This is a genomic window from Streptomyces sp. NPDC003011 (assembly GCF_053591515.1).
Genome location: NZ_JBSFTY010000065.1, coordinates 1 through 50,411 on the forward strand (window position 1 = coordinate 1; position 50,411 = coordinate 50,411).

Sequence of the window (50,411 nt, forward strand, 5' to 3'; positions counted from 1 at the left end):
GGGCGAGTCACCGGTGTACGGCTGTCGACTCCCGCCGGGGAGACGGAACTCGCCGCCGATTTCGTCGTCCACAGGTCCGTGCGAAGCCGTAAGGCGATGTATACGGACTGACGCCTGCCCGGTGCTGGAACGTTAAGGGGACCGGTTAGTGCGCTTTCGGCGACCGCGCACGGCGACCGCACACGGCGACCGCACACGGCCTCCGGCCGGGGCCCGTCCCCCCAGGGCCGGCTCGCTTTCCTGGCCGGTGCCGAGGGTGGTGTGCTCGGCCAGTGGGCGGCGACATGGCCGAGCCGCCGTACGGTTACCGCTCCTTCGTCTCCTCCAGCACCGTCCGCCCCAGCAGCGCGTACCGGGACGGGTCCCGGCGCTTGAGGTACTGGGCGTAGCCGATGCCCGTCGCCGCGACCAGCGCCACCAGCCACGGCGTCGCCTTCAGGACCAGCGAACCGGACTCCGACCCGGCCGCCACGCCCATGTTGGACACCAGCAGGACGACCACCGCGAGCATGGCCACCCCGCCCACCAGCGGGGCGGTGAACGTTTTGAACCAGTGCCGGCTCTCGGGGTGGTGGGAGCGGAAGTACGCCAGCACCGCGAAGGAGCACACGGCCTGCACGACGAGGATCGCCATGGTGCCGAGGATGGCGAGCAGGACGTACGTCCCGGTGTACGGGTCCTTGCCCGCGATCCAGAACCCGGCGAGCAGCACCCCGCTGACGATCGTCTGGACCAGGCCCGCGATGTGCGGGGAGCCGTGCCGCGCGTGGGTGCGGCCGACGGTGTTCTTCAGGGACGGCAGGACGCCTTCGCGGCCCAGCGCGTACAGGTAGCGGGCGGCGCAGTTGTGGAAGGCCATGCCGCAGGCCAGCGAGCCGGTGATCATCAGCCACTGCATGACGTCGACCGCCCAGTGGCCGACGTACTGCTCGGTGGGGTGGAAGAACAGGGCGAGCGGGTTCGCGGAGGAGGCGGCCGCGACGGCGGCCCGCTCGCCGTTGCCGATGATGGCCATCCAGGAGACGAGGACGTAGAAGACGCCGACGCCGAGGACCGAGATCATCGTCGCCTTGGGGATGATCTTCTTCGGGTCGCGGGACTCCTCGCCGTACATGGCGGTGGACTCGAAGCCGACCCATGACCAGAAGGCGAAGAACAGGCCGAGGCCGGCGCTGGTGCCCTGGAAGGCGTTGACCGGGTTGACCGGGCCGAAGGTGAAGCCGTCCGGGCCGCCGCCGTGCAGGGCGACCGAGATCGCCATCGCCGCGAGGATGGTCACCTCGGTGGCGAGCAGCACCACGAGCAGTTTCTCCGCGACCGAGACGCCGAACCAGGTGCCCGTCGCGTTGACCGCGAGCATCACGACGGCGAAGAGCCACCACGGGATGTCCAGGCCCGTCTGGTCGTTGAGGGTGGTGGTCGCGAAGGTCGAGAAGATGCCGATGAGGGCCGGCTCGAAGACCACGTAGGCGAAGGTCGCGAGCAGTCCGGAGGCCAGGCCGACGGTGCGGCCGAGGCCGTAGGAGATGAAGCCGTAGAAGGCGCCGGTGGACGTGATGTGCTTCGCCATCGTCGTGAAGCCGACGGAAAAGATCGCCAGGACGACCATTGCGACGAGGTAGCTCGCCGGGGCGCCGATGCCGTTGCCCGACGACACCATGAAGGGCACGTTGCCCGTCATCGCGGTGATCGGCGCCGCGGTCGCCACGGCCATGAAGACCACGCCGAGCAGGCCGATGGCGTTGGGCTTCAGCCGGTGGACGGTCTTCTCGTCGCCTGTGCCCGCCTCGGGGGCGACGCCCTCCTGCACTGCCATCGGGTGGCCCCTCTCCTTGCCGGTCCAGGTGCGTACTGGACGGGATCCTGGGTCGCGAATGCGTCGGGCAAGGGTGTCGGGACGTTAAATGTTTGTCAACCAGACCTTTAGAAATCTGGCGGCAACACGCACCTCGTACCGTCGCGGCCATGAGCGCCTACACCTCCACCCTCGGCGGCGAGCGCCACCGTTTCGGCTCCCTCGCCCGGCTGCTCGCCGCCGCGAGCCCCGAGCGCTCCGGCGACCGGCTGGCCGGCCTCGCCGCGTCGTCCACGCGGGAGCGGGTCGCGGCCCGCTGGGCGCTGGCCGAGGTACCGCTCACGGCCTTCCTCGCCGAGCCGGTGATCCCGTACGAGAGCGACGACGTGACCCGGTTGATCCTCGACACGCACGACCCCGCGGCCTTCGCGCCGGTGGCCGGGATGACGGTGGGCGAGCTGCGGGAGTGGCTGCTGTCGCAGGCGGCGGACGCGGTGTCGCTGGCCGCGCTGGCCCCCGGTCTGACGCCGGAGATGGTCGCGGCCGTGTCCAAGCTGATGGGGAACGCGGACCTGGTGGCCGTGGCGCGGAAGGTACGGGTCGTGACCGCGTTCCGCTCGACGATCGGCCTGCCCGGCCGGCTGGCCACCCGCCTCCAGCCCAACCACCCCACCGACGACCCGGCGGGCGTGGCCGCGGCCCTGCTCGACGGCCTGCTGCTCGGCTCCGGCGACGCGGTGATCGGCGTCAACCCGGCGACGGACAGCCCGAAGGCCGTACGGGACCTGCTGGAGCTGCTGGACGGGGTGATCGGGAGCTACGCGATCCCCACCCAGTCCTGCGTCCTGAGCCACGTCACGACGAGCATCGGCCTGATGGAACGCGGCGCCCCCGTCGACCTCGTCTTCCAGTCCGTCGCGGGCACACAGGCCGCGAACGCGTCCTTCGGCGTCACGCTCGGGCTGCTGGACGAGGCGTACGAGGCGGCCCTGGCCCTGGACCGCGGCACGGTCGGCAAGAACGTCATGTACTTCGAGACCGGCCAGGGCAGCGCCCTGTCGGCCGACGCGCACCACGGGGTGGACCAGCAGACGGCCGAGGCACGGGCGTACGCGGTCGCCCGCCGCTACGACCCCCTGCTGGTGAACACGGTCGTCGGCTTCATCGGCCCCGAGTACCTCTACGACGGCCGGCAGATCCTGCGCGCCGCCCTGGAGGACCACTTCTGCGGCAAGCTGCTCGGCCTGCCGATGGGCCTGGACATCTGCTACACCAACCACGCGGACGCCGATGACGACGACGTGGCGACGATGCTGACGATGCTCGGCGTCGCGGGCGCCTCGTTCGTGATCTGCACGCCGGGCGGCGACGACATCATGCTCAACTACCAGTCCGCCTCGTACCACGACGCGCTGTACCTGCGCGAGGTCCTCGGGCTGCGCCCGGCGCCGGAGTTCGAGGCGTGGCTGGACTCGATCGGGCTGCTGGACGAACGCGGCGGCATCCGCGAGGTCACCGCACATCCACTGACGGCCATCGGACGGGAGCCGGCGGCATGAGTGAAACGGGAGCCGGCGGCATGAGTGAAACGGGAGTCGGCATGAGTGAGCTCGTCGCACACACCGAGGACTCGGCGCTCTGGCCGGCGCTACGGCGCCACACCCAGGCCCGCATCGGCCTCGGCCGGGCCGGTTCGGGGCTGCCGACCCGGCACCGGCTGGAGCTCCAGGCCGCGCACGCGGCGGCGCGGGACGCGGTGCACACGCCGTTCGACCCGGACGCGGTCGCCGCGGGGCTCACCGGGACGCCGACGGTACGGGTCCGCAGCGCCGCCCCCGACCGGCTCACCTATCTCCAGCGCCCGGACCTGGGCCGCCGCCTGGACGCCACGGACCGCGCGCATCTGCCGACGGGGGAGTGGGACCTGGTCTTCGTGGTCGCCGACGGGCTGTCCAGCCGGGCGGTGCACGAGCACGCGGCGGCGGTGGTGCGGGCGACGACGTCCCGGCTGCCGGCCGACTGGCGGGTGGCCCCCGTCGTCCTCGCCGAACAGGCCCGGGTGGCCCTCGGCGACGACATCGCCCACGCGATGGGCGCGGCGATGGTGGTCGTCCTGGTCGGGGAGCGGCCCGGCATGTCGGCGGCGGACTCCCTGGGCGCGTACCTCACGTACGGTCCGCAGCCCGGCGTGACCACCGACGCCGACCGCAACTGCCTGTCCAACATCCGGCCCCCGCTGGGCCTGGCGTACGAGGCGGCGGCGGGGAAGCTGGCGGCGCTGACGGGCAGGGCGCGGGAGCTGGGGCTGACGGGGGTGGGGCTGAAGGACGAGTCGGACGCGCTGGCGACGGTGGCCCCGGCTCAGTCCAGGTAGGGCTTGAGCTGGCCGGTGTCGAGCGTGATGGCGACGGGTTCGGGGAGGGTGACCTCGTCGCCGATCTTGACCGTGTGGATGTCCCGGTATCCGTCCTTCGGGTCGGGCTTGCTGTGCACGACGACGGAGGCGTGCTCGCGGTCGATCAGCAGGTAGACGGGGATTTCGGCCTCGGCGTACCCCCGGGGCTTCTCCAGGCGGTCGCGGTCGTGCGTGTCCGAGTCGTACGAGGTGATCTCGACCGTCATCAGGACGCCGTCGGCGTCGGCCCAGTCGCCCTGGCCGGCGAAGTGCCCGACGGGTGCGAGTACGCCGTCAGGAAGGGCACGGCCGTTACGGTAGGCCTCCACCTTCAGGCCCTGCGTCGGGTTGAGGTCGAGTTCGGGCCGGGCCTGCATGCACTGCCGGATCAGCCACATGATGATGGTGCTGTGGTTGCCGTTCGTCACTTTCCTGAGCCCGATCCGTCCGTCGATGAACTCGAACCTGACGGTCTCGTCCTCACGTTCGGCGAATGCGGCGATCCGCTCGAACATGTCCACCGAGATCTGAGACGACATGCGCTCTGCCATAACCGTCATGGTGCCTCCCTTCGTAGGCGGACACCAGCGTCACCGGAGACCGGCGCGGACGGGCGCGTTCCGGGATGTGATCACCCAAGTGAGTGATCACCACGTGCCGCCACCGGCAACGTCAGCCCCCAGGCCCCCTCCCACACCGTCCACGTCCGCCTCCGCACCGGCCCCGACACCGCCGCGTCCGCCCGGTAGCGGAAGTCCGGCCCCGACACGGTGATCCGCCGCCCCGTCGCCAGCAGCGGAGTCGCCTCCGCGCCCACCGACAGCGGCCGGGCCTCGACCTCGACCGTCCCCGAGGCGCCCGGGGTGACCGACAGGGCCTCCAGCGGCTGGTCCAGGTCCACCAGCGTGACGCCGTCCACCTCCACCCGCAGACGGGAGGGGCCGGGGGCGGACGCCGGCGAGGGCGAGCGGGCGGGACGGGCCGTCACCAGGGTCCGTACGAGGGACTGGCAGGTGCGTATCCAGGGGCGGCCGGAGTCGAACTCGGCGACGTGCCGGCCGGCCTCCGCCGCGTCCTGCGCCGCCCCCGCCAGCGGCGGTATCCGCAACGCCCCCAGCACCACCCCGTCGCTCTCGTCGACCAGCAGGTCCATGCGCCGCTCGGCCCCGTCCAGGACGGCCCGTGCCGCGGCCACCGCGCCCGCGGGGATGCCCAGGGAACGGGCCAGGGCCTGGGCGGCGCCCACCGGCACCACCGACATTCCGCATCCGGCCAGCTCCCGCCGCCGGTGCAGCAGGGACACCGCACGGACCAGCGCGCGGTCGTCGCCGATCACCACCGGCCGCCGCGAACCCCGCCGCTCCAGCACCCGGGCGAATTCCTCGGGACTGTCGGGAAGGCAGACCTTCGTGTGCGCCGCACCCCCGCTGAGCACGTCTTTCGCGATCCGTACGGCCTCTCCGTCCGTCCGCCGGGCGACCGGATCGATCACCACCAGCAACTGATCGGACGTCGCGAAAGTCGCCACCTCGGTCCTGCCTCGCTTCCTCGGGTAGCATCTTTGTGCAAGAGCCCCTTGCGCTATTGCGCCAGGGGCTTCGTCTATTCCGGGGCATCCGGTCCGACGGGTCGCGGCCGACGAAGGCCGCCGGTGTACGAGGCACGAACTGTGACGCGTACACCTCCGACCTTGGACATGCCCCGCCCGGAAGGGGTGTACGCGCGTGCCCGCACTTGTGCTGCTCGGTGCTCAGTGGGGTGACGAAGGCAAGGGAAAGGCAACCGACCTGCTCGGTGGCTCGGTGGACTATGTGGTGCGCTACCAGGGCGGCAACAACGCCGGCCACACGGTAGTCGTGGGCGATCAGAAGTACGCCCTCCACCTCCTCCCTTCCGGAATCCTGTCCCCGGGGTGTACCCCGGTCATCGGTAATGGCGTCGTCGTCGATCCGTCGGTCCTGCTCTCCGAGCTGAGCGGACTGAACGAGCGTGGCGTCGACACCTCCAAGCTCCTCATCAGCGGCAACGCTCACATCATCACGCCGTACAACGTCACCGTCGACAAGGTGACGGAACGCTTCCTCGGAAAGCGCAAGATCGGCACCACCGGTCGCGGCATCGGTCCCACCTACGCGGACAAGATCAACCGGGTCGGCATCCGCGTCCAGGACCTGTACGACGAGTCGATCCTCACCCAGAAGGTGGAGGCGGCCCTCGACGTCAAGAACCAGATCCTCACCAAGCTGTACAACCGGCGCGCCATCGCCGTCGACCAGGTGGTCGAGGAACTGCTGGTGTACGCGGACAAGCTCGCCCCGTACGTCGCCGACACGGTCCTGGTGCTCAACCAGGCCCTGGAGCAGGACAAGGTCGTCCTCTTCGAGGGCGGCCAGGGCACGCTGCTGGACATCGACCACGGGACCTATCCGTTCGTGACGTCCAGCAACCCCACCGCGGGCGGTGCCTGCACGGGCGCCGGTGTCGGGCCGACGAAGATCAGCCGGGTCATCGGCATCCTGAAGGCGTACACCACGCGGGTGGGTGCCGGACCGTTCCCGACGGAACTCCTCGACGAGGACGGCGAGGCGCTGCGCCGCATCGGCGGCGAGAAGGGCGTCACCACCGGCCGTGACCGCCGCTGCGGCTGGTTCGACGCGGTCATCGCCCGGTACGCGACCCGCGTGAACGGCCTGACCGACTTCTTCCTCACCAAGCTGGACGTCCTGACCGGCTGGGAGCAGATCCCGGTCTGCGTGGCGTACGAGATCGACGGCAAGCGCGTCGAGGAACTCCCGTACTCGCAGTCCGACTTCCACCACGCGAAGCCGGTCTACGAGATGCTGCCGGGCTGGTCCGAGGACATCTCCAAGGCGAAGTCCTTCTCCGACCTGCCGAAGAACGCCCAGGACTACGTCAAGGCGCTGGAGGAGATGTCCGGCGCCCCGATCTCCGCGATCGGCGTGGGCCCGGGCCGGACTGAGACGATCGAGATCAACTCGTTCATCTAGTACGGCGGTTCAGCAGGGCTCTCATGCGTGTGCCCCCGTCCGGAACCCGGACGGGGGCACACGCATGGAGATCACTCCTAGGACGTGCTGCCACGGACGCCCACGGGGTATCGCGGCACCGGCATCCGTACGATCAAATCGGACATGTATACACCAACGGTGTAGATCGGGCATATCCTGAAGCCCACCACACACGTGCGTCGACCAGAAGAAGGTGAGTCCGATGCGCGTACTGCTCAAGGCGTCGATGGACACGGAGAAGGCGAACGAGGCCATCCGGAACGGGACCATGGCGAAGCTGATCCAGGAGTCGGTGGAGCAGATCAAGCCCGAAGCGGCCTACTTCACCTCCGACCACGGCAAGCGCACCGCTTTCCTGGTCTTCGACATGCAGGACAGTTCCCAGATGCCGGTGATCAGCGAGCCCTTCTTCCTCAACCTGGGTGCCGAGATCTCCTACACCCCGGTGATGAACATCGAGGACGTGCAGAAGGGCCTGTCCCAGCTGGGCCGCTGACCCTCAGCTGAAGACGATCATCGACCCCTGCGCCAGGCTCCGTGTCGCCGCCGCGTGCAGCCCCAGCCAGACGTGGCGCTCGCGGGCGAAGGGGCTCGGGTCGTAGGGAGCCGGTACGGCGGGCTCCTCCAGCTCTGTGGGAGCGGCCGGCGGTTCCGGGGGCGCGGGCGGGTTGGCCGGATCGATGCCGATGGTCCGGGCCACGAACTCCAGCTCCCGCAGCAGGGTCTGGGAGGAGCCCAACGGGCCGCCCCCGGCGAGGAGTTCGTCGTTGGCGAGGGGGTGCGGGAAGTCGACGGGCACGTACGCGCCGGCGTGGTCGTAGTGCCAGACCAGGTGCGACTGCTGGGCCGTCGCCTCGAACATCTCCAGCAACTGCTCGTAGTCGCCGCCCAGTTCGTCCACCGGTGTCACCGGCAGGCCGCACACCTGGAGCAGATAGGCGCGGCGCAGGAAGTGCAGCGCGTCGTAGTCGAAGCCGGCCACCGGGGCCACGTCGCCGGACAGGCCCGGCATGTACTGGTACACCGGCACCGGCGGCAGTCCGGCCTCGGCGAGCACCTTGTTGTATTGCGCGAGTTCCTCGGCGAACGGGTTGTCCGGGGTGTGGCACAACACGTCGACGAGCGGCACCAGCCACAGGTCACAGGCCAAAAGACAGCTCCTCGGTTACTCGCGGCGCACAGGGGTGGTCGCATGGTGGTCAAGGCAGGGTAATCGGTACGGCACCCGGTCGGCTGCCCCTGTGCGCCTCCCGGCCGGACGCGACGCGCGCCCGGTCCGGCACGCCCCGGCACGACCCGGCGCGCCCGGACACCAGGTACCCGATGCGCTCGCCCCGACGAGCCCTGCCCCGGCCGCCCCGGCCCGACGCGCCCTGCCTCGGCCCGCCTTGTGCAGATCCCCTACCCGGACCCGCCCCGCTCACCCCGGCCCCGGCCGATCCGGCGCAATCCGGCCGCCCGGACCGCCTCATCCGTCCGACGCGCACCCGGCCCATGGAGCCCCACGCCTCAGCCCGGCGCCGCCAGTCCTTCGATCAGGGCCAGGGAGTGCGTGTTGTACGCGGCGACGATCGTCCGGGCGGTCGCGGTGTCCCGTTGGGACAGGGCGTTCACCAGTTCGCTGTGGCCGGACCACAGCCGGCCGCGCAGATCGGTCTGCCGGCGCAGGTGCTGCACCGTGCACACCCAGGTCTGCACGCGGAGCCGGTTCAGGAAGTCGGCGAGGTAGGGGTTGCCGAACAGGGCGCTCAGCTCACGCCAGAAGCGCAGGTCGTAGCCGATCAGGATGGTCAGGTCACCGGCCCCGGCGGCCCGCTGGGCCTCCTCGCCCCGCCGCCGTACCCCCGCGACGGCGGCGGCGGTACGCGGGTCGTCGAGCTCCCTGTACCCCTGGTGGCCGCTGTCGAGGGCCTGGAACATCCCGTCGGTGACCAGGCTGCGGGCCTCGATCATGCCCCGGAAGTCCTCGACCGAGTACTCGTGCACCCGGAAGCCCCGGTGCTGGTCGGCGTCGAGGAGTCCCTGCGCGGAGAGGTCGACCAGGGCCTCGCGGACCGGTGTCGCGGAGACGCCGTACTGCTCGGCGATCTCCTTGACCGTGAACTCCTGCCCCGCCTGCAACCGCCCGGCCAGTACCTCGTCGCGAAGCGCGTCGGCTATCTGCTGCCGCAGGGTGCTGCGGGTCACGGCGCCGGTGCCGCTACTGGGCATGGTCGTGGCGTCTCCCTCGTCGCGTTCGAGTGGCGTGCACGTACATGTCTACGAGCACGCCACCTTACGCGTTCGAGTCGCCCCGGTACCCGGTCCTTACGCCGGCCCCCGCCCGGTGCCCGCGACGGCGCTCACCACGGCACCACCATGGCGTTCACCTCGGCGCCCGGCACACCGCTCACCACCGCGTCACCCCACCGCCCACCGCACCGCTCACCGCGTGTACTCGTCCGCCACCGACAGCGCCGCGTCCAGCACCGCCAGCCCTTCCTTCAGCTCCGCCTCGCCGATGGTGCACGGCGGCACCACATGCGTCCGGTTCATGTTGATGAACGGCCACAGGCCGCCCGCCTTCGCGGCGGAGCCGAACGCCGCCATCGGCGCGTTCGCCTCGCCTGCCGCGTTGTACGGCACGAGCGGCTCCCGGGTCTCCCGGTCCCGCACCAGCTCCAGGGCCCAGAACATGCCGACGCCGCGCACCTCGCCCACCGACGGATGCCGCTCGGCCAGCTCCCGCAGCGCCGGCCCGACGACGTCCGCCCCGAGCCGGGCCGAGTTCTCGACGACCCCTTCCTCGGCCATCACGCCGATCGTCGCGACGGCCGCCGCACACGCCAGCGGATGCCCCGAGTACGTCAGCCCGCCCGGGTAGGGCCGCTTCGCGAAGGTCTCCGCGACGGCCCCCGAGATCGCGACCCCGCCGAGCGGCACGTACCCGGAGTTCACGCCCTTGGCGAAGGTCATCAGGTCCGGCACCACGTCGAACAGGCCGGCCGCGAACCACTCGCCGGTCCGCCCGAACCCGGCCATCACCTCGTCCAGGATGAAGAGGATCCCGTACTTGTCGCAGATCTCCCGGACCCCGGCGAGGTAGCCGGGCGGCGGGACCATGATCCCGGCCGTCCCCGGAATCGTCTCCAGGACGACCGCGGCGACCGTCGCCGGACCCTCGAAGGCGATCGTCGTCTCCAGGTGCTCCAGCGCCCGCGCGCACTCCTGTTCCTCGGTCTCGGCGTAGAAGCGGGAGCGGTACAGGTAGGGCGCCCAGAAGTGCACGACACCGGCCGTGGCGCCGTCGGAGGCCCAGCGGCGCGGGTCGCCGGTGATGTTCACGGCCTGCTGCGTACCGCCGTGGTAGGAGCGGTACGCCGACAGCACCTTCGCGCGCCCGGTGTGCAGTCGCGCCATCCGCACGGCGTGCTCCACGGCGTCGGCCCCGCCGTTGGTGAAGAAGATCTTGTCCAGGTCGCCGGGCGTCCGCTCGGCGATCAGCCGCGCCGCCTCCGACCGCGCCTCGATCGCGAAAGCGGGCGCGAACGTGGTCATGCGCGCGGCCTGCTCCTGTATCGCCGCGACGACCTTCGGGTGCTGGTAGCCGATGTTCGTGTAGACGAGCCCGCTGGAGAAGTCGAGGTACCGCTTGCCGTCGTAGTCCCAGAAGCAGGACCCCTCGGCGCCGGCGACGGCGAGCGGGTCGATGAGCTCCTGCGCGGACCAGGAGTGGAACACGTGCGCACGGTCCGCGGCCTTCACGGCGGCGCCGACCTCGGGGTTTGGCTGAGGGGTCATGGCCCGAGGGTAGGTGTCCGCGACACGGAGGCGGTATCGGCGTCCTGTCTGTGGACGGCGACTTTCCGCGACAGGTTGTCGAAGAAGGAGCCGGAGCCGGAGGTTGACAGTCTTCTGTCGACATGACAGCATGTTGTCATCGATGTCCGAGGGAACGGTCCCAGGAGGCACCCATGAGCCGCAAGCCCGTGCATCTCGCCGTGTACGACACCTACGCCGACTGGGAGACCGGTCACGCGACGGCCTTCCTGGCGCGCGCCGGGTACGAGGTCCGGACGGTGGGGCCCACGCGGGAGCCGGTGGTCAGCATCGGCGGCCTGCGCGTCCAGCCCGACCTGGCCCTGGACCAGGTGCAGCCGGACGACAGCGCCCTGCTGATCCTCCCCGGCGCCGACCTGTGGGACGGGTCCGACGACCTCGCGCCCTTCGCCCGCGCGGCCCGCGCCTTCCTGGACGCCGGTGTGCCCGTCGCCGCGATCTGCGGGGCCACCGCCGGACTCGCCCGCGAGGGCCTGCTCGACGACCGCGATCACACCAGCGCGATCTCCTTCTACCTGGCCGCGACGGGATACGGCGGCGGCGAGCGGTACGTCGACGCGGACGCCGTCACCGACCGGGGCCTGATCACCGCCGGCCCGACCGAGCCCGTCGCCTTCGCCCGGGAGATCTTCCGGCTCCTCGGGGTGTACGAGGGCGAGGTGCTGGACGCCTGGTACCGCCTGTTCCACGACTCCGACCCGAAGGCGTACGCCGTACTGGAGAAGGCGGAGACCGGGCGGTGAGCCGGGAGCGGCAGGACCTGCTGAGCCGCGGCGCGCTCGGTGTCTTCCGGCTGAACGGCCAGTTCCTCGCCGTGGCCGAGGAGTTGGCGAAGCCCGCCGGACTGACCGCCGCCTGGTGGCAGGTGCTCGGCGCGGTGCTCGGGGAGCCGCTGCCGGTGTCCGGCATCGCCCGCGCGATGGGCATCACCCGGCAGAGCGTGCAGCGCGTCGCCGACCTGCTGGTGGCCAAGGGCCTGGCCGAGTACCGGCCCAACCCCGCGCACCGGCGGGCCAAACTCCTCGCGCCCACGCAGGACGGACGGTCGGCCGTCGCCCGCGTCGACCCCGGGCACGCGGCCTTCGCCGACCGGCTGGCGCAGGCGTACGGGGACGACGACACCGAACTCGCGGACGCCGTACGGGTGCTGGAACGGCTGTCCGAGGTGCTCGACCGAGTGGGCCCGCCTGTTACGGAACCGTAGACAACGCCCGACTCGCCGCGCACCGGCCCCGCACTATCCTCGGTCTGTTGCTCACGGGCGGGGGGAAGGCGGCGGGCGATGGAGAAGCTGGGGCCCGGGGACCCACAACGGATCGGCTCGTACCGGCTGCTGGCGCGGCTCGGCGCCGGCGGGATGGGCCAGGTGTACGTCGCCCGGTCCGACCGGGGGCGCACGGTCGCCGTCAAACTCGTACGGGAGGAACTGGCCGCGCAGGACGAGTTCCGGGCCCGCTTCCGGCAGGAGGTGCGGGCCGCGCGGCAGGTCGGCGGGTACTGGACGGCGCCGGTGCTGGACGCGGACACCGAGGCCCCGGTGCCCTGGGTCGCCACCGGGTACGTCGCCGGGCCCAGCCTCCAGCAGATCGTCGGCCACGACCACGGGGCCCTGCCCGAACGCACGGTCCGCATCCTCGCGGCCGGGCTCGCGCACGCGCTGAAGGACGTGCACGCCGCCGGGATCGTCCACCGCGACCTCAAGCCGTCCAACGTGCTGGTGACGATCGACGGCCCCCGGGTCATCGACTTCGGCATCGCGCGGGCCCTGGAGACGGTGACGGACGGCGGCCTGACCAGGACCGGCGCGCTGATCGGCTCGCCGGGCTTCATGGCGCCGGAGCAGGTGCGGGGGGACCGGATCACCCCTGCCTGCGACGTCTTCTGCCTGGGCTCGGTCCTGGCCTACGCCGCCACCGGCAAGCTCCCCTTCGGCACCGCCAACAGCGGGGTGCACGCCCTGATGTTCCGCATCGCCCAGGAGGAACCCGACCTGGAGGGCGTCCCGGAGAGCATCGCCGACCTCGTCCGCGACTGTCTGCGCAAGTTCCCCGAAGCCCGTCCGACGCTGGACAGCGTCCTGGAGCGCACGGGCGCGGAGGACACCGTCTGCGGGGGACGGGCACGGGATCCGTGGCTGCCGGGCGAACTGGTGGCCCAACTGGGGCGGCACGCGGTCCGGTTGCTGGACACGGAGGATCCGGAGGCGACGGGCCCGGGGACGGCTTCGGGTCCGGCGACGGGCCCGGGGACGGCTTCGGCTTCGGGGGCCGCAGGGGCGTCCGTCGCCGGTCCGGCCGGGCCGGCCGAGGCGCGGACTCCTGTCCCGCCGCAGCCGGACGGTTCACGCGGCGCCGGGCAGGCGGGGTCCGACGGCTCCCCGGACGATGCCTCCGGGGGACCGGTCGGCGCGGCGACGGGACCCGCGCCCGGCGCCTCGTCCGACGCGGTGAGGGGCTCGGCTCCCGGCGCCCCGGCCGGTGGAGCCCTCGGTGCCACGCCAGGTGCCGTCTCCGGGCGCCCGTCCGCCGCCGGTTCGGTCCCCGTCCCGGTGCCCGGGCCCGCCGCCTCGCCCGAGCACGCCGCCGCCGGTGACGAGTCCGCCCCCGCGGTGCCCCCCGGCCCGCCCGTGCCGGGGCAGCCGGGCAGCGGGGCGCGCACGGACCACCTGCCCACGGTCGTCGCGGGCCACGGCGTCCAGACGCCTGTGCCGGGAAGCCCGGGAAGCCCGGGAAGCGCGGCAGGTCCGGGCAGCCCCGGCCACCCGAGCGCCCCGCCCGCGCCTCTGCCCCCGGCCCCCGGGGCCTTCGGGAACGGCGCCCCGGGCAGCGCGCCCGCCCACCCCGCGTACGGCTACCCGCAGCCACACCCGCAGCCCTCGGCGTACGGCCACCCGCAACAGCCCGGCACCCCCGGCACCGCCGGCGCCTGGCCGACGGGACCCGGCGCGCACGGCGCCGCCCCGCCGTACCAGCAGATCGGCTCCACCCCGCCGTACGCCCAGTACGGCGGCCCCGGCGGGACCCCGCCGTACGGCCCGCCGCCCGCCACCCCCGCCGCGCCCTACGGCCCCACCGCCCCCCAAGGCCCCAGGAGGAGCTCCCGCTCCACCGCGGTCCTCGTCCTCGTCGCCCTGGTCGTCGCGCTGGCCGCCGGCGGCTCGGTCTACGCCCTGCTGAACGGCGGCGGCGACGACCAGGCGGACGGCACGTCCGGCCCGTCCCCCTCCGTGACCGCCTCCACGACCCCGGGCCCGCCCACGCCCGGCCCGACGTCCGCCTCCCCCTCGCCGTCGGCCTCCTCCGCGTCACCGGCGGACGGCGCGATCCCGGCCGGTTACCTGGGCACCTGGGCCGCCACGATCGACAACGCCGACGGCCGCCACACCCGCGCGCTCACCCTCCAGCAGGGCGAGGCGGGCGACACGGTGCTGTCCCTGGTCGCCGACGGCCCCACCGCGAACGGCACCTACCACTGCGTGTTCCAGGCCGACCTGTCCGAAGTGCCGGACGGGCAGGGCCCGTTGCGGATCGGCCCGTCCACGGTGACGGCCGGCGAGCCGCGTTCGTCCTGTTCGCCGGGCGCGGCGAGCGAGATCACCCTGCTGCCGGACGGCACCCTCCAGCGCACCAACACCGGCACGGACGAGAAACTCACGTACACCCGGCAGTGACCGAGACGCGCTCCGGTCCACAGCCCGTCACCTGGGCGCCCCGACGCCGACACCCATTCCGGTCACCTGGGCTCGGGCGGCCGCTGCCGGGGCATGTTGGGCCGCGCCCCGGAACCGGGCGGCAGGGGAAACCGGCCCTGTCCCCCCGCCCCCGGGTCCTGCCGCTGTCCCACGACCCCCACCGACTGGATGCCCAGCGGCGCCGCCCCCGTCCGGAACTCCACCATCCAGTCCGCCGTCTCCGTCCGGACCAGCTCCGTCACGTCCTCCGAGAACCTCCGCAGCACGCCGAGACACCGGTCCGCCGCCTCGCTCGCGGTGCCGTCCGCCGGACCCAGCACCTCCCGCACGCTCTCCGAGGCCCAGTCGAACTGCAGCACCTGGAGCCGCCGCTGCACCGCCTGCGCGGTCGCCACGTCCCTTATCCAGCCGGATGTCACCCCGAAGAACCGGTCCCCGGCGACGCACGCCACCCCCAGCAGCAGCGCCAGATACCCCCAGGGCGCGACCCCGCCCACCACCCCCGTCATGTCCAGCAGGGGCAGCGCGGCCCCCGCCACCGCCCCGCCCGCCGCACCCGCCCGCAGCACCCGCGCCGCGCGCCGCTTCCCCACCCGGTCCGCGAGATACCAGGCGGAGGTCTCCAGGGCTCCGCGCTCCACCCACCGGTACAACTCGTCCAGCCGCTCCGCCGGCGCGCCCCAGTCGCCGAGCGGAAACGCCCGCCCCGTCAGATCGCCCGGCCGCAGTCCGGCCGCCCCCTCGCCCCGCCCGTCCTGAGGCGGACCCTCGGGCTGCATCTCCGGCTGACCCACCCGGCACTCCCTACCTGATCCCGAACGAGCACGACCTGTCACACCGCGTGACGCCTGATGCTCATGCTGATACCGATGCGCCGGAACCTTCCTACCGCCCAATGGGTGGCGAAGACGTTGCTTTCACCTCTTTTCCGCCCGGAAGAGGCCCTTGATCAGGTATAGGGTTCCCGGCCCACTCACTCGAAAGAGTGCTGGGGCGACGGCCGCGAGGACCACGTAGGCTCGTGCTGAACGGGAAAACCCGTACCGACCAAGGAGAGCTGATCGTGATCCCCGGTGGTGGCCAGCCCAACATGCAGCAGCTGCTGCAGCAGGCCCAGAAGATGCAGCAGGACCTGGCGAACGCCCAGGAGGAACTCGCCAGGACCGAGGTGGAAGGCCAGGCGGGCGGCGGCCTGGTGAAGGCCACGGTCACCGGCGCCGGCGAGCTGCGCGCGCTGAAGATCGACCCGAAGGCGGTGGACCCGGAGGACACCGAGACCCTCGCCGACCTGGTCGTCGCGGCCGTCCAGGCGGCCAACGAGAACGCGCAGACCCTCCAGCAGCAGAAGCTCGGCCCGCTGGCCCAGGGCCTGGGCGGCGGCAGCGGCATCCCCGGCCTGCCGTTCTGATCCGTTCCGATCCGTGGCCTGGCCTGCCTATCTAAGACGGGCACCGGCCAACTACCGTACGTACAGAAGGACCTCGACAAGCAGGAAGGACGGGCACTCCGTTGTACGAAGGCGTGGTCCAGGACCTCATCGACGAGCTGGGGCGGCTTCCCGGCGTCGGTCCCAAGAGCGCGCAGCGGATCGCCTTCCACATCCTGCAGGCGGAACCGACGGACGTACGGCGTCTCGCGCAGTGCCTGATGGAGGTCAAGGCGAAGGTCCGCTTCTGCGCGACCTGCGGCAACGTGGCACAGGAGGAACTGTGCAACATCTGCCGTGACACCCGCCGCGACCTCTCGGTGATCTGCGTGGTCGAGGAGCCGAAGGACGTCGTGGCCATCGAACGCACCCGCGAGTTCCGCGGCAGGTACCACGTCCTGGGCGGCGCGATCAGCCCGATCGAGGGCGTGGGGCCCGACGACCTCCGGATCAGGGAACTCCTGGCGCGCCTGGCCGACGGCACCGTCACCGAGCTGATCCTCGCCACGGACCCGAACCTCGAGGGCGAGGCGACGGCCACGTACCTCGCCCGCATGATCAAGCCCATGGGCCTCAGGGTCACCCGCCTGGCCAGCGGCCTCCCGGTGGGTGGCGACCTGGAATACGCGGACGAGGTGACCCTCGGCCGCGCCTTCGAGGGGAGACGACTCCTAGATGTCTGACGCCAAGCTGCACGTGACCAGCCACGACCCCGACGATTTCGCGGTCCAGATCGCGGACCAGGTGGAGAGTTTCCTGGTGGCCGTCACGGAGGTCGCGAAGGGCGACGAGCCGGACTCGGCGGTCCCCTTCCTCCTCCTGGAGGTCTCCCAGATCCTCCTGGCCGGCGGCCGCCTGGGCGCCCACGAGGACATCCTTCCCGACGAGCGCTACGAGCCCGACCTGGGCCCGGAGCCCGACGTGGACGACCTGCGGGAGAACCTGGCCCGTCTCCTGGAGCCGATCGACGTCTACTCGGAGGTCTTCGACCCCTACGAGCCCCGCAAGGCGCCGGTCCCGGCCCGCATCTCCGACGACCTGGCCGACGTCATCGCCGACCTCCGCCACGGCATGGCCCACTACCGGGCCGGCCGCACCACGGAGGCCCTGTGGTGGTGGCAGTTCTCCTACTTCTCCAACTGGGGCTCGACGGCGTCGGCGACCCTGCGCGCGCTGCAGTCGATCGTGGCCCACGTCCGCCTGAACCAGCCGCTGGCCGAACTCGACGGCCTGGACACGGACCAGTCCGTCGGCGACGACACGCTGGAGTTCGAGGCGGGCCGGGTGATGGTGGAGGAGATCGGCGCGCCGCTCGGGATGCGGCCGGTGACGTAGGCAGCCCGCACCACGCGGTCGGTGTCCGGCAGGCAAGAGACGGCCGGGCACCGCTCCGGCGATCGCGGACCGCCCCGGCGCTCACGGGCCGCTCGCGGGCCCGTCCCGCGACTCCTCCGCGTAGTCGGGCCCGTACGGAACGTCAATTGGGTCCCTCCTGTCTCTCCCCTGTACGTCGGCTGCACCGGCGCTAACCGGCGGAGAGCGAGTCTGGAGTCACTCCCCACCGCCCGCGCCCCAGCGAAGGCGGAGGGGGAGGCACCTCCCCTCGAACCGCAGGAGACAGCGATGACCCGTCGTTCCGTGGCGCAGCGCGCAGCCGTCGTCACCACCGCCACCCTGGTCGCCGTGGCCACCGTCACCGCCGGTGTGAGCCTGGCGGGCCACAACTCCCCGAAGAGGGCGGACAAGGCGCAGATCGCCGGGCTGTTCGACACCTGGAACGCCGCCCTGCAGACCGGTGACTCGCAGCAGGTGGCCGACCTGTACGCGAAGGACGCGGTCCTGCTGCCCACCGTCTCCAACCAGGTCCGCACCGACCGCGCCCAGATCGTCGACTACTTCGACCACTTCCTGCGCAACAAGCCGGTCGGCAAGAAGGTCGAGACGATCGTCACCGTCCTCGACGGCAACTCCGCGGTCGACACCGGCGTGTACGCGTTCACGCTCACCGACCACGACACCGGCGAGAAGCGCGTGGTCAAGGCCCGCTACACGTACACGTACGAGAAGGTCGACGGCGCGTGGCTGATCTTCAACCACCACTCCTCGGCGATGCCGCAGGGCTGACCCTCAGCCGGTGCTCCTGGGCGCGGCCCGCAGGCGGATCTCCACGCACAGGCCGCCGCCGGGGGCGTCCCGGAGCGTCACCGTTCCGCCGTCGTCCGTCACCAGCTGCCGGACCACGGCGAGGCCGAGTCCGGAGCCGGACCGGCCGGTCAGGCCCTGGCCGCGCCAGAACCGGTCGAAGGCGCGCAACTTCTCGGCGTCCGACATGCCAGGACCCCCGTCCAGCACCGACAGCACCACCTCGTCGCCCGGCGCCTCGGCCCGGACCGTGATCGTCCCGCCGTCCGGCGAGACCTCCAGAGCGTTGGAGAACACGTTGTCCAGCACCTGGTCCAGGGCACCGGGGCTGGCCATCACCAGCAGCCGGCCGTCGATACTCCCCCTGAGCGCGATGGTGACTCCGCGCTCGTCGGCGGCCGGCCTCCACACCGTCAGACGCTCGTCCACGATGTCCCGCAGAGCCAGCGGCTCCGCCGCCGTCACCTTCGCCTCGGCCCGCGCCAGCACCAGCAGGCCGTTGACCAGACGGCTCATCCGGACCACCTCGGCGGTCGCCTGCTCCACGTCCTCCCGGACCAGCTCGTCGTCCACGCCGTCCGCGATGTTGTCCAGCGAGAGGCGCAACGCGGTGAGCGGGGTACGGAGCTGGTGGGAGGCGTCCGCGACGAAGATGCGCTGGGAGGCGACCAGCGTGTCCAGGCGTTCCGCGCCCTGGTTGAGGGTGCGGGCCAGCGTCTGCGTCTCCGGCGGGCCCGTCACCGGCGACCGCGCGGTCAGGTCGCCGTCACTGAACTTGCTGGCCATGGCGTTGAGTTCGCGCAGCGGGGCGGTGATCCGGCGGGCGGCGAACGCGCCGATCGCGGCGGCCGCCGCCAGCACCAGTACGGCCAGGCCCGCCCGGAAACCCCAGATCTGCCAGAGCCGCGCGGTCATGTCCGACGTCCCGTACACGATCCGTACGGCGCCGACGGCCGGGCCCTGGTGGGAGTCCTGGCCGGCCGTCCGCTCGCGCGCGGGGACGGTGACCACCAGCTGCCGGCCCCAGATGACGTCGGTGCCCCAGTCGGGCGTGGGCGTGCCGTCCTCCAGGGCGCGGGTCAGGGCCGCGTCCTTCCGGGGCCGGGGCAGGTCCGGTACGCAGCCGCCGGCGGCGGTCGCCTGGACCGTGCCGGGCGTCTCGCTGGTGTACGCCTTGGCCATCTGCTCCAGGGCGTCGCACGAGATGGTGTCGTCGTTGCCGAGCAGCAGCGCCATGGTGGCGGCCTCGCGCTGGACGGACACCGCGGTGTCGTCCCGCAGCTGCTCGGTGAGCGTGAACGCGACCGGCACCGTGAACAGGAAGATGGCGACCGCGACGAGCAGGATGTAGCTGCGGATGAGCTGGCGGTTCATGGGGCGCCGGTACCGCCGTCGCCGTCGCCGTCGCCGTCGCCGTCGCTGTCGATTTCGAGCCGGAAGCCGACCCCGCGCACCGCCTCGATGGTGATCGCGCCCTTCAGCTTCCGCCGCAGCGCCGCCACATGCACGTCCAGCGTCTTGGTCGGGCCGAACCAGTTCGCGTCCCAGACCGCCTCCATGATCTGCTCACGCGACATCAGCGCGCCCGGCTCCTCGGTGAGGAAGGCCAGCAGGTCGTACTCCTTGGGTGCCAGGGCCACTTCTCCGCCGTCCAGGCGGACCCGGGCGGCCTTGCGGTCCACGGTGAGGCGCGAGCCGTAACGGTCCGGGCCGTTCTCCGGGGACGTGCGCGGCTGCGTGCGCCGCATCACCGCCCGTATCCGCGCGATGACCTCGCGGACGCCGAACGGCTTGGACACGTAGTCGTCGGCGCCCAGTTCGAGGCCCACCACCCGGTCCGTCTCGTCGCTGCGCGCGCTGATCACGATGATCGGGACGTCACCGCGCTCGCGCAGCGCCTTGCAGACGTCGAGGCCGTCGGTGTCGGGCAGGCCGAGATCCAGCAGGACGACGTCGTAGGGCTCGGGGTGGGCCAGGGCGGCGGCGCCCGTGGTGACCCAGTCGACCTCGAAGCCGTAGCGGGTCAGGCCGCGCCGCAGGGACTGGGCGACAGGCTCGTCGTCTTCCACGAGAAGTACGTGCACAGGCGGAACCTTAGTACTTGAAAGTTAATTCACAGCTGTCACCTGTGACCCTTGGCACTTTTCCGGAGCGTCGCGCACGGGCATGCGCTGACCTGGGCGCCGGTCTCAGCATGCGATACCGCAGAGGCGGATTTCGGGCGCTCGATAGACTGAGCCGACCGCAGCACATGTGCGTATGTGTGACTGCGTATACCCAGACTGACTGAGCGAGGAGCGCACGTGGGCCTTGTCGTGCAGAAGTACGGAGGCTCCTCCGTAGCCGATGCCGAGGGCATCAAGCGCGTCGCCAAGCGGATCGTGGAAGCGAAGAAGAACGGCCACCAGGTGGTCGTCGTCGTTTCCGCGATGGGCGACACGACGGACGAGCTGATCGATCTCGCCGAGCAGGTGTCTCCGATGCCTGCCGGGCGTGAGTTCGACATGCTGCTGACCGCCGGAGAGCGTATCTCCATGGCGTTGCTGGCCATGGCGATCAAGAACCTGGGCCACGAGGCCCAGTCGTTCACCGGCAGCCAGGCGGGTGTCATCACCGACTCGGTCCACAACAAAGCGCGGATCATCGACGTCACGCCGGGCCGTATCCGCACCGCGCTGGACGAGGGCAACATTGCCATCGTGGCCGGATTCCAGGGCGTCAGCCAGGACAAGAAGGACATCACCACGCTCGGCCGCGGCGGCTCCGACACCACCGCCGTCGCGCTGGCCGCCGCCCTCGACGCCGAGGTGTGCGAGATCTACACCGACGTCGACGGCGTGTTCACCGCCGACCCGCGGGTGGTGAAGAAGGCGAAGAAGATCGACTGGATCTCCTTCGAGGACATGCTGGAGCTCGCCGCCTCCGGCTCCAAGGTGCTGCTCCACCGCTGTGTGGAGTACGCGCGCCGCTACGACATCCCGATCCACGTCCGCTCGTCCTTCAGCGGACTGCAGGGCACGTGGGTCAGCAGTGAGCCGATCGAGCAAGGGGAACAGAAGGTGGAGCAGGCCATCATCTCCGGTGTCGCGCACGACACCTCCGAGGCCAAGGTCACGGTCGTCGGTGTCCCCGACAAGCCGGGCGAGGCCGCCGCCATCTTCCGCACCATCGCCGATGCCGAGGTCAACATCGACATGGTCGTGCAGAACGTGTCCGCGGCCTCCACCGGCCTGACGGACATCTCCTTCACGCTGCCGAAGACCGAGGGCCGCAAGGCCATCGACGCCCTGGAGAAGAACAAGGCCGGCATCGGCTTCGACTCGCTGCGTTACGACGACCAGATCGGCAAGATCTCCCTGGTCGGCGCGGGTATGAAGACCAACCCGGGCGTCACCGCCTCCTTCTTCGAGGCGCTCAGCGACGCCGGAGTGAACATCGAGCTCATCTCGACCTCCGAGATCCGCATCTCGGTGGTCACCCGGGCCGACGACGTGACCGAGGCCGTGCGGGCGGTCCACTCCGCCTTCGGACTCGACTCCGACAGCGACGAGGCCGTCGTCTACGGAGGCACAGGCCGCTGATGTCCGGTCCCACCGGACGGACCGTCCCCTCTCCCGGCCTCGCCCGGCGGGCGGGGGGCCCTGCGCGTCCGGCCCTCGCGGTCGTGGGCGCGACCGGGGCGGTCGGTACGGTCATGCTCCAGATCCTGTCCCAGCACGCCGACATCTGGGGCGAGATCCGGCTGATCGCCTCGCCGCGTTCGGCCGGCCGCAAGCTGGCCGTGCGCGGTCAGCAGGTCGAGGTGGCGGCGCTCACCGAGGAGGCCTTCGACGGGGTCGACGTCGCCATGTTCGACGTCCCCGACGACGTCGCCGCCCGGTGGGCGCCGATCGCAGCCGCCAAGGGCGTGGTCGTGGTGGACAACTCGGACGCCTTCCGCATGGACCCGGACGTGCCCCTGGTCGTGCCCGAGGTCAATCCGCACACGGTCCGGGTCAGGCCGCGGTCCATCATCGCCAGCCCGAACTGCACGACCCTCTCCATGATCGTGGCCCTGGGCGCGCTGCACGCCGAGTTCGGGCTGCGCGAGCTGGTCGTCTCCTCCTACCAGGCGGTGAGCGGGGCCGGCCGCGCCGGCATCGAGACGCTGCGCCAGCAGCTGTCCCTGGTCGCGGGCACGGAACTGGGGACCAGCCCCGGTGACGTGCGGCGGGCCGTCGGTGACCGCACCGGGCCGTTCCCCGAGCCGGTCGCGCTGAACGTCGTCCCGTGGGCCGGATCGCCGCGTGAGGACGGCTGGTCGTCCGAGGAGATGAAGATCCGCGACGAGTCCCGCAAGATCCTCGGACTGCCCAGGCTGCCGGTCGCGGTGACCTGTGTGCGGGTGCCGGTGATCACCACCCACTCGCTGACCGTGCACGCCCGCTTCGAGGGCGAGGTCACCGTCCGCAAGGCGCGGGAGATCCTCGCCACGGCCCCCGGGGTCGTCCTCTTCGACGATCCGGCGGCGGGGGAGTTCCCCACGCCCGCGGACGTCGTGGGCACCGACCCGACCTGGGTGGGCCGGGTGCGCAGGGCGCTGGACGATCCCACGGCGCTCGAACTCTTCGTGTGCGGAGACAACCTGCGCAAAGGCTCCGCCCTCAACACCGCGCAGATCGCGGAGCTGGTCGCGGCGGAGTCCGGATGACGTCCGCGTGACGAAAGCGCCCTCCTGAGCGCCGGGTGTAAGGAGCGACACGTGGGCCGCCCGGCGATTACCGCCGGAAAACTCCTGGATGAAACCGCATTCATTTGTAGGATCTGTGTGAGACATGGGGTGCGGACGATGGTCCGGACCTCTTGAACCGAGCCTGCTCGGCGTCCGAAGATCTGCCTCCCCGCCCTCCGCAACCGCGCGGAGGGCGGGGAGCGTCTTTGCGGACGCCCTTCCAGAGGGCGCGGGATGCTTCACGGAGCGTGGGGACGCTCCGGTCATTCAGGACACAGGGGAAGAGCGGGTAGGGCATGAGCGCGTTTGACGCACAGTCAGTTGTGCTGCCTGACAGAAGACGGACGATCGCGTACAACCCTGACGGGGGGAAGCGTGTCCAACTGGCGTGGCAGAGGTACTGGACTTCATTGCGGCCCCGCGCGGCTCGGCCCTACGGCCCCGCCCCGCGGCCCTACGACCCCGGATGCCGGGCACGCCCGACGGCATGCCGGTGATCGCGCCCATGCCCGCGGCGCGGCCCGCCCGCATACCGAGCCAGCGCGACGGAGCCGAGTACGCCGACGACACGGTGGCGGCCGGGACCACCGTCGACCACCTCACCGAGACCTACCGCGCCCACTACCGCTCGCTCCTGGGCCTCGCGGCGCTGCTCCTCGACGACACCGCCTCCTGCGAGGACGTCGTCCAGGAGGCGTTCATCCGCGTCCACTCGGCGCGCAAACGGGTCCGTGACCCGCAGAAGACGCTGGCGTACCTGCGCCAGACGGTCGTCAACCTGTCCCGCTCGGCCCTGCGCCGCCGCATCCTCGGCCTGAAGCTGCTGTCCAAGCCGATGCCCGACATGGCGAGCGCCGAGGAGGGCGCGTACGACCAGCTGGAGCGGGACTCCCTGATCAAGGCGATGAAAGGGCTGCAGCGCCGCCAGCGGGAGGTCCTGGTCCTGCGGTACTTCGCGGACATGACCGAGGCGCAGGTCGCCGAGACCCTCGGGATATCGCTGGGCTCGGTCAAGGCGTACGGCTCGCGCGGCATCGCGGCCCTGCGGGTCACGATGGAGGCGTCGGCGTGAGCGGCGACCAAGACGGGCGACGTCATCTGCACGTCTCCCATGAGCCCCACGAACGGCGCGAGCCGGGGACGGCCGAGCAACAGCCGAAGCAATCGCACGCTGGGAACGGAACTGTGAACCACGGCCCCGACGACGAGAGCCCGACCGGGCTCGGCTCGGACGAGCTGGCACTGCGCAGCTTGCTGCACCAGGCGGTCCAGGAGGTCGAGCCGCGCGACGGCACGCTGGACCATCTGCGCAAGGCGGTACCCGCCCGACGGGCACGCAAGCGGCAGGCCGTCGTCGGCATGGCCGCGGCCGCCCTCTTCATCGGCACCGCGATCCCGGCCCTGTGGCACGTCTCCGGCGCCACCGGACTCGGCGCCGACCCCTCCATCGCCGGGCACGGCTCGCAGGCGCAGGGCGGGGCCGGCGAGGGCAAGGGCCCGGACGGCGGTGAGAGGGCCACCGGCGACGCCTCGGACAGGACCCAGGACAAGGGCGAGGCGGCGCCGAAGGAAGACGAGAAGGGCAAGGCCACGGGCAGCGGCACCGGCTCCGGTGGCACCTCCGACACGCCGTCCACCAGCGCGGCGGACACCTCGGTGTGCACGGCCGCCGAGATCGGCTCGCCCACCCAGACCGTCGACGCCCCCGACTCCGTCGGCGCGGTCTACGGCACCTTCCGCTTCACCAACGTCTCGGGCGTGAGCTGCACGGTCAGCGGCCCCGGCACGGTCACGCCGGCCACGGCAGGCGCGGCGGACGCCACCAGGATCAGCACGGTTCGGCACACCGCCGGGGACGCGGCGGCGGCACTGCCCGACCCGTCCCTGGAGATCGCCTCCCTGCTGCTCAAGCCGGGTTCCTCGTACGAGGTGAAGTTCGCCTGGGTCCCTTCGGAGACCTGCCCCACGACCGGCGACAACTCGTCCGGCGACACCGGCGGCAATCCGACCACCGGCCCCACGCCCACGGAGAACCCCACCACGGACAGCGGCACCACCACGGGCGGTGACACCACCGGGACGTCACCCCAGTTGCTCCCGGAGGAGGGCACGGCCGACGGCAGCGTGACGGTGACCAACACGGCGGAGGGCGGAGCACCGTCGATCTCGGCGACGGTGACGAACGCGTGCGTGGGGACGGTGTACTGGACGGGAGTCCTGGCAGGCTCCTGACGGACGACCGCCTCGCCGCGAGCGGCGGATGCCGGCGGGCAGCGGGGGAGGGGTGCCTCAGGCGGCATCCCCGCCTCAGCCGGCCCGCTCAGCCGGCCCGCCTCACCTGGCCCCTGCGTCCGCCGTCACCGGCTCGTCCTCGGGTACGAGCCCCAGTTCCGCGTCCCGTGCGAACTCCACCTCGCGTCGCAGCAGCCGGAACCACATGAAGACCACGAAGCCGGCGAAGACGAACCACTCACCGGTGTAGCCGAGGTTCTGGAACGCCTTCAGGTCCAGCCCCGTTCCCGCGGGCGCCGTCGCCGGGACGGCCGTCATCCCGGAGTCCGCGCGGTCCAGCGTGACCCACGCGTCGTACACGTCGTACGGCACCAGGTTGACCAGCGACGCCGCGCTGATCGCCGCGGTCTGTCCGGCCGGCAGGCCTCCTCGCGCGCTGACCCCGTTGTCCCCGGGCGTCTCGGACGCCTGCAGCGCCCCGGTGACGCTGACCTCACCGCTCGGCGGGGCGGGCGCCTTCGCCGGGTCGGGTGTGCCCGGCAGCCAGCCCCGCACGACGGGCAGGGCCTCGCCCGTGTCGGTCCGCAGCAGCGTGAGGACGTAGTAGCCCTTCTCGCCGTCCAGCTCGCGGTCCGGGACGAGCAGCTGCCGGTCGTAGCGCCCGGTCGCGGTGGCCGGCCGGCCGGACGTCGCCTTGTCCACGGGCAGCAGCTCGCTCAGCGGACGGGCGGCCTGCCGCTCGTTGGACGCCGCCTGCGCGTCCGCGCTGCGCTGGTCCTGCATCCGGTCCTCGAAGCGGCTCAGCTGCCACGACCCCATGAAGACGCAGAAAGGGATGGCGAGCAGCACGAAGACGTTGATCCCCCACCAACGGGGCGTCAGCAGAAACCGGTACACGCCCTCCACGGTACGGGGCTCCCGCCCCGGACCGGGCCGTGGGGTCGGTGCCGGCCGGGCGGTTCGGTACCGCGCGACGAGGGGCGGGACGTCGGGAGATCGGAAGAGCCGGCCGAAGTTGTCCACAGGCTGGGGACCTGACCGGCCATGGGGCGGCCGGGACAGGCAGTATGGGGCCATGACTGAGAGCAAGGGGTCCGCCTCGCCCGCGCGGAACGAGGAGATGCCGGACTGGGAGAAGCGCTTCCGGGCGCCCCGGGTGTCACTGCCCGACTGGGCCGAGGACGCGCCGGACCGCTCCCTGTTCGTGTCGAACGCGACAGGGACGTACGAGCTGTACGCATGGGACCGGGCGACGGGCGGGCAACGCCAGGTGACCGACCGGCCGAACGGCACCACGGACGGCGTGCTCTCCCCGGACGGCGAGTGGGTGTGGTGGTTCGACGACAAGGACGGCGACGAGTTCGGCGTCTGGCGCCGCCAGCCCTTCGGCGGCGGGGCGGACGAACCGGCCGCACCGGGTCTGGAGGCGTCCTACCCGGCGGGCCTCGCCCTCGGCCGGGACGGCCGTACGGCGGTCGTCGGCCGCTCCACCGACGAGGACGGCACGACGATCCACCTCTGCCGCGTCGGCGAGGACCCGGTGGAGATCTACCGCCACCGCGAGTCCGCGGGCGTCGGCGACCTCTCCCACGACGGCTCCCTGATCGCCGTCGAGCACACCGAGCACGGCGACGCGATGCACTCCGCGCTGCGCGTCCTGCGCCCCGACGGCACCCCGGTCGCCGATCTCGACGACACCAAGGGCGGCACGCAGGAGCTCGGCCTGGAGGTCCTCGGCTTCGCCCCGGTGGACGGCGACACCCGGCTCCTCATCGGGCATCAGCGGCGGGGCCGCTGGGAGCCCCTGGTGTGGGACGTGGCCACCGGCGAGGAGAGCGACCTCGACCTGGACCTGCCCGGTGACGTCGGCGCCGAGTGGTACCCGGACGGCACCGGCCTGCTGATCGCCCACGGCTTCGAGGCGCGCAGCGAGCTCTTCCGGTACGACCTGGCGACCCGCGAACTGGTCAAGGTCCCCACCCCGCGCGGCACGGTCTCCGGGGCGACGGCCCGCCCCGACGGCAGCGTGGAGTACCTCTGGTCCTCGTCCGCCGAACCGTCGACGGTCCGCTCGACGACCGGCAGGGCCGTCCTGGACCCGCCCGGGATGACGTCCCCGGGATCGGTGCCCGTGGAGGACGCGTGGGTGGCGGGCCCCGGCGGCCGCATCCACGCCCTGGTCCAGAAGCCGGCGGGCGCGCAGGGCCCCCTCCCCACGGTCTTCGACATCCACGGCGGCCCCACCTGGCACGACAGCGACGCCTTCGCGGCCGGCCCGGCGGCCTGGGTCGACCACGGGTACGCGGTGGTCCGCGTCAACTACCGCGGCTCCACGGGCTACGGCCGCGCCTGGACCGACGCCCTGAAGCACCGGGTCGGCCTGATCGAACTGGAGGACATCGCGGCGGTCCGGGAGTGGGCGATCACCTCGGGTCTGGCGGACCCCTCCCGCCTGGTCCTCACCGGCGGCTCCTGGGGCGGCTACCTGACCCTGCTCGGCCTCGGCACCCAGCCCGACGCGTGGACCGTGGGCATCGCGGCGGTCCCGGTCGCCGACTACGTCACGGCGTACCACGACGAGATGGAAGCCCTGAAGGCCATGGACCGCACCCTGTTGGGCGGCACCCCGGAGGAGGTGCCGGAGCGCTTCGAGGCGTCGTCCCCCCTGACCTACGTCGACCAGGTCACGGCCCCCGTCTACATCTCGGCCGGCGTCAACGACCCCCGCTGCCCGATCCGCCAGGTCGACAACTACGTCAGGCGGCTGGAGGCGAGAGGAGCGGTGCACGAGGTGTACCGCTACGACGCCGGGCACGGCTCCCTGGTGGTGGACGAACGGATCAAGCAGGTGAGACTGGAGCTGGACTTCGCGGCGCGGCATCTGGCGCGGTAGCACACCCGGCCCGGCCGGCCGGGTCGGTTCCCTGCCGGCCGGGCCGGGCGGTGGGCCGGCGAAGGCCGTGGGTCCAGGGGGCGGAGGGAACCCCCTGGACAAGCTCCTACGTGCCGGTCCGCTCCCGCCGGGCCTGCCGCCCCAGCAACTCCGCCAGTCCCCGACGTGTGGCGGCCAGCACGACCCGGTCCGTGCCCCGCAGGACGTACGTGTCCGGCAGGTTCCACACCAGCCGCGAGCCCCCCGGCGGCCGCACCTGCTCGTACCTCTCCTGCGCGGCCTGCTCCTCCCGTCGGCCGCCGGAGACCCTCGTGTCCAGCGCCAGCACCCGCCAGGCCCCCGCCCGGAAGGCCTGCCCGACCGTCTTCCCCTCCAGCTGCGGATGCCCGCCCACCCCCACGGCCGCGAACAGCAGCACCCGCCGCTCGACCGGGATCGCCCCGAGGATCTGGCGCCCCATCATCGCCCCGGCGAACGCGGGCGCCGCCAGATGCGACACACTCCGGCTCCGGGTGGGCGCCCCGGGGTGCGCGGCCCGCAGGGTGCGGTACACGGCGGTCGCGAAGTCGTCGTCGTACAGCCGGAGCACGACGCGCAGATCGGGCCGTACGGACCGGGCGTACAGCACGGCCTCCAGGTTCGTCGTGTCCGCGCTGGTCACCGCGAGCAGGGTCCGCGCCCGGTGGATCTTGGCGGCTTCCAGGATGCCCTCCTGGGTGACGTCGCCGAGCACCACCGGCACCCGCAGCCGCCGCGCCGTCGCCAGCCCGCGCGCCTCGGGGTCGGCCTCCACGCAGACCACCGGGATGTGCAGTTCCCGCAGCCGCGTCAGCACCCGCGTGCCGATCTTGCCGAGTCCGAGGAGCACGACGTGCCCGCCCAGCCCGCGCGGCGGCTTGCGCAGCGCGGACGCGCTGCGGAAGGTGCCCAGCGCTTCGAGCACGGCGGCCAGCAGCACCGGCAGGAGCAGCAACCCGACCAGACCGGAGAGGAGTTGCAGGATCTGCCGGCCCGTGGACTGCCCGAGGGCGGGGTCGTCGATGGCGAAGAGATCGAGCAGCGTCAGATAGAAGGCACCCAGCGGATGCATGTCGGTGACCAGCCACAACGCCACCGCCAGCGCGACCACACAGCCCACCAGCCCGGCCAGCGACCACCGCAGCCGCCGCGAGAACAGGGAGGCGAACGGCGGGACGATCCCGCGCCCCGCGGGCAGCGCGGGGCCGGAGTACGACACCTGTTCCAGGACGACGGTCCCGCGCCCGGTGGCGGCCCGTACCGCCGCCGCGTCCGGCAGCAGCCGCGGCCCCTGGTCCCCGCTGCTCTCCGAACCGTCCGCGCCGGCCGGGTCGTTGCTGGTCGCGGAGAGCAGCGCCAGCGTGGCCAGCCCGGGGCCGGCCACCTGGCCGGGGCCCGGCGGCGGACGTTCCACCGCGCGCAGCAGCAGCCCGTCGGTCTGGACGACCTTGCTGGTGCCGGCGATCGCGGTGGCGGCCAGCGCGGGTGCGGCCGTGTCCGCGTCGGACAGGACGGTCGTGGAGGCGTCGAACACCGCGCCCGGCCCGGCCGTGCCGCCCGTCGCCAACGCGGAGGCCTGGTCCAGGAGTTCCTCGATGTGCTGGCCCAGCCGCCGGTTGTACAGCCGCAGGACGAGCCGCAGCCGGGGGTTGAGGCGGCGGGCGGTGAGGGCGGCGCGGATGTTGGTCTCGTCGTCGTCGTACACCAGCGCGAGCGCCGCGGCCCGCTCCACGCCCGCCTCGGCGAGGACGGCCTCGGTCGGCTCGGCGGCCTCCACCACCCTCCCCGGCTCCCGGCCGCGGACGGGCGGGGCCGCTGCCGTGTTCCCGGCGGGCGCGTCGGACGTGCCGTACGCGGCGGTGCCCCCGGCCCGGCCGACGGCCGCGTTCACCACCCGGTCGAGCAGCGCGGACGCGGTACGGACCCGCCCGACCACCGGGGGCCGCACACCCCGCTCGGCGGGCGGTACGGCGAGCGTGACCTGCTCGCCGTACACCCCGCGCAGTTCGGCTGCCAGCCGGTGCGCGAGCCCGTCGTCACCGCACACCACCATGGGGGCGGCCGGGTCACCCGGCGGACTCTGCTGCGGAAGGCTTGCCACGAGGGAAGAGACTGCCCCAACGGGACGGATGGTTCCAGCACGTATCCGTGGCGATGAACGCCGGCGCCCTGCCCGCCGTAGGAGAGGGGAGGGAATCCAGCGCCCTTCCGCACCACCGGAGGTACCTCGGCCGTGGCCGTCACCAAAGCAGCCCCGAAGGAAACCGGGGCGGACAGCAGCCCGGCGCGGGACACCCAGGGACCGGACCGGGACACGGAGGGCGCCCGCCGCCTCAGCTCCCCCCTCGTCCTCACCCTGGTGCTCCTTGTGATGGTGCTGGCGCAGGGACCGATCCGGCAGGCGCTGTCCGCGCCGGTGATGCAGAGCTGGACGACCGTGTTCGTCGCGGTCGTCGTGCAGGCGCTGCCCTTCCTGGTGCTGGGCGTGCTGCTGTCGGCGGCCCTCGCGGTGTTCGTCCCGCCGTCCTTCTTCGCCCGCGCGCTGCCCAAGCGGACCGGCCTCGCGGTCCCCGTGGCGGGCGCGGCGGGCGCGGTGCTGCCGGGCTGCGAGTGCGCGTCCGTGCCGGTGGCGGGGGCACTGGTCCGGCGCGGTGTCGCCCCGGCCGCGGCGCTCACGTTCCTGCTGTCCGCCCCGGCGATCAACCCGATCGTGCTGACGGCGACCGCCGTCGCCTTCCCGAACGACCCCGAGATGGTCCTCGCCCGGTTCGTCGCGAGCCTGCTGGCGGCCTGTGCGATGGGCTGGCTGTGGCAGCGGCTCGGCCGCGCCGACTGGCTGCGCCCGCCGGCCCGCGCGGCCCACGACGGGCAGAGCAGGGGCGCCGCGTTCTGGGGCTCGGTCCGGCACGACGTGATGCACGCCGGGGGGTTTTTGGTGGTGGGCGCGATGGCGGCGGCGACCCTCAAGGCGATCGTCCCGGAGGAGTGGCTGCAGGCCACGGCGGACCATCCGGTTCTGTCGGTGCTCGCGCTCGCCGTCCTGGCCGTGCTGCTGTCGATCTGTTCGGAGGCGGACGCGTTCGTGGCGGCCTCGCTGTCGCAGTTCTCGCTCACCGCGCGGCTGGCGTTCCTGGTCGTCGGCCCGATGGTCGACCTGAAGCTGTTCGCGATGCAGGCGGGCACCTTCGGCCGCGGCTTCGCCCTGCGCTTCGCACCCGCGACCTTCGTCCTGGCCGTCGCCGTGTCGGTCGTGACCGGGGCGGTGCTCCTGTGAACCGCCAGGCACAGGCGGCGGTCCTGTTCCTGCTCGGCGCGGCCCTGCTGCACGCCGGCCTCACCGACCTGTACCTGCGGTACGTCAAGGCCGGCCTGCGCCCGATGCTGCTGGCTGCCGGCGCCGTCCTGATCGCGACGGCCCTGGCGACGGCGTGGTACGAGTGGCGGGCGATGAGAGACGGTGACGACCACGCGGACCGGCACCCGGACGACCAGGAAGGTCACCCGGACGACCACGCGGAAGGTCACCTGGACCAGCACCCGGACCAGCACCCGGACCACCACGGGAACGGCCGCCCCCACCGCGAACCCCGCGTCTCCTGGCTCCTCGTCCTCCCCCTGCTCGCCCTGATCCTGGTCGCCCCGCCCGCCCTCGGCTCCTACAGCGCCCTGCGCACCGGTACGGCCCTGCAACAGCCGTACGGCTACGCGGATCTGCCCGCCGACGGCACCCTGCGCCTCGACCTGGTCGACTACGCGGGCCGCGCGGTCTACGACCGGGGCCGGTCCCTGGAGGGACGGCGGATCAAGGTCACCGGGTTCGTCGCCCTGGACCGCTCCGGCGCCCCCTACCTGGTCCGCATGGCTCTGAACTGCTGCGCCGCCGACGCCCAGCCGGTGAAGATCGGCCTGACCGGCCGGATCCCCCCGGTCCTGCGGCCGGACGCCTGGCTGGAGGTCACCGGCACCTACACCGCCCGCCAGGACAAGGACCCGGTCAACAACGGCCCGATCCCGTACCTCGACGTCACGGGTGCCCGGCCGGTTCCGGCGCCGGCCGACCCGTACGACGGGACCTGGAACAACTGACCGTCACACCAGCGCGGTCGCCAGCCGTTCGAGGGCGGCGGCCTCCCGGCTGCCCGCCCGCGCGCTGAACACGTGCATGACCAGGCCGCTCTCGCCGGGCGCGGCCGGGACGTGCAGGGTCTCGTAGTCGAGGTCGAGCAGCCCGGCGGCGTGATGGCGCAGCCGTTTGCGTCCGGCCGCGCACATCATCACCTCGCCGGAGTCCCAGATCCGCCGGAAATCGGCGCTGTCGGCGGCCAACCGGCCGATCAGCGCGGCCAGTTCGGCGTCGCCGGGGTAGCGGGCCGCGGCCACCCGCAGCTGGCCCACGGCCTCCGCGGCCCGCTCCTCCCACTCGGGGTGCAGTGCGCGCGAGGCGGGGTCGAGGAAGAGGAACCGGGCGTTGTTGCGGTCCCGGCGGCCCGGATCGGCGAGCCCGCCCATCAGTTCGGCGCCCAGGCCGTTCCAGGCGACCACGTCGAGACGGTGGTCCGTGACGAAGGCGGGCAGCGCGGCCATGGCCTCCAGCGCGCGCAGGAGTACGGGGCCCACCCGGAGTCCGGGCGTCGGCTCGGGCCTGCCCGAGGCGAGGGTGTCGAGGTGCCGGCGCTCCGCCGTGTCGAGGCCGAGCACCCGGGCGAGCGCGTCGAGCACCTCGGGGGAGGGCTGGGTGGCCCGGCCCTGTTCCAGCCGTACGTAGTAGTCGACGCTGATCCCGGCCAGCTGGGCCAACTCCTCGCGGCGCAGCCCGCGTACCCGTCGGCGGCCCCCGCCGGTCAGTCCCACGCGCTCCGGCGTGACCCGCTCGCGACGCGCGCGCAGAAAGCCGCCGAGCGCCTTGCCGTCCCCCATGCCGCGCACGCCGTCCATGCGTTCCAGTATGCGGGGCCCGTCCGCCCCGCCCCGTCCGGTCTCCTCCCTCCCGTCCTTCGCGCCGGGCGGGCCCGTGCCCCGCCCGCGTTCCTGGTCCTCGTGGTACCAGGAATCCCGGTCCGCCGGTCGCACAGGGTTCTGGCCGGCGGCGGGCGCCCGGGGTTGTCGGTGACGTACGGCGCCCGCGCGCACTCCTTCTCCGCCGGCGGCGTGCACGGCCACCTGGAGGACGTCCTGCACCCGCTCCAGCACGGTCTGTTCCGGTTCACCGGCATGTCCCCGCTGGAACCGTTCGCGGTGCCCGAGGCCAACGCCCTCGCGGCGGAACGCTTCACCGAGGCCCGGACGGCGTACGCGCGCCGCCTCGACACCCTGTTCACGTCCGCTCCGGTGCCGCTGCGCGCGTCCGCACGGAGCTGACCGTTCTGCGGCCGGCGGCCGGCGGCCGTCTGCTCAGTCCTCGCCGGCCCCGTCGCCCTCGCTCTCGCCCTCGCTCCCGTCCTCGTCGGAGCCCCGGGCCCGTTCGCGCTGCTTGTGCTCCTCCCCCTTCCGGTCCTCCCCCTTGCGCTCCTCCCGCGTGGCCGTCGCGACAGCGGTGGTCGGGGACGGAACGGGTACGCCGGCCAGGGGAGCGGCCTCCGACGGGCCGGCACTCGGTGCCGGCGCCGGACTCGTGACGGGGGCCGTCGTCCCCGGGGTGCTGTCGCCGGGGCTCTCGGCGGTACTGCGGCCCGGCGCGAACCACAGCATCCCGGCGATCATCGCGGCCAGGAACACCACCGCCCCGGCGGCCGTCCAGGCCACTGGCGGCCGCCGGACGACGGCCGCCCGCCCCGGACCCTGAGGGCGCCGGGCACGCGGACGGGGTGCCCGCCTGGTGGCGGCGGGCAGCGCGTACGTCGTCGGGGGCCCGGTCCTGGCCGGGAACACCGGGACGGGAGCGGACGTAGCGGACACGGCCGGTGCCCATGCCGGTGCCGGTGCCGGACCCGGGGCCTGCGCCGGTTCCGGCAGCGGCTCGGACCGGCCCTGCCACGCTCCGCCGCCGAACCACTCGGCGACCTGCTGGGCGGTCGGCCGGTCCTCGGGCTGCTTGGCGAGCAGTCCGAGCAGGTAGTTCTCGAAGGCGGGCGGCAGCCGGACGCCGAGCTGCCGGGGCGGCACGGGGGCGGTGTCGAGGTGCTGGTGCAGGATCGCGACCGCGGTGTCGGCCTGGAACGGCGGCCGTCCGGTGAGGAGTTGGTACAGCACACAGCCGAGCGCGTACACGTCGCAGGCCGGTGCGGCGGTCTGCCCGAGGGCCCGCTCCGGCGCGAGATAGAGGCTGGTGCCGACGATCTGCCCGGTCGTGGTGAGCGCGCCGGACGGGTCGTCGACGAAGCGGGCGATGCCGAAGTCACCGATCTTCAGCGTGCCGTCGGGATCCAGCAGCAGGTTGGCGGGCTTGATGTCCCGGTGCACGATGCCCTGCTGGTGGGCCGCGGCGAGTCCGGCGGCGGCCTGGGCGGCGATCCGGGCCACCTGGCCGGCGGGCAGCGGGCCCTCGGCGGTGAGCCGGCGGGCGAGGCTGTCGCCCTCGACCAGTTCCATCACCAGGAAGAGCCGGCCGTCGTACTCGCCGAAGTCGTACACCCCCACCACGTACGGGTGGTTGAGCCGCCCCGCGGTCTGGGCCTCCAGCCGGAAGCGGGAGGTCGCCGTGGGGTCGGAGTCGTGGGGCAGGAGGAGCTTGACGGCCACCGTCCTGCCGAGCGTCTCGTCGAGGGCCCGCCAGACCTCCCCCATCGCCCCGCGTCCGATCGGATCCTGCAGCCGGTACCGGCCCGCTATGAGCACCTGTTCGTCATCCTCATGCCGTAAGACGTGTCGATGGCCGCCGGCCGGACTCACCGCGTGGCGCGGGGTGGAGCCGTGGGGGGTGCCGCAGCCGGCCCAGCCTACCGGCTGCCGCGGACCACCAACGCCCTGCGGCCCTGGCGATCTGACGGACCGTCAGGTATGGTCGCCCCGCCGTGCCGCTGCGAAGGGGTGAGTGCGATGGAGACAGGTCAGGAGCGTTCCCCGTGCCCGCGACCGCCGGGCAGCCCTCGCTGGGTCGCGCTGTTCCACCGGCCGGACTCGGCCTCCTGGCAGGTGGGTGCCCAGGCGCCCGACCGCTCGCCGGTCCTGTACGCGCTCGGCGAGATGACCCAGACCCTGCGGGCCCGCGGCGAGGAGGTGACCGTCGCGCTGTGGGGCCCGAAGGACGACGACTGGCACCGCTACGACGTCCCCGCCCCGGCCGCCCCTCCGCGGACCTCCCCACCTGCCCCTGCACCTGCCCTCGCCCCCGCGCCCGCCCCCCTCTCCGCGCCGGCCGCACCCCAGGAGGCCGCCGCCCCCGCGAAGGAGCCCGGCAAGCTCGCCGAGCGCATGCACGACCGCCGTCACCAGGCGCTCCTGGCGGGCCTGAGCAAGGCCGGCCTCTACGACCTCGCACCGGACGACGTGGCCGCCGTGCGGACCGTGGTCGACCGGCTCGACGAGGCCACCGTCCGCACCCTCGCCCACTGGCTCGCCACCGCCGCGGCACGCTCGGACTGAGGCGTCCGGTCAGGCCTCAGACGTACCGCCACCGCAAGGACGCCAGCGCCCGCGCCCGCGCCTCCACGACCGCCATCCGGGCATCCCGTTCCGCCGGGTCGGTGTGCGCTGCCTGACGGGTCATCTGGCCGCCCCACTTGCGGTAGAGGAGCCCCACCTCCTGGGAGAACCAGCCCCGGCTCACGGAGCTGAGCGCGAGCAGCAGACCGGTGTCCTCGGAGGCGGGCAGGGCCATCCAGCCGCCGAGGGCGACCAGGAGATCCCTGCGGACGCAGAGGGTCGCCGGATGGACCGGGGCGCGGAAGCCGTTGGCCTTCCAGGAGCCGAGGACGGTCCCGCGCTCGATCGGCCCGTGGCCGGGGTCCCCGGAGAACCCGACCGTGGAGCCGTCGGGCAGCTGGTCCAGGGCGCGGGAGGCCGCCCACCCGAGCGTGCGGTCCGCTTCGAGGGCGGCCAGGTCGCGGGCCAGGGCGCCGGGGGTGAGCCGGTCGTCGGCGTCCAGGATCTTCACGTACGCGCCGTCGGCGTGCGCGAGCGCGATCGTGCGGGCGACGCCGGGGCCGCCGGGCCGCCCCTGCCGGAACGTCACCCGGGCGTCGTCGGGGACGTGTGGGGCGACGCAGTCCGTCACCCCGTCCTCCTGGATCACCCAGTGCCACTCCCAGCCCCCGGGCAGCTCCTGCGCGCACAGCGAGGCGTAGGCCTCCCCCAGGAAACGGGCCGACGGGGCGTGGACGGCGGTGACGACGACGACACGGCGCCTCACGGCAGCACGCACCACCTTTCCGAAGCGGTGACGCGGACCGGCTCCGCCGGACACGCGAAGGCCCGACCGCTGGCGACGGGGGATGCACCAGCGATCGGGCTGTGGCCAAGACTAACAACGCCGCATGTCCGGCGGGAGCGGACTGCCGAGCCGCACCGAGGAGTTGTGACCGGGATCACGCGGGACGGCTCCGCCGCGCGGGTCCGCGTCACCGGCCGCACGGGGGCTCGTACGAGAGGCGGGGCAGGTACTCGTGCCACTTCTCCGGCGACAGGACGCCCCGCGTGGTCGAGCAGATGCGGTCGATCGCGTTCTCGACGTCCAGGTTCCACAGCCGTACGGTGTCGGTGCCGCTCGACACCCCGAGCATCTGGCTCCTCGGGCTGAACGACAGGAAGTTGCCCGTCTTGGCGTTGGGGCTCATCGACTGGCCGATGGGCGCGGCGTCGGCGGGGCGGGCGACGTCCCACAGCCGGACCGTGTTGTCGTTGCCGCCGCTGGCCAGCCTGCGCCCGTCCCGGCTGAACGTCAGCGACACGACCGCCTCGGTGTGGCCGGTCAGCGGCTCGCCCAGCCCGGTCGCGTCGCGGGAGTCGGTGACGTCCCACAGCCGGACCGTGTCGTCGTCGCTGCCGCTGGCCAGGGTCCGCCCGTCCGGGCTGAAGGCGAGCGCGTTGACGGGGCCGAGGTGCCCGGTGAGCGGGCTGCCCAGGCCGGTGGTGTGCCGGGGGTCGCTCACGTTCCACAGCCGGACGCCGCCGTCCGCGCTGCCGCTGGCGAGCGTCCTGCCGTCACGGCTGAACGCCAGGGCGTTGACGTAGCCCTTGTGCCCGGCGAGCGGCGGGCCGAGCGGAACGACGTGGGACGGGTCGCCGACATCCCACAATTGCAAGGTGCGGTCGTCGTAGGCGGTGGCCAGCGTCCGTCCGTCGGGGCTGTAGGCCAGCGCGTCGGGGCCCATGAACCGCGTCCGCAGCTCGATGGGCGGCCCGGCGGAGACGGACCGGGCCGGGTCGGTGACGTTCCACAGGTGCACGGTCCGGTTCCCGGTGAGGATCGCCAGCGTGCGGCCGTCGGGGGAGAACACCAGCGAACGCTGGTCGCCGTCCCCGGGCATGAACGGCGCGCCCAGCGACACGGGCCGCGCGGGTCGCTGGACGTTCCACAGCCGGACCCGTCCGTCGCGCGTGGCCGTGGCGAGCACCTTCCCGTCCGGGCGGAACGCCCCGCTGCGGCCGACCATGTCGGACGTCGGTATCGACCACAGGCGCACCTTGCTGTCGCCGCTGCCGGTGGCGAGCGTCCTGCCGTCGGGGCTGAAGCCGACGGCGTACATCTCGCCGCTGCTGCCCGCGAGCGGCTCGCCGACCTGCGACGGATAGGCCGGATCGCTCACGTTCCACAGGCTCGCCGTGCTGTCCGCGCTGCCGGCGGCGAGCAGGTTCCCGCGGGGGTTGAAGGCCACCGACCACACGGGCCCGGTGTGTCCGGTGAGCGGCGTGCCCAGCTGCGCGGCCCGGCGGGGATCGGACACCTTCCACAGCCGGACGGTGTCGTCCGCGCTGCCGCTGGCGAGGGTGCCGCCGTCGGGACTGAAGGCCACGGAGTGCACGGTGGCGGTGTGCCCGGTCAGCACCGGGCCGGCCGGCCGCGGATGCCGTGGATCGGCCGTGTTCCACAGCCGGATCGTGGTGTCGTCGCCCCCGGCGGCCAGGGTCCGCCCGTCGGGGCTGAAGGCCACCGACCGCACGGCCGCCGTGTGCCCGGTCAGCGCCCCCAGCGACGCCGGCGCGCGCGGATCGCGCACGTCCCACAGACGTACGGTCCGGTCCTCGCCTGCGGACGCCAGCGTGCGCCCGTCCGGGCTGAACGCGACCAGGTAGATCGTGCCCTTGTGACCGGTCAGGGGCGCGCCGAGCGGGCGCGGGTGCCCCGGGTCCCGTACGTCCCACAGCCGGACGGTGCCGTCGTCCGCGGCGCTGGCGAGGGTCTTGCCGTCCGGGCTGAACACCGCGCTGCTCACCCAGCTCGTGTGGCCGGTCAGGGGCTTGCCCAGGGCCTTGGGGCGGCCCGGGTCCGCCACGTCCCACAGCCGGACGGTCCGGTCGTAGCTGGCGGTGGCGAGGACCTTGCGGTCCGGGCTGAACGAGGTGAGGTAGACGGCACCGGTGTGGCCGAGCAGGGGCGTGGCCAGCGGGGCGTTCACGATCGAGATCAGCCGGTTGTTGGTGCCCTCGTCGTCCGGCCGCAGCCGGTGGGCCACCAGGTCGAGCTGGGCGGACAGCGACGGGTCCGTGTACTGGACGCGGTCGGCCTCGGCGACCACCTGCTCGAACACGGCGTCGTTGCGCTGCTGCCAGGCGACCACCGCCGAACCGACGGCCACCACCGCCAGCACCACCAGCGCCGCCACCGCCCCGCGGCTGATCCACACGGTCCGCTTGCGCAGCCTGACCGAGGCGGCCAGGAAGTCCACCGCGCTGCGCGTCAGGAACGGGTCACCGGCGGACTTCACCCAGCTGTGCGCCTGTTCCAGCCGGGAACCCCGGTAGAGCAGGGAGGTGTCGCGGTTCGAGCCCTCCCAGGCCCGGCCGTCCTCCTCCAGACGCTGGCGCAGCAGATTGCCGTGGCGGTCCTCGTCGATCCACTCACGCAGCCGGGGCCAGGCGTGCAGCAGGGCTTCGTGGGTGATCTCGACGGTCTCCGCGTCGAGCGTCACCAGCCGGGCGCGCACCAGCGCCTCCAGCGACTCCTCCGTCTTGCCCGGGTCCGTCGACTCCTCCGCCAGCTGCCGCCGGGTTCCGCGCCGCCGGGTCGCCTGGGTGTCCTCGCCCAGCCGCACCAGCCGTAACAGCAGCAGCCGCGCGGCCGTCCGGGCGGCCGGGTCCAGCCCGGACCAGGCGCGCTCGGCGGTCGCCGCCACCGCGCCCTGGATCCCGCCCGCCGCCCGGTACCCGGCCAGCGTCAGCCGCCCCGCCTTGCGGCGCTGCCAGGTGGCGAGCAGGGCGTGCGACAGCAGCGGCAGCGCGCCCGCGTCGTGCGCCCCGCGCGGCCCGTCGGCGCTCACCTCCCGCACGATCAGCTCCGCCAGCCCCGGCTCCAGCTCCAGGCCCACGGCCTTGGCCGGCCCGGTCACCGCCTCCCGCAGCTCCGCGGTGGTGAGGGGCCCGAGCACCATGTGCCGGTGCTGGAGCGCGTCGGCCAGCTCCGGATACCCGAGGCACCGCTCGTAGAAGTCGGCCCGGATCCCGAGGACGACCAGCACGGGGGCCGTCCCGCCCGGCCCGGCGCGAGTGGACGCGGTGTGCAGCACCTGGACGAAGGCGCGCCGCTCGGCCTCGTCGGAGCAGAGGGTGAACGCCTCCTCGAACTGGTCGACGATGACGACGGGACGCCCGCCGGACGGCGACTCACGCCGCGCCCACCCGGCGAAGGCCTCGTGCACCGCGTCGGTGAAGCCGGCGGTCTCCCGCGCGCCGGGCGAGGCGGTCTCCTCCGTACCGGAGGCGGCGTCCGTGCCGAAGCCGATGCCGGCGAGCTCCGGAACACGCCGGATCAGCTCCTTCAGCGGGTCGGCGCCCGGGACGAGCTGGAGGACGGGCCTCGCCGGGCCGTTCTCCCCGCCGAGCGCCCCGTCACGCACCGCGGGCACCAGTCCGGCGTTCAGCAGGGACGACTTGCCCGCCCCGGACGCGCCGACCAGCATCACCAGACCACCGGCCGGCTCGGCCGCGCGCAACTGGGCGACGAGGGCGTCCGTACTCCGCTCCCGCCCGAAGAACCACCGGGCGTCCTGCTGCCGGTAGGAGGCCAGTCCCCGGTACGGGCACACCCCTCCGGCGACGGCGGAACCGTCCCCCCGGGCCCGCTGCTCCTCCGCCCCGTCCGTCTCGTCGGCGGCGGCGCGCTCCCCTACCGGATCGGCCACCGCCCGCTCCCACAGCCGCTGCCACTGGGTGAGGTCGTACAGTCCGGGGGAGACCGGCGCGGGCCGCTCGCGCCGGGCCTGCGGGATGAGGACGTGCAGCACCGCCGCGAGAGCGGCGAACTGGGCCGGCACGTTCTTGGCCCGCCGCCAGTCACTGATCCGCTGGGCCGACACCCGTACGGTCCGCCCCCGCTCGTCGACCCGCCGCAGCCGTACGACCGCTTCGGCGACGCTCTTGAGGGGAGGGTTGCCGGCCTCCTTGTACAGCAGCGCGAGACGTTCCGCGAAGGCCGTGCGTGCCCCTGAGTCGGAACTCAAGGTCTCCACCCCTTACTTCCCTTGCGTTGGAACGTCCGGACCGGAAAACCCACTTTATATGCCTGACCTGCGGCTACGGCTTCGGACGGACTCCGCAGCCTCCCCCTGGGCGGTCCCGGATGGCAGGATCACGCCGCAGCAGCGCAGCAACCGGACGTCACAGCGCGGCAACCGGACGTCACCATGCCAGGCCACCAGCTCAGCGCTCGGAGGGGCACCTCATGACGCCGTACGTTCTCGGCCAGCTTCCGCCGATGTCACGGGACAACGACACCGCAGCCACCGTCTGAGCCCGGGTGGCCCCAGAGCCGCAGGGCTTCCCATTCGTACGTGAGGATCCTCGGGCATTCGTGAGGATCCATCGAGACCCGTAGAGATCCGCACCTCTCTGGAGGGATCCGGAGAGGCCGGGCGAGATCCGTGGCGCCGGGGTCCCCCAGGGCCCGGCGGCGGACCCGCCGCCCCCACCCGGATCCGGTTCCGTCCCGGCCCACGCCACCCGGCGCGGACCGGCCCAGACCGCACCGTCCGGTACCGGTCCCCACGAGGGGAGGGACCGGTGCCGGACGTCGCGATGAGGTGCTCCTCTCGGCTCGGGAAGCTGAGGTGACCCGCCCGAACTGGTCGCTCCGCCCGGTCGTACCCGGGTGCCTCGAAGCTGGGCCGATACGTGATCCGCACGGTATCCGCACGGTCGAAATCTCTTGCGCCTGAAGGAGTGAGGCCCGAAGATCACTCAGGTGTTCTGACCAGATTTCTCAAAGGGGGGCCATGTACGACGGATTCCGCGCCGACAGATTCCGCGCCGCGCTGGTGGCGTCAGGCGCCGTCGCGCTCGTGTTCACACTCGGTGCGCTCCCTGGCGCCGCCCACGCGGTCGGCCAGGGGCACGGAGCCCGGGCCGAACAGACGCCGCTGAGCCGGCAGGGCTACTGGCCCTTGGAGGAGGCGCCAGGCGGAATCGCTCCCAATGTGGAGCCCGAGGGCCTGCCGCTGACGTTGAACGGCGATGCGTGGATCTACCACAACGAGGACGTCTTCGGCGATCCCGCACTGGTTGACCAGGGCGATCTCAGGCTCGACGGTGACGGTGACTGGGCGGCGACATCCGCGGCACCGGTCGGCGGGGACGGGAGCTTCACTCTCGCCGCCCGCGCTCGCCTGGCCGCGGCCGACGACAGGACACAGACCGTCCTGTCGCTCCCGGGCTCCGACGCCGACCGCATCGTGATCCGGTACCAGGCGGCGAGCGGGAAGTGGGAGGTCGTGGCGTCCACCAAGGACAAGGCGACGGCTCCGCACGTGGTCATCACCGAGGAGCAGGCTCTGCCCGACGACGATCCCTACGGTGTGGGCGACCACTTGGCCGTCGTCTTCGACGCCCCCGCTCATGAGCTGCGGTTCTATGTGAACGGGCAGCTGGCCAACACGTCGACTGCCGTGGACACGACCTCGTGGACGGCCTCAGGCGGTCTCCAGGTGGGCCGCTCCGCGATCCGCGGTGAGTACTTCCAGGGCACCGTGGACGAGGTGCGCGCCTACTCCGGCGTCGCGACCCCGACGATGATCAGCCAGATGGCCTCCCTGACGGGCACCCCCGACCTCTGACTCCCAGGCGGGCCGGCCGCACCCACAGCCGCGAACCCACCCGGCATGCCGGAGCCCCCGCACACAGCACATCCGCGTGCGGGGGCTCGGGCACGCGTGGTCGCGAAGGCTGTCGCGGCACTGAGTGATGAGAGCCCGGTCAAGCAGGGCGAATGACGCGTCTGTCCTGGCCCGGATCAGGGCTGGAAGCCGTGCGGGATGTCCCACTCCCGGGCTGGTGCCGTCCCAGCTGCGGGCCCTTGAGAGGCGCGGGCCGGGTCACACTTTCTTGACGACGATCGTGTCCGGGACCAGCCTCTCCAGGTCGTCGACGTCCGAGGTGAAGACGGTGACCTGTCCCTTCTGCTGTCGCGCGATCACGGCGAGCACGGCGTCGATCGCGTACGTGTGGCCGTGCACCTTGGCGTCGGCCAGGAGCCGGCGTGCCTGGCGGGCCTCGTCCTTCCCGATGTCGGCGACCTGGAGCCGGGACAGTACCCAGTCCCAGCGCTGTTCGGTCGTTCTGCCGTCGTACGCCTCGACCAGGGTCATCGGCGACGTCACCACTTCGGCCTCCCCTCGCGCCGCGAGGTCGAGCCAGGCGATCATCCTCCGGTCACCGCGCACGGCCAGGGAGAGAGCTTCACAGTCCAGGACGAAGACACGGAGCGGCCTCTGCCCGTGCTCACCGGCTCGCTTCTTCACGCAGCCTCTCCGGCGTCGTGCTGTTCGGAGGCGCTGCGCCGCTGGTGTTCGGCGTCGAGGTCCTCCAGCTCGTCGAGGGCTGCCGCACGCTCGTCCTCGGTCACGGGGCCGTGTTCTTCCTGCAGCCAGTCGACCAGTTCCAGAAGCCGGTCCCGGTCGCGCTTGAAGCGCAGCGCCTCGGCGACGTACGCCGACAGGCCCCGCTCGGCCGCGTCCGCGCGGATCTCGTCCAGGAGATCCTCGGGGATCGTCACGGTCACCTTCTTCGTCGCCATACAAGAGACCATACTCGTGGTGTCCTGCTGCTTACCAGCGGGCGCGGTCGACGTTTCGACGGTCAGACGGCCGTGGCAGGGCGTGGGCTCCCGTGGAAGACCTGACCGGTGTGCCAGGAGCGGTGGATCGCGGCGACGGGACGGGCGCCGGGTTGAGGTCCGATGAGTGGTCGGTCGGCGAGCGCGATGACGTGTTCGCGGGCGGCGGGGCTGTGGCCGACGAAGCGCTGGGAGACCAGGATCCGGTGGCCCTCGCCGACACCGAGGACGCCCTTGTCGAAGAGCTTGTGGTGCAGCGAGCACAGGCACAGTCCGTTGTCGACGTCGTCCGGTCCGTCGAACGCCCACCAGCGCACGTGTGCGGCCTCGAGCCCGACCGGCACCGCGCCGATTCTGCCGTCGTAGCCGCAGAAGGCGCACTGATACTCGTAGGCCGTCAGGACCTGCTCCCGCATCCGCGGATCCCGCCGCCTCCGCACGGCGGCCGAGAGCTGTCCGGTCTCCGCCGGCTCCAGCTCCAGGCCGACGGCTTCGCACAGGTCGCCGTGGAGCGAAGGTGGGAAGTGCAGGTCGAGCAGGACCCGTGCCATCCGGCCGAGCAGCGCCGGCTCACGCCGCAGTGCCGCCCGCAGTTCCGGCGCCAGCCGCCCCGAGGCCCCCGCGGTCCGCAACTCCCGCACCCCGCTGCCGGGGCTGCCCGGTCCGCGATCGGTACGCACCTCCCACACGCCGTCGCTCACCAGGTGGTGGAACGGGTAGGCCGGGGTCGTCCTGTTCGGCGGACCGTACTCGGTCAGCAGCCGCTGCAGATCCTCCTCCACCGCGCTGTACCGCAGCTCGCCGGCGGCATCCCGCTGGAACCGGCCGAGGGCGTACAGCAACAGCAACGGCTTGTGCGGAGCGCGGGTCCCGCTTCTGGTCCACTGCCTCAGCTTCGCGGTGCGCTCCAGCCAGTCCATGACCGGCGATCGTAGTCGCGCCTCGTCGGCCAGTGATCTGCGCATGTGTCGAAAGCCCAAAGCAGCGGCCGCGGCGGAGAGGTTCCGGCTGCCGGTCGGGGCCCGCTGCTGCCCGCCAAGGCTCTGCGCGCAGAAGATGCGCGAGGTGACCAAGCACAACGTCGTCCGCAACGAGAGCTTCACCGAGCGCCTGAACGACCTGACGAGCACCCGCATCCGCCGCGTGCTGGCGATGTTCGACTACCCGCCGGAGGAGGAGCGCGAGGCGGTCGACCTGGTCCTCAAGCAGATGGAGATCGTGGCCGCCCTCTGGGCGCCCGCCGCGAAGTAGCCACGCATGCGGAAGTAGCAACGCATACGGGAGGGTGCCAGCAGGGGCGCCCTCCGGTCACGGCCAGGTGCGCTCAACACGGTCGTGCCGTACGGCGTAGACCGCTGGTCCGCCCTTCTCGACAGCCCGATGGATCGCGTCACGGCGTGCGACGAGACGCTCGACCATCTCGACGCTGCGAAGCTGCTGGTTGTCCAGGTAGAACAGCACCGCCTCACGCTCCAGGACGGGCTGGATCTCCAGGTCCCGGGTCTTGATCCGCCCGTCCTTCGACAGCGGGACCCAGGACCGGTCGAGACCGTGAGTGATCCACTCCTCGTCCGGAACGTCCTGCCCGTCGTCAGGAAAGACGTCCCCGATGCGGTGAACCGTCCACCCGCAGACTCTCAGTCCCTCCGCCACACGGCGACCGAGGTTCCGGTCGAGGAAGAACTCAGGCGGCAAGGTGCACCACGGCCCGGCAGAGCGCGTCCACCTGCTCGGGCGTCATGTCGTAGTCGTACGCGATGTCCTCGACGGTCTCCCCGGCCTCCCACAGGTCGGTGATGGCCTGGACCGTGACGCGGTTGGCGGCCACCACGGGGAGACCGTGACCGAACCTCGGATCGATCACGACGGGGACGGAGGCCGGGTACTGCCTCAGCCGCAGGCTGGAGGGGAAGTCCTCGCCCGGCTCCCAGGTCAGGTAGCGGAGATAGTCGGAGACCACTTCGTGGATGGGGACCTGGCCGTCGCGGGCTCTGCGGAGATCTCCCCAACCGTGCTCGATGAAGATGTCCACGCCGTCCGTGGCGATCCGCTTCGACACGAGGCCGTAGGGGGTGTCGAAGGCGTCCCGTACGGCGGCGGCCGCCTCCCTGATCTCGCTCATGCGGAGTCCCAGGGAACGCAGAGAACGAAGGACGTGCGCCTCGGCCACCGCGATGAACGGTACCGAAGGCTGCCCCCTCCGTACCGGCTCGACCTGGTGGACCAGCGGCGCTCCGGCGGCCCTGCCCTTCAGCCACGAGGTGAGGGTCGACTGCGGAATCTCAAGGTAAGAGGCGGTCTCTGCGGGCGTCAGAAGTCCGTCGTTGAACCGGTCGACCATGCGCCACCTCCTCTGTGCGCCGGATTTCGCATCGTGCCACACCAAGGCTCCCACCTGCGGGTGGACCGCACACCCGGTCATCGGCTCAGCCGGCCGCACGGACTTGGTCCCCGGCCAGGCAGTCCCGGCAACGGCCGGGTTCCGCCGAACGGAATCCCCGGTCGCAGCCGTCGCAGTTCCGCAGGGGCACGACCATCGGGCGCACCGGGGGTTCTGCGCTTCTGGCTGGTAGCGGCAGGGGAGTCTCCTTGAGCCGGTAGGCGAGGATGCCGGCCGGGCGGGTCAGGAAGTGGTCCGGGAGTCGTGCCGTGAGGTGGTCCGTGATCTGCGTGGGCAGGAGCCCTGCCGCGAGCCACCCGGTGACGGCAGGGGCGAGGCGGGCGATTTCCCGCGCGGACAGAATGAGGCGGGGGTCGACCCGACGCAGGGCGGTGAGTACGGCGACGGCTCGGGGGTCGGCGTCGGCGAGCGGTACCGGCGTCTCCGCCTCGGCCGGTACGGCCACCGCCACCGTTTCCCCAGCGGGCGCGGACGCGGGTGTGACCGCAGCGGAGGTGCCCTGCCTTCGGGGGCGACGCGGCTTCGGGGGTTCGGGAGGGCCGGCCGGATCCGGATCCAGGTCCGGATTGCCGCCGGAGACATCGTAGAAGTACGTCCGGGTACGGACCTGACCGGTGGGCGTTCGCTCACGACGGCGCTCCAGGTAACCGGCCGCTTCCAACTCCCTGAGCGCCCGCGAGATGAGGATCTCGCCCTCGTCGAAGTGCTGGCACAGGGCGGTGATGGTCACGGGGGAGCCGTCGGGCAGTGAGGAGATGTACGCCGCGACGCCGACCGTGACCGCGCTGCCGCGTCGCTGGGCGAGGGCGTTGGAGATCACCGTGAAGTCGGCCGTCAGCCGGGTGCGGACGTGGATCACGCCGGAGGTCGGAGCTCCGGCGTCGGCGCGCAGGCGCGCGTTAGACTGCGGGTCAGCCATCGGGAAGTCGTTCTCTTCCTGATCGGTCAGGCCCTCGATCGGGATGCCAGTCCCGGCCGGGGGCCGTATCTGTCTGCGGTTGTCGCGGCGAACGTAACCGTCCGTATCCCGCGCCTGCAAGCCGGTCACTCGGACGGGTGACGGGGCCTTTCCGGCGAGGGAGGGTGGGTGGGGGGGGGTAGTTCTTTCCCCCGGTTCTTTCAGGAGGCCAGTGGCCCGCCGGACCCTCGCGGACAAGGGCCCGGTGAGCTCGGAAGACGGACGGCGGCCGGGGCCCGGCCCGCCTCCTCAGGGACGGCGCCGCGCGGCCTTCGACTCGCCTGTGAAAGCGGTCCAGGAGGCGGCTTCGAAGCACAGCGCCGGACCGTGCGGGACCTTGCTGTCACGGACGGGGACGACGGCCTCCTGAAATCCGTCGGCCACCTCCACGCAGTCGCCCTCCATGGTGGACCCGCTCACGTCGATCGACATGAGCGGGGGCAGCGCCGCCCCTGCAGCCGATCGTCAAACACCTTGTAGCAACTGACGTCGGCCGGTTCTTCCATCAGTTGGCCGTAGTCCGATCCCTCTGTGTACGCCACTTCCGCGCCATCCGGGAGTGTCAGAATCGTCAGCGATCCACCCATGGCCTCATGTCCGCCTGGCCGAACGGCAGCACCTGCACGGTGATGTGACGTTCTGCTGCCACATCGAGCAGTCGCGCCGACTGCTGCCGCATCAAGCCATGGCCGCCGACGGGGCGCCTCAATGTGCGGATCCGACCGGGCGCTCGACGGGGCGTGGGCCGAGCGGGCCGCCGAGCAGGTGGCGACCTTGCGGCAGGAGGCCGCGACAGCGCGGGAGGCCCGTACCGGACTGCGGCACGAGGTGGACGCCCTCCGCTACCTGGTCACCCCGGTCCCCGCGTGGCTGCCCGCCCCGCTCGTGGACCCGTGGGATGAACGGCAGGCGTGCCGAGCGATCGACAGCGATCTCCAGGAACCACTCAGGGGCCCGACCCGCACTGCGGATCAGGCCCCTGAGTGGTGTTTCAGCTGTCGGGGTGGCGGGATTTGAACCCACGACCTCTTCGTCCCGAACGAAGCGCGCTGCCAAGCTGCGCTACACCCCGATTGTCGCTGCTCGTCGCGGCGACGTCGTTTACTTTAGCCCACCGGTGGCTGGAGGCGAAATCCGGTTTAGGCGCGGTGGCGGGTCGGGCTCGGGCGGGCGTGGTCGAGGGCCACGAGGAGGACGGCGAGGGCGTAGAAGGCGAGGCCGAGGAGGAGGGCGTTGCCCAGGACGCTCTTGTAGCCGTGGAGGTCCACGTCCAGGAAGGGGTAGAGGTAGCGGGCCGGGGTGCCGGACGGGAGCAGTTCGCCGCGGGCCAGGCAGAAGGCCAGGTAGGCCAGGGGGTAGAGGAGCCAGGGGGCGGCCTGGCGGAGGCGCAGGGCGCCAGGGGCGGTGAGGAGGAGCCAGTCCAGGAGGGCCGCGGCGGGGATCGCCGTATGCAGGAGCTGGTTGGAGAGCGCGTGCCAGCCTGTGGGGGCCATGGCCGCCTCGCCCGTCAACGGGAACGGGCTCGCCTCGTTGGCCAGGAGCAGGTGGTACACCAGGCCCGTGATCGTGACGTAGAGCAGGGCCGCGCCCGTGATGGCGGACGGCAGCGGGCGGCGGGCGGTCCAGGCCCTGCGGGCCGAGAAGAGCATGACCAGTGCCAGCAGGATCGTGCTCTGGATGGTGAAGTGGCTCAGGACCGCGGCCGGGCTGCCGAGAAGCAGGTCGATCGTCACGCCGGCGATCGCCGCCAGGGCGACCAGCAAGCGGTACGCGGCGGTCCGGGGGCGGCGTACGGGGGGCACCACCGCCGTGGCGGGGACGGGGGAGGGCAGCAGCGCGGGCATGCCGGGGATGGCGGGCAGGTCCGGGATGTCCCTGGGTATCGGGGCGGTCATGCCCTCACGCTAGACAGAGCCCACAAATGGGGCGATACGGGTGGGCTGTGCGGGTGAGGTGAGTGGTGAGCCGGCGTTGAGCCGGCGGTAAGCCGGTGGTAAGCCGTGTGGGTCGGCCATGGGCTAACCCATCCTCGGAGGGTCGCAGAGCGTCCCCGTGCGTCCGCGTGCATCCCGGAGCGTCACGGAGTACGCCGAAGTGACCTGAGTACGCCGAAGTGACCCGGCGCACCCGCCCGCCCCACACTCACCACCCGACGCGCTACTCCCGCCCCACCAGCGTCAGCAGCGTCGCCTCCGGCGGGCACGCGAACCGTACCGGTGTGTAGCGGTTGGTGCCGCAGCCCGCCGAGACGTGCAGGTACGCCGTACGGCCCTCAGCCGTGTGCGTGGACAGGCCCTTCACCCGGTCCGTGTCCAGGTCGCAGTTGGTGACGAACGCGCCGTAGAAGGGCAGGCACAGCTGGCCGCCGTGGGTGTGGCCGGCCAGGATCAGCGGGTACGCGTCCGCGGTGAAGGCGTCCAGGACGCGGAGATAGGGGGCGTGGACGACGCCCATCGAGAAGTCGGCGCCGCCCGACGGGCCGCCGGCCACCTCCGGGTAGCGGTCCCGCTTGATGTGCGGGTCGTCCAGGCCGGTCAGCTCGACCGACACGCCCTCGACCTTCAGCGTGCCGCGCGTGTTCGTCAGGTTCAGCCAGCCCGCCGCGTCGAAGCCGTCCCGCAGGTTCTCCCACGGGTTGTGGACGGCGTTGACGGCGGGCGCGTTGCCGTTCAGGCCGTGGCGGCCCTGGGCCTTCTCGAACAGGTACCGGGCGGGGTTGCGGAGTTTGGGACCGTAGTAGTCGTTGGAGCCGAAGACGTACGCCCCCGGGAACTCCAGCAGCGGGCCGAGCGCGTCCAGGACCTCCGGGACGCCCTCCGGGTCGGACAGGTTGTCCCCGGTGTTGATCACGAAGTCGGGGCGCAGGCCGGCCAGCGAGCGCAGCCAGCGCTGCTTCTTGCGCTGGCCGCCGACCATGTGGATGTCGGAGACCTGGAGCACGCGCAGGGGACGCATCCCGGAGGGGAGGACGGGGACCGTCACCCGTCGGAGGCGGAAGGAGCGGGCCTCGAAACCCGCCGCGTACACCAGACCGGCGGCGCCGGCCGCCGCTAGGGACAGAGGTACTCCGTATCGCGCGCGCATGCACCCATCGTGTCAGACCCCGCGGGACCCCATCGCCCGCCGCCCCTTTAATCAGCGGGCGTTCGCCCCCCGGCACCTGCGACAATCACCCCCATGACCACGCTGAAGTCGAAGCTGCAGGAAGACCTCAACACCGCGATCAAGGCGCGCGACGAGCTCCGCTCCTCGACGCTGCGGCTGACGCTCGCCGCGATCACCAAGGAGGAGGTCGCGGGCAAGACGAAGCGCGAGCTCTCCGACGACGAGGTGCAGAAGGTGATCACCCGCGAGGCGAAGAAGCGCCGTGAGGCGGCCGAGGCCTTCGCGCAGGGTGGTCGCGCCGAGAGCGCCGAGCGGGAGAAGGCGGAGGGCGAGGTGCTTGCCGCGTACCTGCCCAAGCAGCTCAGCGACGAGGAACTGCACCAGATCGTCGCCCAGGCCGTCGGGGAGGCGAAGGCGGCGGGCGCCGAGGGGCCGCGGGCCATGGGCGCGGTCATGAAGATCGTGAATCCGAAGGTGGCCGGCCAGGCCGAGGGCGGCCGCGTCGCCGCCGCGGTCAAGAAGCTCCTCGCGGGCTGAGAATCCGGAGCTCAGCCGGCGGTACGGCGATGGGGCGCCCCTCTTGACCGGCCCTTCCCCGTCGTCAGTGTCTACGCCGACCACCGCACCGGACAGCCAGGACGCAACGGGCTGCTCCTC

At 72.4% G+C, this 50,411-nt stretch carries 48 protein-coding genes and 1 tRNA gene; 23 read left to right on the top strand and 26 right to left on the bottom strand.

Annotated features, from left to right (window positions below; all coding sequences use genetic code 11):
• Positions 1-304 precede the first annotated feature (304 nt).
• Positions 305-1,816, bottom strand: coding sequence for an APC family permease (locus ACWD0J_RS29055; RefSeq protein WP_451498812.1), 1,512 nt, complete (start codon positions 1,814-1,816; stop codon positions 305-307).
• Between the two features lie 149 nt (positions 1,817-1,965).
• On the opposite strand from ACWD0J_RS29055, the gene ACWD0J_RS29060 reads away from it, so the two are divergent.
• Complete coding sequence (locus tag ACWD0J_RS29060; RefSeq protein WP_451498813.1) at positions 1,966-3,354, top strand: ethanolamine ammonia-lyase subunit EutB; 1,389 nt, start codon at positions 1,966-1,968, stop codon at positions 3,352-3,354.
• 41 nt (positions 3,355-3,395) lie between these two features.
• The gene (eutC, locus tag ACWD0J_RS29065) at positions 3,396-4,169 is read left to right on the top strand and encodes an ethanolamine ammonia-lyase subunit EutC (RefSeq protein WP_451498814.1); all 774 of its coding nucleotides are present in this window, start codon (positions 3,396-3,398) and stop codon (positions 4,167-4,169) included.
• Here the strand turns inward: eutC and ACWD0J_RS29070 are convergent.
• Positions 4,157-4,750: a Uma2 family endonuclease gene (locus ACWD0J_RS29070; protein ID WP_451498815.1), complete on the bottom strand. Its 594-nt coding sequence runs from the start codon at positions 4,748-4,750 to the stop codon at positions 4,157-4,159. The genes eutC and ACWD0J_RS29070 overlap by 13 nt on opposite strands.
• Before the next feature lie 71 nt (positions 4,751-4,821).
• Positions 4,822-5,718: a diacylglycerol kinase family protein gene (locus ACWD0J_RS29075; protein WP_451498816.1), complete on the bottom strand. Its 897-nt coding sequence runs from the start codon at positions 5,716-5,718 to the stop codon at positions 4,822-4,824.
• 196 nt (positions 5,719-5,914) lie between these two features.
• Between ACWD0J_RS29075 and ACWD0J_RS29080 the strand changes: the two genes are divergently transcribed.
• Both ACWD0J_RS29080 and ACWD0J_RS29085 read left to right on the top strand, forming a co-directional pair.
• Complete coding sequence (locus tag ACWD0J_RS29080; RefSeq protein WP_451498817.1) at positions 5,915-7,198, top strand: adenylosuccinate synthase; 1,284 nt, start codon at positions 5,915-5,917, stop codon at positions 7,196-7,198.
• A 223-nt stretch (positions 7,199-7,421) separates the two neighbouring features.
• Positions 7,422-7,715 carry a hypothetical protein gene (locus ACWD0J_RS29085; RefSeq protein ID WP_451498818.1) on the top strand — a complete coding sequence of 98 codons (294 nt, stop codon included), beginning with the start codon at positions 7,422-7,424 and terminating at the stop codon, positions 7,713-7,715.
• A 3-nt stretch (positions 7,716-7,718) separates the two neighbouring features.
• On the opposite strand, the gene ACWD0J_RS29090 is transcribed toward ACWD0J_RS29085, so the two are convergent.
• From ACWD0J_RS29090 to ACWD0J_RS29100, 3 genes are all read right to left on the bottom strand, one after another.
• Positions 7,719-8,369: a hypothetical protein gene (locus tag ACWD0J_RS29090; protein WP_451498819.1), complete on the bottom strand. Its 651-nt coding sequence runs from the start codon at positions 8,367-8,369 to the stop codon at positions 7,719-7,721.
• A 359-nt stretch (positions 8,370-8,728) separates the two neighbouring features.
• On the bottom strand, positions 8,729-9,430 hold the full coding sequence (locus ACWD0J_RS29095; RefSeq protein ID WP_451498820.1) for a GntR family transcriptional regulator: 702 nt from the start codon (positions 9,428-9,430) through the stop codon (positions 8,729-8,731).
• A gap of 213 nt (positions 9,431-9,643) precedes the next feature.
• Positions 9,644-10,999 carry an aminotransferase class III-fold pyridoxal phosphate-dependent enzyme gene (locus tag ACWD0J_RS29100; protein ID WP_451498821.1) on the bottom strand — a complete coding sequence of 452 codons (1,356 nt, stop codon included), beginning with the start codon at positions 10,997-10,999 and terminating at the stop codon, positions 9,644-9,646.
• A 173-nt stretch (positions 11,000-11,172) separates the two neighbouring features.
• Here ACWD0J_RS29100 and ACWD0J_RS29105 point away from each other — a divergent pair, with 173 nt between their 5' ends.
• The 3 genes from ACWD0J_RS29105 (at position 11,173) to ACWD0J_RS29115 (ending at position 14,708) form a co-directional block, all read left to right on the top strand.
• Positions 11,173-11,781: a type 1 glutamine amidotransferase family protein gene (locus tag ACWD0J_RS29105; protein WP_451498822.1), complete on the top strand. Its 609-nt coding sequence runs from the start codon at positions 11,173-11,175 to the stop codon at positions 11,779-11,781.
• A complete protein-coding gene (locus tag ACWD0J_RS29110) occupies positions 11,778-12,242 on the top strand; it encodes a MarR family winged helix-turn-helix transcriptional regulator (protein ID WP_451498823.1) in 465 nt (154 codons plus the stop codon). The genes ACWD0J_RS29105 and ACWD0J_RS29110 overlap by 4 nt, the downstream gene beginning before the upstream one ends.
• A 78-nt stretch (positions 12,243-12,320) precedes the next feature.
• A complete protein-coding gene (locus ACWD0J_RS29115) occupies positions 12,321-14,708 on the top strand; it encodes a protein kinase domain-containing protein (RefSeq protein ID WP_451498824.1) in 2,388 nt (795 codons plus the stop codon).
• A 62-nt stretch (positions 14,709-14,770) separates the two neighbouring features.
• Here the strand turns inward: ACWD0J_RS29115 and ACWD0J_RS29120 are convergent, their stop codons facing one another.
• Positions 14,771-15,523 (bottom strand): SLATT domain-containing protein, encoded by a 753-nt coding sequence (locus tag ACWD0J_RS29120; RefSeq protein ID WP_451498825.1) that lies wholly within the window; start codon positions 15,521-15,523, stop codon positions 14,771-14,773.
• 269 nt (positions 15,524-15,792) lie between these two features.
• On the opposite strand from ACWD0J_RS29120, the gene ACWD0J_RS29125 reads away from it, so the two are divergent.
• The 4 genes from ACWD0J_RS29125 to ACWD0J_RS29140 all read left to right on the top strand — a co-directional run bounded on the left by ACWD0J_RS29125 (position 15,793) and on the right by ACWD0J_RS29140 (position 18,279).
• Entirely contained in the window at positions 15,793-16,137 is a 345-nt protein-coding gene (locus tag ACWD0J_RS29125; RefSeq protein WP_451498857.1) for a YbaB/EbfC family nucleoid-associated protein, read from the top strand.
• Positions 16,138-16,238: 101 nt separating this feature from the next.
• On the top strand, positions 16,239-16,838 hold the full coding sequence (gene recR, locus ACWD0J_RS29130) for a recombination mediator RecR (protein WP_451498826.1): 600 nt from the start codon (positions 16,239-16,241) through the stop codon (positions 16,836-16,838).
• A complete protein-coding gene (locus tag ACWD0J_RS29135) occupies positions 16,831-17,490 on the top strand; it encodes a DUF5063 domain-containing protein (protein WP_451498827.1) in 660 nt (219 codons plus the stop codon). The genes recR and ACWD0J_RS29135 overlap by 8 nt, the downstream gene beginning before the upstream one ends.
• A 288-nt stretch (positions 17,491-17,778) precedes the next feature.
• Positions 17,779-18,279, top strand: coding sequence for an SgcJ/EcaC family oxidoreductase (locus ACWD0J_RS29140; protein WP_451498828.1), 501 nt, complete (start codon positions 17,779-17,781; stop codon positions 18,277-18,279).
• 3 nt (positions 18,280-18,282) lie between these two features.
• On the opposite strand, the gene ACWD0J_RS29145 is transcribed toward ACWD0J_RS29140, so the two are convergent.
• Positions 18,283-19,671: a sensor histidine kinase gene (locus ACWD0J_RS29145; RefSeq protein ID WP_451498829.1), complete on the bottom strand. Its 1,389-nt coding sequence runs from the start codon at positions 19,669-19,671 to the stop codon at positions 18,283-18,285.
• Complete coding sequence (locus ACWD0J_RS29150; RefSeq protein WP_451498830.1) at positions 19,668-20,381, bottom strand: response regulator transcription factor; 714 nt, start codon at positions 20,379-20,381, stop codon at positions 19,668-19,670. The genes ACWD0J_RS29145 and ACWD0J_RS29150 overlap by 4 nt, the downstream gene beginning before the upstream one ends.
• Positions 20,382-20,600: 219 nt before the next feature.
• Between ACWD0J_RS29150 and ACWD0J_RS29155 the strand changes: the two genes are divergently transcribed.
• From ACWD0J_RS29155 to ACWD0J_RS29170, 4 genes are all read left to right on the top strand, one after another.
• Complete coding sequence (locus ACWD0J_RS29155; protein ID WP_451498831.1) at positions 20,601-21,878, top strand: aspartate kinase; 1,278 nt, start codon at positions 20,601-20,603, stop codon at positions 21,876-21,878.
• On the top strand, positions 21,878-22,987 hold the full coding sequence (locus ACWD0J_RS29160) for an aspartate-semialdehyde dehydrogenase (protein ID WP_451498832.1): 1,110 nt from the start codon (positions 21,878-21,880) through the stop codon (positions 22,985-22,987). The genes ACWD0J_RS29155 and ACWD0J_RS29160 overlap by 1 nt, the downstream gene beginning before the upstream one ends.
• A 409-nt stretch (positions 22,988-23,396) precedes the next feature.
• On the top strand, positions 23,397-24,080 hold the full coding sequence (locus tag ACWD0J_RS29165; RefSeq protein ID WP_451498833.1) for a SigE family RNA polymerase sigma factor: 684 nt from the start codon (positions 23,397-23,399) through the stop codon (positions 24,078-24,080).
• A gap of 113 nt (positions 24,081-24,193) precedes the next feature.
• Positions 24,194-25,240 (top strand): hypothetical protein, encoded by a 1,047-nt coding sequence (locus ACWD0J_RS29170; protein ID WP_451498834.1) that lies wholly within the window; start codon positions 24,194-24,196, stop codon positions 25,238-25,240.
• A 102-nt stretch (positions 25,241-25,342) separates the two neighbouring features.
• Here ACWD0J_RS29170 and ACWD0J_RS29175 read toward each other — a convergent pair whose 3' ends face one another.
• A complete protein-coding gene (locus ACWD0J_RS29175) occupies positions 25,343-26,137 on the bottom strand; it encodes an SURF1 family protein (RefSeq protein ID WP_451498835.1) in 795 nt (264 codons plus the stop codon).
• A gap of 178 nt (positions 26,138-26,315) precedes the next feature.
• Here ACWD0J_RS29175 and ACWD0J_RS29180 point away from each other — a divergent pair, with 178 nt between their 5' ends.
• On the top strand, positions 26,316-28,133 hold the full coding sequence (locus ACWD0J_RS29180; RefSeq protein WP_451498836.1) for a S9 family peptidase: 1,818 nt from the start codon (positions 26,316-26,318) through the stop codon (positions 28,131-28,133).
• A gap of 106 nt (positions 28,134-28,239) precedes the next feature.
• On the opposite strand, the gene ACWD0J_RS29185 is transcribed toward ACWD0J_RS29180, so the two are convergent.
• Positions 28,240-30,204 (bottom strand): NAD-binding protein, encoded by a 1,965-nt coding sequence (locus tag ACWD0J_RS29185; RefSeq protein WP_451498858.1) that lies wholly within the window; start codon positions 30,202-30,204, stop codon positions 28,240-28,242.
• Between the two features lie 180 nt (positions 30,205-30,384).
• Here ACWD0J_RS29185 and ACWD0J_RS29190 point away from each other — a divergent pair, with 180 nt between their 5' ends.
• Together ACWD0J_RS29190 and ACWD0J_RS29195 are read left to right on the top strand one after the other, a co-directional pair.
• On the top strand, positions 30,385-31,425 hold the full coding sequence (locus ACWD0J_RS29190; protein ID WP_451498837.1) for a permease: 1,041 nt from the start codon (positions 30,385-30,387) through the stop codon (positions 31,423-31,425).
• Positions 31,422-32,237 carry a TIGR03943 family putative permease subunit gene (locus ACWD0J_RS29195; protein ID WP_451498838.1) on the top strand — a complete coding sequence of 272 codons (816 nt, stop codon included), beginning with the start codon at positions 31,422-31,424 and terminating at the stop codon, positions 32,235-32,237. Before ACWD0J_RS29190 ends, ACWD0J_RS29195 begins: the two co-directional genes overlap by 4 nt.
• Positions 32,238-32,240: 3 nt before the next feature.
• Here the strand turns inward: ACWD0J_RS29195 and ACWD0J_RS29200 are convergent, their stop codons facing one another.
• Positions 32,241-33,086 carry a helix-turn-helix transcriptional regulator gene (locus ACWD0J_RS29200; protein WP_451498839.1) on the bottom strand — a complete coding sequence of 282 codons (846 nt, stop codon included), beginning with the start codon at positions 33,084-33,086 and terminating at the stop codon, positions 32,241-32,243.
• Positions 33,087-33,188: 102 nt separating this feature from the next.
• Here ACWD0J_RS29200 and ACWD0J_RS29205 point away from each other — a divergent pair, with 102 nt between their 5' ends.
• Positions 33,189-33,509, top strand: coding sequence for an NAD(P)H-dependent oxidoreductase (locus tag ACWD0J_RS29205; RefSeq protein WP_451498840.1), 321 nt, complete (start codon positions 33,189-33,191; stop codon positions 33,507-33,509).
• A gap of 33 nt (positions 33,510-33,542) precedes the next feature.
• On the opposite strand, the gene ACWD0J_RS29210 is transcribed toward ACWD0J_RS29205, so the two are convergent.
• Positions 33,543-34,925, bottom strand: coding sequence for a protein kinase domain-containing protein (locus tag ACWD0J_RS29210; RefSeq protein ID WP_451498841.1), 1,383 nt, complete (start codon positions 34,923-34,925; stop codon positions 33,543-33,545).
• 201 nt (positions 34,926-35,126) lie between these two features.
• Between ACWD0J_RS29210 and ACWD0J_RS29215 the strand changes: the two genes are divergently transcribed.
• Positions 35,127-35,672 carry a hypothetical protein gene (locus ACWD0J_RS29215; RefSeq protein WP_451498842.1) on the top strand — a complete coding sequence of 182 codons (546 nt, stop codon included), beginning with the start codon at positions 35,127-35,129 and terminating at the stop codon, positions 35,670-35,672.
• Between the two features lie 16 nt (positions 35,673-35,688).
• Here ACWD0J_RS29215 and ACWD0J_RS29220 read toward each other — a convergent pair whose 3' ends face one another.
• On the bottom strand, positions 35,689-36,438 hold the full coding sequence (locus ACWD0J_RS29220) for a glycosyltransferase family 2 protein (protein WP_451498843.1): 750 nt from the start codon (positions 36,436-36,438) through the stop codon (positions 35,689-35,691).
• Positions 36,439-36,646: 208 nt separating this feature from the next.
• The gene (locus tag ACWD0J_RS29225; RefSeq protein ID WP_451498844.1) at positions 36,647-40,693 is read right to left on the bottom strand and encodes an nSTAND1 domain-containing NTPase; all 4,047 of its coding nucleotides are present in this window, start codon (positions 40,691-40,693) and stop codon (positions 36,647-36,649) included.
• 762 nt (positions 40,694-41,455) lie between these two features.
• Here ACWD0J_RS29225 and ACWD0J_RS29230 point away from each other — a divergent pair.
• Positions 41,456-42,292, top strand: coding sequence for a LamG-like jellyroll fold domain-containing protein (locus ACWD0J_RS29230; protein ID WP_451498845.1), 837 nt, complete (start codon positions 41,456-41,458; stop codon positions 42,290-42,292).
• Positions 42,293-42,550: 258 nt separating this feature from the next.
• Here the strand turns inward: ACWD0J_RS29230 and ACWD0J_RS29235 are convergent, their stop codons facing one another.
• The 3 genes from ACWD0J_RS29235 to ACWD0J_RS29245 form a co-directional block, all read right to left on the bottom strand.
• The gene (locus tag ACWD0J_RS29235) at positions 42,551-42,976 is read right to left on the bottom strand and encodes a hypothetical protein (protein WP_451498846.1); all 426 of its coding nucleotides are present in this window, start codon (positions 42,974-42,976) and stop codon (positions 42,551-42,553) included.
• Positions 42,973-43,251, bottom strand: a complete 279-nt coding sequence (locus ACWD0J_RS29240; protein WP_451498847.1) for a CopG family transcriptional regulator — start codon at positions 43,249-43,251, stop codon at positions 42,973-42,975. The genes ACWD0J_RS29235 and ACWD0J_RS29240 overlap by 4 nt, the downstream gene beginning before the upstream one ends.
• 62 nt (positions 43,252-43,313) lie before the next feature.
• Complete coding sequence (locus tag ACWD0J_RS29245; RefSeq protein WP_451498859.1) at positions 43,314-44,210, bottom strand: phosphorothioated DNA-binding restriction endonuclease; 897 nt, start codon at positions 44,208-44,210, stop codon at positions 43,314-43,316.
• Positions 44,211-44,355: 145 nt separating this feature from the next.
• Between ACWD0J_RS29245 and ACWD0J_RS29250 the strand changes: the two genes are divergently transcribed.
• A complete protein-coding gene (locus ACWD0J_RS29250) occupies positions 44,356-44,541 on the top strand; it encodes a hypothetical protein (RefSeq protein ID WP_451498848.1) in 186 nt (61 codons plus the stop codon).
• A gap of 57 nt (positions 44,542-44,598) precedes the next feature.
• Here ACWD0J_RS29250 and ACWD0J_RS29255 read toward each other — a convergent pair whose 3' ends face one another.
• The 8 genes from ACWD0J_RS29255 to ACWD0J_RS29290 all read right to left on the bottom strand — a co-directional run bounded on the left by ACWD0J_RS29255 (position 44,599) and on the right by ACWD0J_RS29290 (position 49,733).
• Positions 44,599-44,943, bottom strand: a complete 345-nt coding sequence (locus tag ACWD0J_RS29255; RefSeq protein WP_451498849.1) for a PIN-like domain-containing protein — start codon at positions 44,941-44,943, stop codon at positions 44,599-44,601.
• A 31-nt stretch (positions 44,944-44,974) separates the two neighbouring features.
• Entirely contained in the window at positions 44,975-45,631 is a 657-nt protein-coding gene (locus tag ACWD0J_RS29260; RefSeq protein ID WP_451498850.1) for a DUF433 domain-containing protein, read from the bottom strand.
• Between the two features lie 85 nt (positions 45,632-45,716).
• Positions 45,717-46,610: a hypothetical protein gene (locus tag ACWD0J_RS29265; RefSeq protein ID WP_451498851.1), complete on the bottom strand. Its 894-nt coding sequence runs from the start codon at positions 46,608-46,610 to the stop codon at positions 45,717-45,719.
• 288 nt (positions 46,611-46,898) lie between these two features.
• Positions 46,899-47,081, bottom strand: coding sequence for a DUF397 domain-containing protein (locus ACWD0J_RS29270; protein WP_451498852.1), 183 nt, complete (start codon positions 47,079-47,081; stop codon positions 46,899-46,901).
• 139 nt (positions 47,082-47,220) lie between these two features.
• Complete coding sequence (locus ACWD0J_RS29275; RefSeq protein ID WP_451498853.1) at positions 47,221-47,328, bottom strand: Scr1 family TA system antitoxin-like transcriptional regulator; 108 nt, start codon at positions 47,326-47,328, stop codon at positions 47,221-47,223.
• A gap of 319 nt (positions 47,329-47,647) precedes the next feature.
• Positions 47,648-47,721, bottom strand: a tRNA-Pro gene (locus ACWD0J_RS29280).
• Between the two features lie 67 nt (positions 47,722-47,788).
• The gene (locus tag ACWD0J_RS29285) at positions 47,789-48,544 is read right to left on the bottom strand and encodes a Pr6Pr family membrane protein (RefSeq protein ID WP_451498854.1); all 756 of its coding nucleotides are present in this window, start codon (positions 48,542-48,544) and stop codon (positions 47,789-47,791) included.
• Between the two features lie 262 nt (positions 48,545-48,806).
• Positions 48,807-49,733, bottom strand: a complete 927-nt coding sequence (locus ACWD0J_RS29290) for a metallophosphoesterase (protein WP_451498855.1) — start codon at positions 49,731-49,733, stop codon at positions 48,807-48,809.
• Positions 49,734-49,826: 93 nt separating this feature from the next.
• On the opposite strand from ACWD0J_RS29290, the gene ACWD0J_RS29295 reads away from it, so the two are divergent.
• On the top strand, positions 49,827-50,291 hold the full coding sequence (locus ACWD0J_RS29295; RefSeq protein ID WP_451498856.1) for a GatB/YqeY domain-containing protein: 465 nt from the start codon (positions 49,827-49,829) through the stop codon (positions 50,289-50,291).
• The last annotated feature ends 120 nt before the right edge of the window (positions 50,292-50,411 follow it).

What these genes read in the sequence shown, in the direction of transcription:
- ACWD0J_RS29055 (WP_451498812.1), bottom strand. Translation starts at nt 1,816, where the DNA reads ATGGCAGTGCAGGAGGGCGTCGCCCCCGAGGCGGGCACAGGCGACGAG.
- ACWD0J_RS29240 (WP_451498847.1), bottom strand. Translation starts at nt 43,251, where the DNA reads ATGGCGACGAAGAAGGTGACCGTGACGATCCCCGAGGATCTCCTGGAC.
- ACWD0J_RS29260 (WP_451498850.1), bottom strand. Translation starts at nt 45,631, where the DNA reads ATGGTCGACCGGTTCAACGACGGACTTCTGACGCCCGCAGAGACCGCC.
- ACWD0J_RS29215 (WP_451498842.1), top strand. Translation starts at nt 35,127, where the DNA reads ATGGAGACAGGTCAGGAGCGTTCCCCGTGCCCGCGACCGCCGGGCAGC.
- ACWD0J_RS29180 (WP_451498836.1), top strand. Translation starts at nt 26,316, where the DNA reads ATGACTGAGAGCAAGGGGTCCGCCTCGCCCGCGCGGAACGAGGAGATG.
- ACWD0J_RS29295 (WP_451498856.1), top strand. Translation starts at nt 49,827, where the DNA reads ATGACCACGCTGAAGTCGAAGCTGCAGGAAGACCTCAACACCGCGATC.
- ACWD0J_RS29060 (WP_451498813.1), top strand. Translation starts at nt 1,966, where the DNA reads ATGAGCGCCTACACCTCCACCCTCGGCGGCGAGCGCCACCGTTTCGGC.
- ACWD0J_RS29145 (WP_451498829.1), bottom strand. Translation starts at nt 19,671, where the DNA reads ATGAACCGCCAGCTCATCCGCAGCTACATCCTGCTCGTCGCGGTCGCC.
- ACWD0J_RS29070 (WP_451498815.1), bottom strand. Translation starts at nt 4,750, where the DNA reads ATGACGGTTATGGCAGAGCGCATGTCGTCTCAGATCTCGGTGGACATG.
- ACWD0J_RS29275 (WP_451498853.1), bottom strand. Translation starts at nt 47,328, where the DNA reads ATGCGGCAGCAGTCGGCGCGACTGCTCGATGTGGCAGCAGAACGTCAC.
- ACWD0J_RS29115 (WP_451498824.1), top strand. Translation starts at nt 12,321, where the DNA reads ATGGAGAAGCTGGGGCCCGGGGACCCACAACGGATCGGCTCGTACCGG.
- ACWD0J_RS29105 (WP_451498822.1), top strand. Translation starts at nt 11,173, where the DNA reads ATGAGCCGCAAGCCCGTGCATCTCGCCGTGTACGACACCTACGCCGAC.
- ACWD0J_RS29285 (WP_451498854.1), bottom strand. Translation starts at nt 48,544, where the DNA reads ATGACCGCCCCGATACCCAGGGACATCCCGGACCTGCCCGCCATCCCC.
- ACWD0J_RS29135 (WP_451498827.1), top strand. Translation starts at nt 16,831, where the DNA reads ATGTCTGACGCCAAGCTGCACGTGACCAGCCACGACCCCGACGATTTC.
- ACWD0J_RS29085 (WP_451498818.1), top strand. Translation starts at nt 7,422, where the DNA reads ATGCGCGTACTGCTCAAGGCGTCGATGGACACGGAGAAGGCGAACGAG.
- ACWD0J_RS29270 (WP_451498852.1), bottom strand. Translation starts at nt 47,081, where the DNA reads ATGTCGATCGACGTGAGCGGGTCCACCATGGAGGGCGACTGCGTGGAG.
- ACWD0J_RS29100 (WP_451498821.1), bottom strand. Translation starts at nt 10,999, where the DNA reads ATGACCCCTCAGCCAAACCCCGAGGTCGGCGCCGCCGTGAAGGCCGCG.
- ACWD0J_RS29290 (WP_451498855.1), bottom strand. Translation starts at nt 49,733, where the DNA reads ATGCGCGCGCGATACGGAGTACCTCTGTCCCTAGCGGCGGCCGGCGCC.
- ACWD0J_RS29095 (WP_451498820.1), bottom strand. Translation starts at nt 9,430, where the DNA reads ATGCCCAGTAGCGGCACCGGCGCCGTGACCCGCAGCACCCTGCGGCAG.
- ACWD0J_RS29140 (WP_451498828.1), top strand. Translation starts at nt 17,779, where the DNA reads ATGACCCGTCGTTCCGTGGCGCAGCGCGCAGCCGTCGTCACCACCGCC.
- ACWD0J_RS29185 (WP_451498858.1), bottom strand. Translation starts at nt 30,204, where the DNA reads ATGGTGGTGTGCGGTGACGACGGGCTCGCGCACCGGCTGGCAGCCGAA.
- ACWD0J_RS29265 (WP_451498851.1), bottom strand. Translation starts at nt 46,610, where the DNA reads ATGGCTGACCCGCAGTCTAACGCGCGCCTGCGCGCCGACGCCGGAGCT.
- ACWD0J_RS29160 (WP_451498832.1), top strand. Translation starts at nt 21,878, where the DNA reads ATGTCCGGTCCCACCGGACGGACCGTCCCCTCTCCCGGCCTCGCCCGG.
- eutC (WP_451498814.1), top strand. Translation starts at nt 3,396, where the DNA reads ATGAGTGAGCTCGTCGCACACACCGAGGACTCGGCGCTCTGGCCGGCG.
- ACWD0J_RS29230 (WP_451498845.1), top strand. Translation starts at nt 41,456, where the DNA reads ATGTACGACGGATTCCGCGCCGACAGATTCCGCGCCGCGCTGGTGGCG.
- ACWD0J_RS29245 (WP_451498859.1), bottom strand. Translation starts at nt 44,210, where the DNA reads ATGGACTGGCTGGAGCGCACCGCGAAGCTGAGGCAGTGGACCAGAAGC.
- ACWD0J_RS29200 (WP_451498839.1), bottom strand. Translation starts at nt 33,086, where the DNA reads ATGGACGGCGTGCGCGGCATGGGGGACGGCAAGGCGCTCGGCGGCTTT.